Raw genomic sequence first — 56,115 nt, forward strand, 5'->3', positions numbered from 1 at the left:
TCGCCAAGAAGGAGTTGGTGGAGCGGCTGCCGGACCCCAGCGACCGGCGCGGGGTCCTGGTCCGACTGACCGCCAAGGGTCGCGACAAGGCGGATGAATCGCTGGCCGGGCTGCTGACACAGGAGCGCGCCATCCTCGCCGAGCTGTCGCGGCAGCAGCGCCACGAATTGGCCGGTCTGCTGCGTCGGCTGACCGGACCGTTTGACAACGTGCCGGGTTAGGTCCATAGGGCACTGCCGCCGGTGCGCTCTTGCCGGGGCGCCCCGGGGTGGGCTTGGATCACGGCATGAGCCAGCAGGAGACCGGAGGGACGGGCTCCGTGCCCGTAGGGCCGTACGGCAGCAGTGGCAGGCGCGGACGGCGGTTCTCGGGGCGGACGGTGCTGGTGACCGGGGCCGCCGGGGGCATCGGCGCGGCGACCGCGGACCGGTTGGCGGCCGAAGGGGCCGCGGTACTGCTGCTGGACGTCGACGACGCCCGCGGGGAGCGCACCGCGCGGCGGATCCGGGCGGCCGGCGGGCGGGCCTCGTACGAGCACTGCGACGTGGCCGGCGAGGACGACTGGCAGCGGGCCGTCGCGGCGGCGCACACCCGGTACGGGCCGGTGGACGGGCTGGTCAGCAATGCGTACCTGCCGCATGTGGCACCGGCCGACCAGACCTCGCCGGTGGAGTGGAACCGGCAGCTGGCGGTGAATCTGACCGGGGCGTTCCTGGGCGTGCGGGCGGTCCTCGCGGACCTGCGGGCGCGGGGCGGCGCGGTGGTGCTGACCTCGTCGGTGCATGCGCTGGTGGGGCTGCCGGGGCGGCCGGCGTACGCGGCGTCCAAGGCGGGACTGACCGGGCTGGGGCGGCAGTTGGCGGTGGAGTACGGGCCCGAGGTGCGGGTGAACTGCGTGCTGCCGGGGCCGGTGCTGACCGGGGCGTGGGACGGCATCGGCGAGGAGCAGCGGCGGGCGAGCGCGGCGGAGACCGCGGCGCGGCGGCTGGGCCGGCCCGAGGAGGTGGCGGCCGCCATCGCGTTCCTGCTGTCCGCCGAGGCGTCGTTCGTGACGGGGGCCGGCCTGGTGGTGGACGGCGGGTGGAGCGTGTACAAGAACTCCTCGTGAGGCACACCTCTGGTGGGGCGGCGCTCCGGCAGCGGTCGTGACGGGGGCGGCGCCCGTGCTGTGGCGCCGTGTGCCGCACCTGGCCGCGCGGCGCCTTTCCTCCCGTATGCGAGCCAGGGGGTCCGATGGGCATCCGATTCGGCGGCGACTACAACCCCGAGCAGTGGCCGGAGGAGGTGTGGGCCGAGGACCTGGAGTTGATGAAGGCGGCGCACGTCTCCATGGTCACCGCCGGGATCTTCTCCTGGGCGAAGGTCGAACCCCGGCCGGGGGAATGGGACTTCGGGTGGTTCGACCGGGTGATGGACGGCCTGGCCGGGGCCGGGATCGAGGTGTGCCTGGCGACGATGACGGCGTCGCCGCCGCCGTGGCTGAGCCGCGCGCACCCGGAGATCCTGCCGGAGGACCCGGACGGGCGGCGCCGCTGGCCGGGCGCGCGGCAGCACTTCTGCCCGTCCAGCCCGGTGTTCCGGGCGCATGCGGTACGGCTGGTGGAGCAGGTGGCGACCCGGTACGCGGACCATCCGGCGCTGGCGATGTGGCATGTGGGCAACGAGTTCGGATGCCACACCCGGCAGTGCTTCTGCGACGTGTCGGCCGAGCACTTCCGGCGCTGGCTGCGGGAGCGGTACGGCAGCGTGGCGGCGCTCAACGACGCCTGGTCGACGTCGTTCTGGTCGCAGGCGTACGGGGACTTCGCGGAGGTGCTGCCGCCGCGGACCGCGCCGACGTTCGCCAATCCGGCGCAGCAGCTGGACTATCTGCGGTTCGGTGACGCGGCGCTGCGGGAGTGCTATCTGGCGGAGCGGGCGGTGCTGGCGCGGCTGGCGCCCGGGGTGCCGGTGACGACGAACCTGATGCCGCAGCACAAGCCGGTGGACGCGTTCGGCTGGGCGCCGTCGATGGACGTGATGGCGCTGGACTTCTACCAGGACCCGCAGGTGCCGGACGACCACGTCCGGGCGGGCTACGTCTTCGACCTGATGCGGTCGGCGCGCGACGGGCAGCCGTGGCTGCTGCTGGAGCAGGCCCCGGGCGCGGTCAACTGGCGGCCGCGCAACGGGCCCAAGCCGCCCGGGGCGATGCGGCTGTGGAGCTGGCAGGCGGTGGCGCAGGGCGCGGACGCGGTGCTGTTCTTCCAGTGGCGGCAGTCGCTGGGCGGGGCGGAGAAGTTCCACTCGGCGATGGTGCCGCACGGCGGGACGGACACCCGGATCTTCCGTGAGGTGTGCGCGCTGGGGCGGGAGTTGGCGGCGGTGCCGGGGATCGAGGGGGCCCGGTCGCGGGCTTCGGTGGCGCTGCTGGCCGATTGGCAGAGCTGGTGGGCCCTGGAGCTGGATTCCCGGCCGTCCACGGCGCTGGACCACGGGCGGATCGCGTTGGCGCACTACCGGCCGCTGTTCGAGGCGGGGGTGGCGTGCGACGTGGTGCCGCCGGGGCGGGAGCTGTCGGGGTACCGGATGGTGGTGGTGCCGAACCTGTACCTGCTGACGGAGCGGGACGCGGCCCGGCTGGCCGCGTACGTACGGGACGGCGGGCGGCTGGTGGTGTCGTTCTTCTCGGGGATCGTCGACGCGTGCGACCGGGTGCATCCGGGGGGCTATCCGGGCCCGCTGCGGGAACTGCTGGGGCTGCGGGTGGCGGAGTTCTGGCCGTTGGCCGAGGGGCGGTCGGTGGCGGTCGGCGACGGGCCGTACGCGGGGCGGGCGGACCTGTGGGCGGAGGAGATCGTGGTGCGGGGCGCGGAGGTGGTGGCGCGGTTCCTGGACGGTGAGCTGGCCGGGGAGCCGGCGGTGACCCGGCACGACTACGGGCGGGGCACGGCGTGGTACGTCGGTACGCGACCGGAACCGGCGCTGCTGCGGGCCCTGTTGGACGACGTGCGGGCGGCGGCGGGCGTGGCGCCGGTGGTGCCGGGGCTGCCGGCGGGGGTGCAGGCGGCGGTGCGGGAGGGCCCCGGCGGCCGGTACCTGTTCCTGCTCAACCACGGGGGCCGGGCGGCGGAGGTGGCGTTGCCGGAGCCGATGCGGGACGCGCTGGCGCCCCGGGCGGCGGCGGTGACGCGGGTGGGGCTGGCCGCCCGGGGCGTGGCGGTGCTGACCGGTCCGGGACGGGAGGGCGGTGGGGGCGCCGCGGGGTGAGCCGTCCTGGGCGGGCCGGGCCGCGGGTCAGGGCACGGTGAGCGGTCCGGCGGTGGCCGGTTCGAGCTCGGCGGGGCCGACGCCGGCCCGGCGGGCCAGGGCGACGGCGGCGAGGGTGGAGTGCACGCCCAGTTTGCCGAGCACGTTCTGCATGTGGGTGCGGACGGTGTGCGGGGAGAGGAAGAGCCGCTCGGCGACGGCCTTGCGGCCCAGGCCGGCGACCATGCAGCGCAGCACCTCGCGTTCCCGCGGGGTCAGGGACTCGACCAGGCGTTCGCTCTCGGAGCGGTGCTTGCGGGCCGCGGTCAGCTCCCGCAGGACGCCGGTGAGCAGGGCCGGCGGCAGGTGCGTCTCGTCGCGCAGGACGCCGCGGATGACGGCCAGCAGACGGGAGAGGGAGGAGTCCTTGGCGACCCAGCCGGAGGCCCCTGCCTGGAGGGCGGCGGCGGCCCGGCGCGGGTCGTCGCGGTCGGCGAGGACCACGGTCCGCAGGTACGGGTGGCTGGTGCGCAGGCCGGAGACGAGCGCGATGCCGTCCAGCGGGCAGCCGCGGGGCGGGCCTTCGCGGGGTGCGCCGTCGCGGGCGGGCCCTTGGGGCGGCACGGCGAGGAGCGGTGCGGCCAGGTCGGCGTCGGCCAGCAGGACGTCGAAGCGGCGGCCGTCGGCGGCGGCCCGGTCGAGTGTCCGCAGGGCCGCCGGGGCACTGCCCGCCGCGGCGACGTCCACGTCCACCTCCGCGGCCAGTGCGGCCGCCAGGGATTCGGCGAAGATGCGGTGGTCGTCAACCACCAGAACCCGGATTCGTTGCACAGAGACCCCCTGTCTCGGTGAACGGACCATAGCGGGCACGGCGCCCGGATTGAAGATCGCCTCGGCCGCGCGGCGGCCGCCGCGGGCCGGTGGCCACCCGCCCCGGGCGCGGTACCCGAACGGTCTCGCCCCCCTGATCGGCGCCGGCCCCCACCGGCGCTGGTGACAGCGTACGGACGGGGTACGCCAGGGGAAGCCGATTGACGAAAGTGGCCGGGGAACGGGGTGGGCCGCGGCCCGGCCTAGGGCTCCAGGCGGTGGGCGCCGGGTCCGGGGACGGCCGGGAAGATCCGCGGTGCGGTGTGTCCGGCGGTGGCGAACGCGGTGTGCAGGGCGCGGGTGACGGCGGGTGCGGCGTCCGCTTCGACGAGGACGAGTGCCGAGCCGCCGAAGCCGCCGCCGGTCATGCGGGCGCCCAGGGCGCCGGCGGCGTTGGCCGTGTCGACGGCGAGGTCGAGTTCCGGGCAGGAGATCTTGAAGTCGTCGCGGAGCGAGGCGTGTCCGGCGGTGAGCAGGGGGCCGATGGCGCGGGGACGGCCGGCGTCGAGGTGCGCGACGGTCTGTTCGACGCGGTGGTTCTCGGTGACGATGTGGCGGACGAGGGCGCGCACGACCGGGTCGTCGGCCAGTGCGTCCAGGGCTTCGGGCAGATGCTCGTACGGAATGTCACGCAGCGCGTGCACGCCGAGCGCCCGCGCGCCCCGTTCGCATCCGGCGCGTCGCTCCGCATACGCGCCGTCGCCGAGTTGGTGGCGGACGCGGGTGTCGACGACGAGGAGGTGGAGCCCCTCCGCGGCCAGCTCGAACGGGACGTGGCGGCGGGTGAGGTCGCGGGTGTCGAGGAAGAGGGCGTGACCGGCGGTGCAGCAGGCGGCCGCGGTCTGGTCCATGATCCCGCAGGGCACGCCGACGTAGGCGTTCTCGGCGCGCTGGGCGAGGCGGGCCAGCTCCTCGCGGGGCAGGCCGAGGCCGTGGAGGTCGTCGAGGGCGAGGGCGGTGGCGACTTCCAGGGCGGCCGAGGAGGAGAGGCCGGCGCCGAGCGGGACGGTGCTGGTGTAGTGCAGGTCGGCGCCGCCGATCGGCAGGCCGGCTTCGCGCATCGCCCAGACCACGCCGGCGGGGTAGGCGGCCCAGTCGCCCCCGGTGGCCGGGGGGCGGAGGTCGTCGGTGCGGAGGGTGACGATGCCGCCGGGGGCGCCGGCGGAGTGCAGCCGCAGCACCCCGTCGGTGCGGGGTGCGGCGGCGGCGATGGTGGTGTGCGGGAGGGCCAGGGGCATCACGAAGCCGTCGTTGTAGTCGGTGTGTTCACCGATGAGGTTGACCCGGCCGGGGGCCGCCCAGGTGCCGGCGGGCTCCGCCCCGTACACCTGGTGGAAGGCCGCCGCGGTGCGGGCCGCGCCGTGCTCCGTGTCTGTCACGTGGACTCCTTCGTGCTGTCCCGGCCGGGGCGCCGCCCCGAGGCCCGGTCTCAGTCGCCGGTCGGGCCGGGGTTCTCGGGGCTGGTGGTGGCCCGGGCGAACGTCCAGGCGTCGGCGACGATGCCTGCCAGGTCGGTGCGGGTGGGGCGCCAGCCGAGCCGGTCGGTGGCGGTGCGGGCGGAGGCGACGAGGACGGCGGGGTCGCCGTCCCGGCGCGGGGCGGTCACCTCGGGGATGGGGTGGCCGGTGACCTTGCGGACGGTCTCGATGACCTCGCGGACGGAGAAGCCGTTGCCGTTGCCGAGGTTGCAGATGAGGTGTTCGCCGGGGCGGGCGGCGGCCACGGCCAGCAGGTGGGCCTCGGCCAGGTCCGCGACGTGGATGTAGTCGCGGACGCAGGTGCCGTCGGGGGTCGGGTAGTCGTCGCCGTAGACGGAGATGGCGTCGCGGCGGCCCTGGGCGACCTGGAGGACGAGCGGGATCAGGTGCGACTCGGGGTCGTGGCGTTCGCCGTGACGGCCGTACGCGCCGGCGACGTTGAAGTAGCGCAGCGACACCGCGGCCAGGCCGTGCGCGGCCGCCTCGCCGGTGATCATGTGGTCGACGGCGAGTTTGGTCGCGCCGTAGGGGGAGGTGGGGGCGGTCGGATCGGTCTCGGTGATGGGGGTGTTGACCGGTTCGCCGTAGGTGGCCGCGGTGGACGAGAAGACGAGGGTGCGCACACCCGCCGTGCGCATCGCGGCGAGCAGTTCCATGGTGCCGCCGACGTTGTTGGTCCAGTACTTCTCCGGCTGCCGGACGGACTCGCCGACCTGCGAGAACGCGGCGAAGTGCAGGACCGCGTCGTACGTGGCATCCAGCCACCGGTGCGCGTCGCGGATGTCGCCCTCGATGAACGTCGCCCCGGCGGGCACGGCCGCGCGGAAGCCGGTGGAGAGGTTGTCGAGGACCGTGACGGTGTGGCCGGCCTCCAGCAGGTGCTGGGCCACCACGCTGCCCACGTAGCCCGCCCCGCCGGTCACCAGGTAATTGCTCATGGCTTGCTCGCTACCTCTCGCAGTCGCTCGGCCGCAGCCTCCGGCGGCACGTCGTTGATGAACACGTTCATGCCGGACTCGGAACCCGCGAGGAACTTCAGCTTGCCGGGAGTCCTGCGGACGGTGAAGAGCTCAAGGTGGAGCGCGAACTCGGAGCGGTCCGCGACGTGTACGGGTGCCTGGTGCCAGGCGGAGATGTACGGCGTCGGGGGCGCTTCCGGGCCGAAGAGCCGGTCGAACCGCCGCAAGACTTCCAGGTAGATCTGTGGGAATTCTGTGCGGGCCGGCTCGTCGAGGGCGAGCAGATCGGGGACCCGGCGCTTGGGGTAGAGGTGCACCTCGTAGGGCCAGTGGGCGGCGTAGGGGACGAAGGCGACCCAGTGGGTGCCGTCGAGGACGACGCGGCTGCCGTCGGCGCGTTCGCGGGCGACGACGTCGTCGAAGAGGTTGCGGCCGGTGGTCTCGCGGTGGGCGGCGAGGGAGGCCAGCATCCGTTCGGTGCGGGGGGTGACGAAGGGGTAGCCGTAGATCTGGCCGTGCGGGTGGCCGAGGGTGACGCCGATCTCGGCGCCGCGGTTCTCGAAGCAGAAGACCTGCGCCACGCCGGGGAGTTGGGCCAGCGCCGCGGTGCGGTCGGTCCAGGCGTCGAGGACCAGGGCGGCCTGCTCCTCGGTGAGGTCGGCGAACGAGGCGTCGTGGTCGGGGGTGAAGCAGACCACCTCGCAGCGGCCGTGGTCGCCGGCCAGGGACGGGAAGCGGTTCTCGAAGACGACGACGTCGTAGGCGTCGGCGGGGATCTCGGTGTGCCGGCCGGCGGTGGAGGGGCACAGCGGGCAGGCGTCGACCGCGGGGTGGTAGGGGCGGCCCTGGCGGTGCGAGGCGACGGCGACGGCGTCGCCGAGGAGCGGGTCGGTGCGGATCTCGGAGGTGGTGGCGACCGGGTCCAGGGGGCGGGGGTCGACGGCGGTGCGGTCGGTGGCGTCGGACGCGTCGTAGTAGATCAGCTCCCGGCCGTCCGCGAGCCGGGTCGTCGTCTTCTTCACCGGAAGCTCCTCACCGTGGCGGGCACACCACCCAAACACAAACACACACAATGAAGCACAATCGAACAAAGACGTCAACGCGCAGCCCGGTCGGCCCACTTGCGCACCGATACCGCCCATATCGGACAAATCTCCGCACGAACCACGACCATCACCCATGATCCAACAACTGAAACGCACAAAACTATTCAGTTTTCGGTCGAGCGTGCGTACGTTTTTGTGCGTTCACTTCGCAGACACCGCCGTGCTCCCCGAAAAGGCAGTACTCCCCCGGAAAGAGGGCCCATGATCACTCTGGCCGACGGGCTACGACTCCCGACCAACGGGCTCGACTACACGATCCTGGCCATCTACTTCGTCGTCGTCCTCGGCATCGGCTTCGCCGCCCGGCGCAGCGTGAAGACCAGCCTGGACTTCTTCCTCTCCGGACGGTCGCTGCCCGCCTGGGTCACCGGCCTCGCCTTCGTCGCCGCCAACCTCGGCGCCACCGAGATCCTCGGGATGGCGGCGACCGGCGCGCAGTACGGCGTCGCGGTCGTCCACTGGTACTGGATCGGCGCCATCCCCGCCATGGTCTTCCTCGGCCTGGTCATGATGCCCTTCTACTACCGCTCGAAGGTCCGCTCCGTACCGGAGTTCCTACTCCAGCGCTTCGACAGGTCGGCGCACCTGCTCAGCTCGATACTCTTCGCCTTCGCCGCCGTCCTGATCGCGGGCGTGAACCTCTACGCCCTGTCGATCGTCGTCGAGGCGCTGCTCGGCTGGCCGCAGTGGGTGGCCATCGTCGTCGCCGGGCTCTTCGTCCTCGCGTACATCACCATCGGCGGCCTCTCCTCGGCGATCTACAACGAGGTACTCCAGTTCTTCGTGATCCTCGCCGCGCTCATCCCGCTGGTCATCCTCGGCCTCAAGCGGGTCGGCGGCTGGAGCGGCCTGACCCACTCGCTCACCTCGTCGCACGGCGACAACTTCCTGACGGCCTGGGGCGGCACCGGCATCGGCCAGGCCAACCCGCTGGGCGCCAACTGGCTGACGATCATCCTCGGCCTGGGCTTCGTGCTCTCCTTCGGCTACTGGACCACCAACTTCGCCGAGGTGCAGCGCGCACTGTCCGCGAAGAACCTCTCCGCCGCCCAGCGCACCCCCCTCATCGCCGCCTTCCCGAAGATGTTCATCGTCTTCCTGGTGATGATCCCGGGCCTGGTCGCCGCCGTCCTCGTACCGAAGATCGGCGCCCCCGGCGGCCTCCAGTACAACGACGCGATCCCCTACCTCATGCAGGAGCTGCTGCCCAACGGCGTGCTGGGCATCGCCGTCACCGGCCTGCTCGCCGCCTTCATGGCCGGCATGGCGGCCAACGTCTCGTCCTTCAACACCGTCTTCACGTACGACATCTGGGCCAAGTACGTGAAGACGGACCGGCCCGACGGCTACTACCTGCGCTTCGGCCGGCTGATCACCGCGATCGGCGTACTGGCCTCGATCGGCACCGCGTTCATCGCCTCGTCGTTCTCCAACATCATGGGCTACCTCCAGACCCTGTTCTCCTTCTTCAACGTGCCGATGTTCGTGGTCTTCATCATCGGCATGTTCTGGAAGCGGGCGTCGATGAAGTCCGGCGTCTGGGGCCTGCTCGCGGGCACCACCGCCGCGATGGTCAACTACTTCTGGATCTACAAGCAGGGCATCATCTCCATCCCCACCGACCAGGGCGCCAACTTCGTCTCCGCGATCGTCGGCTTCGTCGCGGGCGCGGTGGTCATGGTCGTCGTCACCCTCTTCACCGAGCCCAAGCCGCAGGCCGAACTCGCCGGGCTGGTCTACGGAACGACCGCGCCCGGGCTGGAGGAGCCGCCCGCCGAGGGCGACGGCGCCTGGTACCGCAAGCCCGCGCTGCTCGGCTGGGGCGCCATCGCCCTCGCCACGCTGTGCTACCTGCCCTACTCGCTCTGACCGGAGACCCCGTCATGTCTGAACTGCAGAACGAAGTCGGCGAGTTGGAGCGCAAGTCGGCCACCGCCGCCCGGCTCTTCGACATCCGCCGGATCATCGGCGGCCTGTTCGTCGTCTACGGCGTGATCGTCACCATCGCCGGGCTCACCGCCTCCGACGCCGACCTGAAGAAGGCCCAGGACATCAACATCAACCTGTGGACGGGCCTGGGCATGCTCGCGCTCGGCGTGTTCTTCCTGGTCTGGCTGAAGCTGCGGCCCACCGTCCCGCCGTCCGCGGCGGAACTCCAGGAAGGCCAGGAAGGCCAGGAGCCCCGGCAGGCTCAGGAGGGGCGCGGCGGCGGCACGGACTGACCCCGCTGGACCCGCTCCAGCAGCCCGGTGCGGGCGGCCAGCGCGGCCGCCTCCAACCGGGAGCCCACCTCCAGCTTCATCAGGACCCGCTGGACGTGGGTGCGGGCGGTGCTCGGCGCGATGTCCATGCCCGCCGCGATCACCCGGGTGTCCTCGCCCTCCGCGACCCGGATCAGCACCTCGACCTCGCGCGGGGTGAGCAGTTGGAGCAGCCGCACCCCCTCGTCGTCGGGCTGGGCGGCGGGGTGCAGCAGCTCCTGGAACGCCTGTTGGAGCAGTTGCGGGGCGACCGCCGCCTCGCCCGCCCGGGCCTTGAGCATGGCCCGCTCGACGCCCTCGATGCGCTCGTCGTTGCGGACGTAGCCGGAGGCGCCGGCGGCGAACGCGGCGGCGATCCCGCGCGGACTGGGCACCGGCCCGAGCACCACCACCGCGACCTGCGGCCGCTCCTTCTTGATCCGGACGACCGGGTCGAACGCCCCCGGCTCGGCGGGCCCCGCGGTGCCCAGCAGGCACACCTCCGGCGCCCGGCTCACCACCAGGTCCGCGGCCCCGGCACTGGGCGCGGCGGCCGCCAGGACCCGGTGTCCGCGCAGCTTCAGGGCCGAGGCGAGCGCCTCGGCGAGCAGGCGGTGGTCGTCGACCACCATGAGCCGCACGCCCATCGAGCGGACCCCCTCAACTCCCCGACCCGGCTGTGTGTTCCGGGAAGCTACACGCTCGGCTGCCGATGCGCTCCCCCTAGTAGGGAGAAGACCACCGGATCGCGGGAATCCAGACCAATCGGGGCCGATAGCCGCCCTTGCGGGGGACGCCCCGACGGCCGTCCGGCGGGCTTACGCGTCCTCGGCCAGCTCCAGCCAGCGCATCTCCAACTCCTCGCGCTGCGCGCCCAGTTCCCGGAGCTCCGCGTCCAGCCCGGCGATCTTCTCGAAGTCGGTGGCGTGCTCGGCCATCTGCGCGTGCAGCTTCGCCTCCTTCTCCCCGATCTTGTCCAGCTGCCGCTCGATCCGCTGGAGCTCCTTCTGCGCCGCGCGGTTGACGGCGGCCGGCTTCTTCGGAGCCTCGGCGGCCGCCTGGACGGGCGCCGGGGTCGCCGCCTCGATCACCTTCTGGCGGCGCTCCAGGTACTCGTCCAGCCCGCGCGGCAGCATCCGCAGCGCGGCGTCACCCAGCAGCGCGAACACCCGGTCCGTCGTCCGCTCCACGAAGTACCGGTCGTGGCTGATGACGATCATCGAGCCGGGCCAGCCGTCGAGCAGGTCCTCCAGCTGCGTCAGCGTCTCGATGTCGAGGTCGTTGGTCGGCTCGTCCAGGAACAGCACGTTCGGCTCGTCCATCAGCAGCCGCAGGATCTGCAGCCGCCGCCGCTCACCACCGGACAGGTCCCCGACCGGCGTCCACTGCTTCTCCTTGGTGAAGCCGAACTTCTCGCACAGCTGCCCCGCCGTCATCTCCCGGCCCTTGCCGAGATCGACCCGGTCGCGGACCTGCTGGACGGCCTCCAGCACCCGCAGCGCCGGATTGAGCTCGACGACCTCCTGCGAGAGGTACGCCAGCTTGACGGTCTTGCCGACCACGACCTTGCCGGCCGCCGGCTGCTGCTCGCCCCCACTGCGGGCGGCCGCCTCCAGCGTCCGCAGCAGCGAGGTCTTGCCCGCGCCGTTGACGCCGACCAGACCGATCCGGTCACCCGGCCCCAACTGCCACGTCAGGTGCTTGAGCAGCACCTTCGGCCCGGCCTGGACGGTCACGCCCTCCAGCTCGAAGACCGTCTTGCCCAGCCGCGAGCTGGCGAACTTCATCAGCTCGGCGGTGTCCCGCGGCGGCGGCACGTCCGCGATCAGCTCGTTGGCCGCCTCGATCCGGAACCGCGGCTTACTGGTCCGCGCCGGGGCGCCGCGCCGCAGCCAGGCCAGCTCCTTGCGCATCAGGTTCTGCCGCTTGGCCTCCTCGGAGGCGGCGATCCGCTCCCGCTCGGCCCGCGCGAAGACGTAGTCGGAGTAGCCGCCCTCGTACTCGTGGACGCTGCCGCGCTGAACGTCCCACATCCGCGTCGCCACCTGGTCCAGGAACCACCGGTCGTGGGTGACGACCACCAGCGCGGACCGCCGGGCGGCCAGATGCCGCGCCAGCCAGGAGATCCCCTCCACATCGAGGTGGTTGGTCGGCTCGTCGAGCACGATCAGGTCCTGCTCGGCGATCAGCAGCTTGGCCAGCGCGATCCGCCGCCGCTCACCACCCGACAGCGGCCCGATGACGGTGTCCAGCCCGGCGGTGAAGCCCGGCATGTGCAGATCCCCGAACAGCCCGGTCAGCACGTCCCGGATCTTGGCGTTCCCCGCCCACTCGTGATCGGCGAGATCACCGATCACCTCGTGCCGGATGGTGGCGGCCGGATCCAGCGAATCGTGCTGGGTCAGCACGCCCAACCGCAGGTCACCGGCGTGCGTGACCCGCCCGGTATCGGCGGTCTCCAGCTTGGCGAGGATCCGGATCAGCGTGGTCTTGCCGTCGCCGTTGCGGCCGACGACGCCGATCCGGTCGCCCTCGTTGACACCGAGGGAGACACCGTCGAGCAGCGCACGGGTCCCGTACACCTTGTCGACGGCTTCCAGATTGACGAGGTTGGCGGCCATCTCACTCCTGCTCTGTGCGTCCCCGGTCGGGGGCTCGATCGGCTTCCCAGGGTAGTCGCCGCGGGGCGGGTGCCTTCGGGGGAGGACGGGGGTGGCTGCCTGGGGGGCCACACGCAGGGGCGGTCACTCGTTGTGATGACCCACGGCGATACGGCCGCCCTGTGGACGAGCAGGCCGAAGAATCCCACCCATGGAACGACACTGGCCGAGGCCCCCGGCGGACGGGTACACGGTGGACGACCTGTCCACACTGCCGAATGCAAGATCAGTCGCGACATGACCGTCATCCTCGACAGGCGCAACGGCCCCGAACCCGATGTGAGCGTCATCCGGGCAGCAGCGGTCACCGGGCCGAACCAGATGAGCTTCCAGGGCAGAGACGTGCTCCTCGCCGTCGAGGTCGTCTCCCCGGACTCCGAATCCCGCGATCGCACGACCAAGCCGTGGAAGTACGCCGCCGCCGGGATCCCGAATTTCTGACCGCCATCGACGAGCTCTAGGCGTCGCCCTTGACGGCCGCGACGAACGACGCCCACCCGACGGCGGAGAAGACCAGCGCGGGCCCCTGCGGATCCTTGCTGTCCCGGACGGGGACGATGCCGGGGAGGCCGACGGCGACCTCGACGCAGTTGCCGCCGGAGCCATTGCTGTAGCTGCTCCTACGCCACGAAGCGTTACTCAAGTCGAGCGCTGTGCTTGCCATTTCGGAAGTCCCCTGCCGCTGTCTCGATCATGGAGAGAGACGCCGCGGGCGACAGTGCGGCGGCCCTCTCGGTGGTGAATCAGCGACTCGTCCAGAATCGCCCAGAACTTTGGCGGCGACTCCCCGTCGAAGATCGCCGCACGGGACATCCGAGCCGTTACTTTCTCCTAGACCTCGTCATCCGTCGCCCTGGGCAACGTCGCCCGCACGACCGCTCGCGTGTACGCCGGTGTCTGGAGCAGACCAGGGACGAGCATGGGCGCCCACTCTTCGATGCACTCCGCACGCTGCTCCATCTCCAGCACGTCCGCGAAGTACTCCGCGTGACCGGCCCGGCGGGCCTTGTGCACCGCCTCGCAGCGGCGCTCGAAGAAACCGTTCGTGTTCAGCCGCTTGTCGATGTGGACGGCCAGGTCCATCGGCATTCCACACTCGCCGCGCTCGATGCGGCTGAGCAGCGGGATGCCGCGAAAGCTGCCCTCCGCCAACTGTTCGAGCGTGAGCCCGGCCTGTTCCCGGAGATAGCGCATCTCGGCGCCGTAGAAGCACGGGACGCTGGCCAAGGGGTCTGCATCCTTGCGAGGGGACATAACTCACCACCGCTGCTTGCTGGTTGCCCGGTACAACCCGATTCCTCGGCACGCTACGCGCGTGCGGTGCTGCCGCGTGAACGATCCGCCACAATGCACACAGAAGGGGCACGCACCGGATCGTGCGTTTCCGCGACCCGGTGGGCCGGGTCGCGGCCCGGCGCGACGCAAAAGCATAAAGCCCGGGGAAATCCCCTTCCCCAACCCCACCGACCTCCCCACCATCCCGCCACTCACACGGGTGACATATGCCAACTCGGTTGGTATTGAGGCGGGTTGGGCGGCATATGCTCGCCGCGACCGGTGCACATCTGCACGACCGCACACATGCTTCGGCCCCCGGCCGGGACTGGCATCCCGAACGAGGGCCTGACCAACAAGGAAGCAACACCTTCCCGATGGCTCTTGAGAACCCTAGCGCGCCCTCGCGCCCCGCGTCCCGCGTTCCCGCACCGACTCCCTCGTCCGGTGTCATTCACGTGAACTCCCGCCACACCAGCCGCTACACGGTGGTCGGCAACCACCTCGCCCAGCACCGCGGGCTGACGCTCGTCGCGATCGGGCTCGCCCTGCACATCCAGTCGTTGCCGACCGGGGCGGGCATCGGCATCAAGTGCCTGACCGCCCGCTTCCCGGAGAGCGAGGCTCGTATCGCCTCCGCCCTGCGGGAGCTGGAGGCCGCCGGATATCTGAAGCGCACGCGGGAGCGGCTGCCGAGCGGCCGGGTGGTGACCCGCACGGTGTCGTACAACCAGCCGGGGGCGGCGCCCCAACGTCCCGTGAGCCGCCCCGTAGGCCGCCCTGTGAGCCGTCCCGCATCCCGCCCCGCCGATCGCGCCCCGCGGCCGACGCGGGAGCCGGCGCCGAAACAGTCACCGGAGCCAAGGCCGAAGCGGGAACGCCCGCCGCTGCCCGCGCCGCGCCGACCTGATCCAGTTGGTGCCCGCACGGCCCACCGCATCCTCGTGGAGCTGCGGCACGAGGATCCGCGTCTGCTGCTCTCCGAGACGGACGTGGCACGCCTCACCCCCGCCGTGGCCACCTGGCTCGAACGCGAGGCACCACCCGACGCCGTACGCCGCACCCTCGCGGCCAACCTGCCGTCCGGCCTCCGGCAACCGGCGGCCTTCCTCGCCCACCGCCTCACGGCGTCGCTCCCCCCGCCCCTCCCGGCCGCCGCCCCGGCCCCCGCACGCCCGGACCCCCTCCAGACCTGCGACGGCTGCGAACGCGCCTTCCGCGCGCCACATCCAGGATGGTGCCGCGACTGCCGCCCCGACCTCACGGAGGCCGCCTAGCATGAACGTGACGCCCCTGGGCACAGACGACGAGGAGCGCGCGCCATGACTTCCACCCCCGACAACGCGCAGCAGAGTGCCTCCCGCCTGTACCTGACCATGCGGGGCGTCGTTCAGTCGATGGACGACGTCATCCCGGGGAAATTCGAGATCACCAAGGACGGGATCGTTCACGACATGGTGTCGCCGGGAGGGCCCCACGAGGTCACGGCCGCACACGTCAGCCGCCGCCTGGAGAAGCTGATGCCGGACGAGTTGCTGGCTCACAACGGCACCCCCGACGTGGAAGACGAGCCCGAGGGCATCATGCGTCACCCCGACGTGATGGTGATCGCCTGGACCGATCTCAACGTCGAGGGCTCCATCGACCCCCGTGCGGTCGTCGCCGCCATCGAGATCGTTTCCTGCTCGAACCCGGACAACGACTGGGTTGGCAAGGTTCGCGACTACCCCCTGATCGGCATTCCGATCTACGCGATTTTCGACCCCCGCACCGGGACTGGCGCCGTCTTCACCGACATCCACTCCACCCCGGACGGCCCCCGCTACGCCACCCGCAAGGACTTCGTCTACGGGGAGGACGTCACCGTCGCCGAGTGGACGATCTCAACGGACGGCCTGCCGCGCTACGCGTGACGACACCCCACTCGCCCCTCAGTCCACGTACTCCACCGTGATCGGGGCGGTGTTGTTCGTCAGGTCCGGGTCCGGGTGCTCCGGATCGGGCTGCACGGAGACCGTGCCCCGGGCGCCCTCGACCCGTTTGTCGATGCGGAACCGCAGTGTGGGCGGGTCGAGCAGGGGTGCCGGGCACAGCACCTTCCGGCTCTTCTCGTCGACGTAATCGCAGTAGAGCTCTTCGTGCCCTTCGCCCGTGGGGTGCCACGCCAGGCTGACGCCTTCGGGCAGGGTCAGGAACACGCCGCCCTCGTAGTAGCCGTCCAGGTCCTTCACGCTGATGTCGTTCGTCTGGCCCACCTGGCCCTTGAGAGCGAACCCGTTGACCTGTAGGTCCCGGGTCCGGGTCGTGAGGAACTGCACAGCGCCTTGGGCCGACTCCGGACCGAACGTGGTGAACGGGCTGCCGTCGACCGGACGGAACCCGAGCGGCGCGCCGGTACCCCGCGGGGCCGAGTCGGGCAGCCGTGCACTGGACGGCGTGTTGGGGGCGGGATACACGGTGTAGGTGATCGCGCCCTGTCTCCCGGTCCCGTCGATCGCGGCCGTGAACGGCCGGTCGGTCTCGTACGCCGCCCCGGCGGGCAGCGGCCGGGGGAACGTACAGACCGCCGTCTTCGGTGCGTCCGCCGTGTCGTAGCGGCAGTTGCTGAACTCCCTGCGCAGCGTCGCCTGCCCCCTCACGTCCACCACGACGCTGAGGTCGTCGTCCAGACCTGATTTCCCGCTGTTGCCGAAGGCGGGGCGCACCTTCACCTCGGAGCCGGGCGCCACGTCGGTCACATCCTCACCTCGACGTACTGCCAACTCCGGTGCTCCGATGACCAGTTGAATCGTCCGGTGGATGGTGGGGGTGTTGTCGCCGGTCACGGTGATCTTCATGGGCCCGGCCGGGCCGTCCTCCGCGTTCCTTCTCACCCTCATGTCGAACAGCCAGACGTTCGCGGAGTCACCCGACTTGAGGTTCTTCGGGGTGCAGGTGACGAGACCACGGACGCCCTTGCACACCTGCTCCCGTTTCCTGGTGTCGAACGTCACCGACTTCGTGGCGGTCGTGTCGACGGTCACCTTGATGTTCCTGGTGCTCACCTGCCCCGTACCCGGGGAAACCCTGCTCGCCGCCAGGTTGACGTAGAACGGCTCGGAATAGTCGCCGGTCATCTCCTCCAGTTCCGACTCCGTGAAATGCCGGAGGTAGCTCGTGGTCAGCTCGTCCTGGAACGTCAGCTTCACCCGCTGGGGCGGTTCGTCCGCCCGCGGGGACGCCGCGCAGCCGGAGGTCGCCATCCCGCCGAGCACCACCAGCAGGGCCGCCGCCCCGGCCGTGGCCGCGCGTCGTCGCCGGATGCCCGCTCTCGAATCCGTCATGCAGCTCCAGACTCGAACGGCGGGTCGAACGGTTGCCGGCGGACGAGCACGGTACGGCCACGGATCGGACACGGCCCGACCGCCCCTCAGTCCACGTACTCCACCGTGATCGGGGCGGTGTTGTTCGTCAGGTCCGGGTCCGGGTGCTCCGGGTCGGGCTTCACGGAGATCGTTCCCTGCGCGCCCTCGACCCGCTTGTCGATGCGGACGCGCAGCACGGGGAGGGGGTTGTTGGGTGCCGGGCACAGCACCTTCCGGTTCTTCTCGTCGGTGTACTCGCAGAAGAGCATTTCGCTCGCCTCGCCCTCTTGGTGCGCGATCAGGCTGACGCCCTCGGGCAGGGTCACGTACGAGTCACCGTCGAAGTAGCCGCCCGCGTCCATCACGCCGATCTCCGTCGTCTGGCCCACCTTGCCCTTGATGGCGAACCCGTTGACCTGCCGGTCGTACATCCGGGTGGTGCGGAACTGCATGTCGCCGAAGGCCAGTTCCTTTGCGAACGTGCGGAAACCACTGCCGTCGGTCGGCCGGAAGCCGAGCGGTGCCCCGGTTCCCCGCGGGGCGGAGTCGGGTAGCAGGTCACGGGTCGGCGTGTTCGGGGCGGGGTACAGGGTGGCGGTGATCTTGCCCTGGCTGCCGGTCTTGTCGATGGCGGCCGTGAACGGCCGGTCGGTCTCGTACGCCGCGCCGGCCCGCAGCGGCCCAGGGATCGTGCACAGTGCCTTCTTGGGCGCGTCGGCCTTGTCGTAGCGGCAGTTGCTGTATTCCCTGCGCAGCGTCGCCTGGCCCTGCACCTTCACTGCGACGTTGAGGTCCCCGTCGACGTCGGTCTCCCCCTCGTTGCCGAAGGCGGGCCGCACCTCCAAATGGGAGCCGGGCTCGATGGGACCGGACGCCGGGTGCAGGTTCTCGCGTGCGGTCAAGCGGGGCGATCCGATGACCAGTTGGGTGGTGAAGTGAATGGTGGGGGCGTTGTCACTGGTCACCGTGACCTTCATGGACCCGGCCGGGCCCTTCGCCGCGTTCTGCCACTCCACCATGTTGAACAGCCAGAGGTTCGCGCTCTCGCCCGATGCCATGTCCTTCGGGGTGCAGGTGACGAGATCACCGGAGCGCTTGCATCCCTGCTCCTTCATCATGGTGTCGATCGTCACCGACTTCACGGCGGACAGGTCGACGGTCACCTTGATGTCCCGGACGCGCACCGAGCCCTTGCCCGGGGACGCCGCGCTCGCCGTCAGGTTGACGTAGAACGGGTCGAAGGCGCCGGCCCGCCGCTCCACTTCCGACGGTTCGTAGTGGCGCAGGTAGCTCGTGCCGACCGCGTCCCTGAACGCCAACTCGGCCCGTTGCGGGGCCTGCTCCCCGTCGGCACTCCCCGTGCCGCAGGACGTCACCACTCCGCCGAGCACGACCAGCAGGGCCGCCGCCCCGGCCGTGGCCGCGCGTCGTCGCCGGATGCCCGCTCTCGAATCCGTCATGCAGGTGCAGACTCGAACGGCGGGTCGAACGGTTGCCGGTGGGCGGACACGGTACGGCCACGGAAGGGACACGGAACGTAGCGGCGGTGTGCCCGGTGTGGGCCGTGCGGTCCCCCTAGCCCTGGGGCAGGACCGTCGCTCCGGGGGCCGGGCCGGACGTGGTGCGGGCCGTGCGGCAGGTGCCCGAGGCGCGGAGCGCTGCCGCGACCCGTTCGGCGTCCTCGGCGTCCGCCGTCAGGAACGCCGTGGTCGGGCCGGAGCCGGAGACCAGGGCGGCCAGTGCCCCGGCGTCGGTGCCGGCGGCGAGGGTGGCGGCCAGCGACGGGCGGAGGGAGACCGCGGCGGCCTGGAGGTCGTTGCTCATCGACGCGGCCAGGGCGGTGGCGTCGCCGGTGCGCAGGGCGTCCAGGAGGGCCGGGGACGGCTCGGGGTCGGGGATGTCGGCGGTGGTCGCGCCGCGGCCCGAGGCGTCGCGGAGGCGGTCGCACTCCTTGTAGACGGCGGGGGTGGACAGGCCGCCGTCGGCGACCGCGAAGACCCAGTGGAAGGTGCCGCCGACGGGCAGCGGCTCCAGGAGTTCGCCGCGGCCCCGGCCGAGAGCCGCGCCGCCGACCAGGCTGAACGGGACGTCGCTGCCCAACTCGGCGCAGATCGCGAGGAGTTCGTCCTGCGGGGTGGCGGTCCCCCACAGGGCGTCGCAGGCCAGCAGGGCGCCGGCGGCGTCCGCGCTGCCGCCGGCCATGCCGCCGGCGACCGGGATGTCCTTGGCGATGTGCAGGTGGACGTGGGGGTCCAGGCCGTGCCGGGCGGCCAGCGCGCGGGCGGCGCGGGCGGCGAGGTTGGACTCGTCGAGCGGGACCTGGTCGGCGTCGGGGCCGGTGCAGGTGAGCGTCAGGGCGTCGGCGGGGGTGGCGGTGACCTCGTCGTACAGGCCGACGGCGAGGAAGACGTTGGCCAGGTCGTGGAAGCCGTCGGGACGGCGGCCGCCGACCGCGAGCTGGACGTTGACCTTGGCGGGGACGCGGACGGTGACGCCGGGGGCGGCGGGGCGGCTCATCGGGTGGTCTCCTGGTCCGTGGCGCCGGCGAGGGGAACCTTGTTCTCGGCGATGGCGATGAACTCCTCGATCGTCAGCGCCTCGCCGCGCGCCTGCGGCGAGACACCGGCCGCGACCAGGGCCGCTTCGGCGGCCTGTGCCGAGCCCGCCCAGCCTGCGAGGGCGGCCCGCAGCGTCTTGCGGCGCTGGGCGAAGGCGCCGTCGATGACGGCGAAGACCTCTTCCCGGGAGGCCCGGGAGGGCAGCGGTTCGGCGCGGCGGACGAGCGAGACCAGGCCGGACTCGACGTTGGGGGCGGGCCAGAAGACGTTGCGGCCGATCGCGCCGGCCCGCTTGACCTCGGCGTACCAGTTGGCCTTGACCGACGGGACGCCGTAGACCTTGCTGCCGGGGCCGGCGGCGAGCCGGTCGGCGACCTCGGCCTGGACCATGACCAGGGTCCGTTCGATGGTCGGGAACTGCTCCAGCATGTGCAGCAGGACCGGGACCGCGACGTTGTAGGGGAGGTTGGCGACCAGGGCGGTGGGGGCCGGGCCGGGGAGTTCGGTGACGTGCAGGGCGTCGCGGTGGACGAGGGCGAAGCGGTCGGCGCGCTCGGGCAGCCGGGCCGCGACGGTGCCGGGCAGCGCCGCGGCGAGCACGTCGTCGATCTCGACGGCGGTGACCCGGTCGGCGGCCTCCAGCAGCGCCAGGGTCAGCGAGCCCAGGCCCGGACCGACCTCGACGACCACGTCGTCGGGGCGGACCCCCGCGGTCCGGACGATCCGGCGGACGGTGTTGGCGTCGATGACGAAGTTCTGGCCGCGCTGTTTGGTGGGGCGTACGCCCAGCGCGGCGGCCAGTTCCCGGACATCGGCGGGGCCCAGCAGCGGGCCGGTTTCGTCAGTGGTCTTGCGGTCGCTCACCCGTGAAGCTTACGGCCGCAGACCGGCCAGGGGCTCGCGCCCCGTGTGACGTAGAGCTTCTTGGCCCGGAAGGTCTGCTCTTCGGCGGGTGCGTCCTGGGGGCGGCCGGCGCCGCCGAGCCGGCGCCAGGTGCCGACGTCGAACTGGTAGAGCCCGCCGTAGGTGCCCGAGGCGTCGACCGCGTCCGGGCGGCCGCCGGCCTCGCACCGGGCGAGCGCGTCCCAGGAGAGTCCGTCGGCGCCGCGGACGGAGGTGGGCAGCATCTGGGTGCCGACGTGGATGATCTGCGGGAGGGGGCGGCGGAGCGTCTCGGCCGCGACCTTGCGGGGTTTGCGGTGCACCCCGTTGACGGTGTCGCGGCGGTAGGTGACGCGCCGCAGGCCGGGGACGCCGGGGCGGACCACCGCCTCGGTGCCGCGGGGCAGCGCCGGGTCGGGCCGCTTGACGGTGCGGAAGGGGACGGTCTCCTCGCGGACTTCCGTGGTGCCGGTGATCCGCAGGACGGAGACGGTCTGGCCGTCGCGGGGGTAACTGTCCGGCGGTACGGAGGTGGTGTCGCGGTCGCGCAGGGCCAGCCCGGCCTGGGCGAGGGCCTCGCGGACGGTCGCGGCGTTGGTGCGAATGCGGTACTCGCGGCCGTCGGCGACGAAGACCAGGGTGCGTTCGGTGCGGACGTGCAGTTCCAGGCCGTGCCGGCCGATGTGCTGGGAGCGGGCGGTGGAGAGGTAGGCGCCCTCGGCGCGGACGCCGAGTTGGTGCAGCGCGCCGGCGACGGTGTCGGCGGTGGTCCACACCTGGCGGCGCTGCCCGTCGAGGGTGAGCATGACCGGTCGGCCGTGGCGGACCACGATCTCGTCGCCGCTGGTCAGGTCGGTGCCGGGGGTGGGGGCGACGATGTCGTGGGCGCCGATGGCAAGGTCCTGGTCGGCGAGGAGTTCGTCGACGTCGTCGGCGAAGGTGTGCAGGGTGCGGGGGTCCCCGTCGACGCTGAGCTTGACGGCCTTGTCGTGCGCGACGAAGGCGGTGGTGCCGCCGGCGAGGAACGCGACGACCAGGGCGCGGGGCAGCAGCCGGCGCAGTTGTTCGGGGGCGGCGGTGCGCCGGCGGCGGCCGCGGCCGCGCCCGGAGCGGGGGCCGCTCTGTGAAGGACTCACACTGCACCTGCCACGGGTGTCGTCCGGTAACCGGTCAAGCGCGGAATGTAGCGGAGTGCGGGCGGCGGGCCCAACTCGCCGCGGTGGTGCGGGGTGGCCGGACGGGTCCCGGTGGCGTCAGTAGTCGAACGCGCGGGCGGTGTTGGCGGCTACGGCCGAGGCCAGTGCGTCCTCCGTCATGTCCTTGACCTCGGCCATGGCGCGCAGGGTGTGCGGAATGAGGTAGGGGGCGTTGGCCCGTCCGCGGTACGGCGCGGGGGTGAGGAACGGCGCGTCGGTCTCGACGAGCACCAGTTCGGGCGGGGCGACGGCGAGGGCGTCGCGGAGCGGCTGGGCGTTCTTGAAGGTGACGTTGCCGGCGAAGGACATGAAGTAGCCGGCCGCGGCGCAGATCTCGGCCATCGCGGCGTCGCCGGAGTAGCAGTGGAAGACGACCCGGTCGGGCGCGCCCTCCTCGCGCAGGATGCGCAGCACGTCGTCGTGGGCCTCCCGGTCGTGGATGACCAGGGCCTTGCCGCGCCGCTTGGCGATCTCGATGTGGGCGCGGAAGGAGCGCTGCTGGGCGGCGGTGCCGTCGGGGCCGGTGCGGAAGTAGTCCAGGCCGGTCTCGCCGACGCCGCGGACCTCGGGGCGGGCGGCGAGCGCGTCGATCTCGGTGAGCGCGTCGTCGAGGGCGGCGTCGCCGCCGGCCGTCCGGGCGCCCTGCCGGGACCAGCCGTCGGGGTCGCCGAGGACGATCCGGGGTGCTTCGTTGGGGTGCAGGGCGACGGCGGCGTGCACGCTGTCGTGGGCGGCGGCGGTGTCCGCGGCCCAGCGGGAGCCGGCCAGGTCGCAGCCCACCTGGACGAGGGTGGTCACACCGACGGAGGCGGCCTTGGCCAGCGCCGCCTCGACGGTGGTGTCCTGCATGTCCAGGTGGGTGTGCGAGTCCGCGACCGGTACCCGGAGGGGTTCCGGCAGCGGCGGCGGGGTGTCGTTGTCCTGCTTGCCCATGGCCGCGATCCTACGAGGACCGCGGCCGGCGCCTCACTTGCGGTGGTGCTGGAAGGGGTGCAGCAGGTCGGAGAGGTGCCAGTGGTGCCGCTCGGGTGCGGCGCCGCCGCCGTCCTCGCGGGGGCCGGCGCCCTCCTGGCGGGAGGTCTTCTTGTGGTGCGGGCGCTGGTGCAGGTGCGCGATCGCGTCGGAGACCATCGAGACCTGACCGGAGCGCATGATGCGGACGACGTGGCCGCCGCAGTTGAGGCATGTGGGGTGGGTCAGGGGGGACGGGACGCGCTCGTCGTCCGCGTAGTAGACGGCGTGCGTGACGCCCTTGGCATCCACCTGGTGCTCGATCTCGTAGGCCTGCTCCCAGCCGTGGCCGCAGCTCATGCAGCAGAAGGCGTAGGCCTCGTGGGCGGCGGGCTCGGACGGTCGGGGGTGGGGCGGGACGGGGCTCGCGGGTGCCGCGCCAGGGATGCCGGCGGTGGTCTTCGTGATGTCGCTCATGTGCGCTCCTCTTGTCCGCTGGACAAGCTCTCCGGGGACGGGAGGTCCCGGTTCCCAGGGAACGCCTTTCGCGGCCGGAACGCAGCCGAGCTGCTACCTATTGGCCCAGATTTGGCAGGTCGTAGGAAAAACGCACCGCAGGACGGCTGATCGCTTTACCTTCGATGCCGTCCGTTTACCTTCTTACAGGTCGGTTCAGGGCTCTGGGCTGGGGTTTTGTGCTCTCCCGAGCGGTTTGACGCTCACCCGGGCGGGCCGCTCACCCCTTCCCGGCCGCGTCCCGCCCGGCATCCCGCTCGGCGTTCTTCGCCGCCACGACCGCGTCGAAGACCTCCCGCTTGGGCAGCCCGGCGTCCGCCGCCACCGCCGCGATCGCCTCCTTGCGGCGCTCCCCGGCCTCCTCGCGCACCCGCACCCGGCGCACCAGCTCCGCGGCGTCCAGCTCCGCCGGCCCGGTCTCCGGAGCGCCCTCGACGACCACGGTGATCTCCCCGCGGACGCCCTCGGCGGCCCACGCCGCCAGCTCGCCCAGACCGCCGCGCCGGACCTCCTCGTACGTCTTGGTCAGCTCCCGGCAGACGGCGGCCCGGCGATCCGCGCCGAACACCTCGGCCATCGCGGCGAGGGTGTCGTCCAGGCGGTGCGGGGCCTCGAAGTAGACCAGGGTGCGCCGCTCCCCGGCGCTCTCCCGGAGCCGGGACAGCCGCTCCCCCGCCTTACGGGGCAGGAAGCCCTCGAAGCAGAACCGGTCCACCGGCAGCCCCGACACCGCGAGCGCGGTGAGCACCGCACTCGGACCGGGCACCGCGGTGACCTTGATGCCGCGCTCGACGGCCGCGGCCACCAGCCGGTAGCCCGGGTCGGAGACCGACGGCATCCCGGCGTCGGTGACGAGCAGCACCCGCGCCCCACCGGACAGCGCGTCCGCCAGCTCGGGCGTCCGGGCCGCCTCGTTGCCCTCGAAGTACGACACCACCCGGCCGGCCGGCTGGACGTCCAGCGCCTGGGTGAGCCGGCGCAGCCGCCGGGTGTCCTCGGCCGCGATCACGTCGGCGGCGGCCAACTCGGCGGCGAGCCGCGGCGGGGCGTCCGCGACGTCGCCGATGGGCGTCCCTGCAAGTACCAGCGTTCCAGTCACGCCCCCATCCTCCCAGCCCCGCGCCGGGCGCCCGGCCGGGCACCGGGCCGGAGACGCGCGGCACCCCCCGGCGCCGCAGGCCCCCGCCGCACAGACCGCTTCCCTACGATGGGCCGGGTGACGAGTGACACCACCGCGACGCACACGGCCGCCCTGCGCACCCCGGAGCCGACCGACCGGCCCCCCGCGTGGCAGCGGCGGCTGCGCCGGTTCGGGTACGCCGGCCGCCCCGAGGCCGACGTCCGCACGCGGCTGGTGGCGCCGTTCCCCGAGCCGGACGGGCGGGTGTGGGCGCTGCTCGGCGCCGGACCCGGCCTGGCGCCGCGGCTCGCGCGCTGGTCGGGCTGGATCGGGCCGCTGCTGGTGACGCTGTTCACGGGCGTGCTGACGTTCTGGAACCTCGGCAGCCCGCGGAAGGTGATATTCGACGAGACGTACTACCCCAAGGACGCCTGGTCGCTGCTCCAGTACGGCTACGAGGGCACCTGGGCGAAGAACGCCAACGACGCCCTGCTGGCCCATCACCCGCAGATCCTGCTCTCGCCGGAGCACTCGTACGTCGTCCATCCGCCGATGGGCAAGTGGCTGATCGCGCTGGGCGAGTGGGCGTTCGGGATGAACCCCTTCGGCTGGCGGTTCATGACCGCGCTGCTCGGCACCCTGTCGGTGCTGCTGGTCTGCCGCATCGGGCGGCGGCTGCTGCGCTCGACGGCCCTGGGCTGCCTGGCCGGCGGACTGCTGGCGGTCGACGGCCTGCACTTCGTGATGAGCCGCACCGCGCTGCTCGACCTGATCGTGATGTTCTGGGTGCTGGCCGGCTTCGGCTGCCTGCTGGTGGACCGGGACCGCACCCGGGCCCGGCTGGCGGCGGCGCTGCCCCTCGGCCCGGCCGGGGTGGCCCGGCCGGACGGCGAGGTCGGCGACCGGCTGCGGCTGGGCTGGCGGCCCTGGCGGATCGCGGCCGGGCTGTGCCTGGGCCTGTCGGCGGCGACGAAGTGGAACGGCCTGTACTTCCTGGCGGCGTTCGCGCTGATGTCGGTGCTGTGGGACATGGGGGCGCGGCGCACGGCCGGCGCCCGGCACCCGTTCCGGTCGGTGCTGCGGCGCGACGCGCTGCCCGCGTTCGGCGCCACGGTCGTGGTGGCGCTCGCCACGTACCTGGCGTCCTGGAGCGGCTGGATCGCCACCAAGGGCGGCTACTACCGCGACTGGGCCACCACCCCCGAGGGCCGGCACGGCTCCTTCACCTGGCTGCCGGACTGGCTGCGCAGCCTGTGGCACTACCAGACCGAGGTCTACGCCTTCCACACCGGCCTGACCACCCCGCACACCTACATGTCCAACCCGTGGAGCTGGCTGGTGCTGGGCCGCCCGGTCTCGTACTTCTACGAGGACCCCAAGGCCGGGCAGGACGGCTGCGCCGCCGCCGAGGGCTGCGCCCGCGAGGTGCTGGCGCTGGGCACCCCGCTGCTGTGGTGGGCGGCCTGCTTCGCGCTGCTGTACGTGCTGTGGCGGTGGCTGTTCCGGCGGGACTGGCGGGCCGGGGCGATCGCCTGCGGCGTCGCGGCCGGCTACCTGCCGTGGTTCCTCTACCAGGAGCGGACCATCTTCCTCTTCTACGCGGTGGTCTTCGTGCCGTTCCTGTGCCTGGCGCTGGCGATGATGATCGGCGCGATCATCGGTCCGCCGGGGGCCGCCGAGCGGCGGCGCACCATCGGCGCGGTCGGCGCGGGTGTCCTGGTTCTGCTGATCGTGTGGAATTTCATCTACTTCTATCCCCTCTATACGGGTCTGCCGATTCCGAAGAGCGCCTGGCACAACCGGATGTGGTTCGACAGCTGGGTCTGAGCCCGCTCCGGGCGGCCGAATGTGACGAAGCCGTCACCACGGTTCGACAGCGTGTCACCGGACCGTGCCCGGATCGAGACTCACCACGTGCCCGTGTCCCTTAGAGTGCGATGGGCGTTCTTGGGTGCGTACTCAAGGCATCAAGCTCCTGGGAGGGGATCGGTGGCATGCGCCGCGAGGTGAAGTACGGACTGATCGGCGGGTCGGTGGCCCTGGTGATGGGCGTCGTCGGCGGCTTCACGCTGTTCGGCGGCTCGGACGACGGGGCCCCGCAGGCGGTCAGGTCGGCGGATGCCAAATCGGGCGACGGCGGCTCCTCGGTGCCCTCCGGCCCGCTGACCGCCAAGGAAGTGAACACCACCGCGCAGACCTTCCTGACCGCCTGGCAGTCCGGGGACGTCGCGAAGGCCGCCGCGCTGACCGACGCGCCGGACGCCGCCCGCACCGCCCTGACCTCCTTCGCCCAGCAGGCGAAGTTCTCCAAGGTGGCGCTGAAGCCGGGCACCCCGGCCGGCGACAAGGTGCCGTACACGGTCACCACCGAGATCGACTACAAGGCCGCCAAGACCCCGTTCTCGTACGGCAGCGCGGTGACCCTCCAGCGCGACAAGGCCACCGGGAAGCCGCAGATCGCCTGGCAGCCGTCGGCGCTCTACCCGGGCCTGGCCAAGGGCGACGAACTGCGCACCGGCGAGGCCGAGGCGCCGCCGATCAAGGCGGTGGACCGCAACGGCGTCGAGCTGACCGCCAAGGACCACCCGACGCTGGCCGGGGTGCTGGACAGCCTGCGCACCAAGTACGGCAACAAGACCGACGGCAAGCCGGGCGTGGAGCTGTACATCCACCGCGCCAAGTCCGCCGACAGCAACAAGCAGCAGCCCGACAAGACGCTGAAGGTGCTCTCCAAGGGCACCCCGGGCACCCTGCACACGACGCTGGACGCCAAGCTCCAGAGCGCGGCCGAGAACGCCGTCAAGGGCAAGAAGTCGGCGTCCGCGGCGGCCGTCAAGCCCAGCACCGGGGAGATCCTGGCGCTCGCCAACTCCCCCGCGGACGGTTTCAACGTCGCCACCCAGGGGTCGCTGGCACCCGGTTCGACGATGAAGATCGTCACCTCCGCGCTGCTGATGGACAAGGGACTGACGGCGCCGGACAAGAAGAACCCGTGCCCGAAGTTCGTCACGGTCGGCGGCTGGAAGTTCCAGAACCTCAACAAGTCCGAGATCCCCGACGGCACCTTCGCGCAGAGCTTCGCGGCGTCCTGCAACAACGCCTTCATCGGGCACGCCAAGGACCTCGGCAACGACGACCTGACCAACGAGGCCCGGGACGTCTTCGGCATCGGGCTGAACTGGGCGACCGGCATCCCCACCTTCGACGGCACCGTCCCGGTGCAGCAGGACGCCCAGATGGCGGCCTCGCTGATCGGCCAGGGCGGGGTCAGGATGAACCCGCTGAACGTCGCCTCGATCGCCGCCACCGCCCAGTCCGGCGGGTTCCACCAGCCGTACATCGTCGCCGCGTCGCTGGACAACCGGACGTTCGCCAAGGCCGCGCGCACCATGAAGCCGGACACCGCGTCCAACCTCAAGGCGCTGATGAAGCTGACCGCGACCTCCGGGACGGGCGCCGAGGCGATGCAGGGGATCAGCGGCGACATCGGTGCCAAGACCGGTTCCGCCGAGGTCGACAACCAGGACAAGCCCAACGCCTGGTTCGCCGCCTACCGCGACGACCTGGCGGCCGCCGCGGTCGTCCCGGCCAGTGGACACGGCGGCACCAACGCCGGCCCGCTGGTCCGCGCCATCCTCACCGCCAACTGAGGCACGCGGGCGCCCCCTTCACCCGGGGTGTCCGGCCTCCGGATCTCGTTCGCATGGCCCGTACAGCTTTCGCTAGCGTGCGGGCCATGAGCGATTCCGCGACCGACAGCCCGCCGCCCGCCACGACCGCCCAGGCCCACCCCCGCTTCGCCGAGGCCCTCGCCGCGCACCCCGCCTTCCCGCTCGCCCCGCGGACCCGGTCCGCGCACGCCGGGACCCGGCCGGCAGACGTCCGCGAGCAGACCTCGTGACGCCGCTGGTCGTGGCGGCCGTGCTGCTGGCCGCCGTCACCCACGCCAGCTGGAACGCCATCGCCCACGGGATACGCGACCAGTTGCTGGCCTTCACCCTGGTCGGCGGCGGCGGAGCGCTGTGCGGCGCCGTCATGGCGTGCTTCACCCCGCTGCCGGCGGCCGCCGCCTGGCCGTACCTGCTGGGCTCCGCGGTGCTGCACATCGTCTACCAGGGGCTGCTGATGCAGTCGTTCCGGCTGGGCGACTTCGGCCAGATGTATCCGATCGCCCGGGGCACCGCGCCGCTGGTCGTCACCGTCCTCGCCGCGGTCTTCGTACACGAGGTGCCGGACGGCTGGGCGCTGGCCGGGGTCGCGCTGGCCTCCGCGGGACTGGTGGGGCTGGCGGTCTGGGGCATCCGGGGCTCCGGCGCCCGCCCGCACTGGCCGGCGATAGCGGCCGCGCTCGCCACCGGCCTGTCCATCGCCTCGTACACCACCGTCGACGGCCTGGGCGTCCGGGCCTCGGGGACCTCGCTGGGCTACATCGCCTGGCTGATGATCCTCGAAGGGCTGGTCATCCCGGCATACGCACTGGCCACCCGGCGCGGCCGACTCGGCGCCGAACTCCGGCCGTTCGCGCTGCGCGGGCTGGCCGGCGGGCTGCTCTCGGTGTTCGCGTACGGGCTGGTGCTGTGGGCGCAGACCCGCGCGCCGCTGGCGCCCATCGCGGCGCTGCGCGAATCGTCGATCATCGTCGGGGCCGCCATCGGGACGCTGTTCTTCAAGGAGCGGTTCGGGCTGCCGCGGTTGGCGGCGGCGGGGTTGATGGTGGCGGGGATCGGCCTGATGCTGGCCGGCTGACGCCGGGGGGCCACGGTTTTAGCTGCGCCTGGATTTGGCTGGCCTACGTTTTCGGCCTTCCCGCCGTGGGGCGTCTGTTGTTTCGCCTTCGGCGGGAGGGGGGTTCGGGGCGGGGGCCCGGGTTGTCTGTGGTGGCGGGTCCGGGGGTTCGGGGGTGGGGCCCCGCCCCGGTGGGGGTGAATGTTCAAGCGTCGTGCAGGGCTTGGCGAACTGTGGTGTTGGCGACCAGGATGCCGCCGTCGACGGGGAGGGTCGTGCCGGTGACCCAGGCGGCGTCGGGGGAGGCGAGGTAGGCGACGGCGGCCGCGATGTCGTCGGGGCGGCCGACCCGGCCCAGCGGGTAGAGGGCCGCCACCCGCTTCAGCTTGTCCTCGTGGCCGGCCCACCTGGGGGTGTGGATGGTGCCCGGTGCGACGAGGTTGACGCGGACGCCTCGGGGGGCGGCGTGGCCGGAGAGGGTGCGGGTCAGGCTGGCCAGGCCGGCCTTGGCGGCGCTGTAGGCGTGGTTGCCGAAGTCCTGGATGCCGTTGACCGAGCCGATGTTGACGATCGAGCCGCGGCCGTCGGCGGCGGCCAGGTGCGGCAGCGCGGCCCGCGCGCAGCGCATGGCGCCGGTCAGGGTGAGGTCGAGGTCGGCGGCCCAGGTGTCGTCCGGGGTGTCCTCGAAGAGGGGGACGTCGGGGTGGCAGCCGAAGGCGTTGTTGACGAGGGTGTCCAGGCCGCCGAAGCGTTCCACCGCGTGGTCGACGGACGCCTCGACCGCGGCCCGGTCGCCGACGTCGCAGACCCCTGCCTCGGCGGCGCCGCCGGCCGCCCGGATGGCCTGCGCGGCCCGTTCGGCGCGCGGCCCGTCGATGTCGGTGAGCAGCACCCGGGCGCCCTCGTCGGCCAGCCGCCGCGCGGTGGCCTCGCCGATGCCCTGCCCGGCCCCGGTGATCAGTACGCGGTATCCCTCGAATCGCCTCATGGGCGGATACCTACCCCCCGACCCGAGGCTTTCTCTTCCCCAACTCCCCACCGGGGCGGCGACCTTCCGCATACGTGAGGGTCCGGGGGCTCTGGGGTGGGTTGTCGGACGTAAAGCGAAGCAGTCCGACAACCCACCCCGGAGCCCCCGGGCCCGCCACCACACACGAACCGGGGCCCCGCCCCGAACGCCCCTCCCGCCGAAGGCGAAACAACAACAGCCCCACGGCGGGACAGCAGAAAACGTGGGAAAAATCAGCCGCCCACGGCGGCCAGCGCGTGGACCAGTGCCTGCGCCCGCGGGTCCGCCGTCACGTTCGGCTGCATGCCGTTGGTGACGTAGCCGAAGGCGATCCCGCTCTCCGGGTCGGCGAAGGCGAGCGCGCCGCCGCGGCCGGGGTGGCCGAACGAGCCGGGGCCGAGCAGCGGGGAGGACGGGCCGTGCAGCATGAAGCCCAGGCCGAAGCGGGTGTTGACGAGGAGGGTGCGGTCGGGTCCGGCGGACTCCTCGGTGCGGGCGAGGGTCAGCGTCGCCGGTGCGAAGAGCCGCGGGCGGCCGTCGACCGGCCCGATCAGCGCCGCGTAGGCGCGGGCCAGCGCGTCCGCGGTGGCGATGCCGGCGGAGGCGGGGAGTTCGGCGGCGCGGTAGGCGTCGTCGTTCTCGTCGGGGGCCGGGGAGATCGCGCCGAAGGCGCGGCTGGTCAGGGAGGCCGGGTCGGCGTACGCGTCGGCGACCGCCTTCTTGGGGCGGACCCGCAGGCCGGCGGCGGCGGGCCGGGGCGGGGCCTCGACGGGGGCGAGGCGGCCGACGCGGGGGCGGGCCTCGTCCGGGAGGCCGATCCACAGGTCGAGGTCGAGCGGCCGGGATATCTCGTCGGCGACCCAGGCGCCGAGGGTGCGGCCGGTGACCCGCAGCACCAGTTCGCCCAGCAGCCAGCTGTAGGTCTGGGCGTGGTAGCCGTGGTCGGTGCCGGGCGTCCAGGCGGGGGCCTGGGCGGCGACCGCGGCCGGGCCGCTGCGCCCGTCGATGGCCTGGGCGGGGGTGAGCGGGGTGTCCAGGGCCGGTACGCCGGCCCGGTGCGCGAGGAGGTGGCGGACCAGGACGCGGTCCTTGCCGGCGGCCTTGAACTCGGGCCAGTAGGTGCCGACCGGGGCGTCCAGGTCGAGCTGGCCGCGCTGGTGCAGCAGGAGCGGAACGGTGGCGGCGATGCCCTTGGTGGCGGAGCGGACGATCTGGGCGGTGCCGGGCTCCCAGGGGGCGGCCGCGGGGTCGCCGGGCTCGGCGTCGCCGTCCCTGGTGCCGCCCCACAGGTCGACGATCTTGCGGCCGTCCCGGTAGACGGCGACCGCCGCTCCACGCTCGCCGCGCTCGGCGAAGTTGGCTGCGAAGGCGTCCCGGACCGGCTCGAAGCCGTCCTCGACCGTGCCCTGGACGTCCACCACTGAATCCCGCTTCCCACTCTTCCGTCGCTTTGGTGACCCATCAATGGTGCAACGGCCGGATCCATGCTCATGACCAGGGGCGCCGCCAGGGCCCGGGGCCGTGGCGTTCCTCACATCCGGCCGTGGGGCGGGCCGGGTCGGGTCCGGTCAGCCGGGGAGGGTCACCGAGCGCGGGTCGAAGCCGAACGGCAGCTCCAGGCGGTGGCCGCGCATCAGCTCCTCGTCGCACAGCAGCTCCTGGGTGGTGCCGTCGGCGACGATCACGCCGCCGGAGAGCACCACGGACCGCGGGCACAGCTCCAGGGCGTACGGCAGGTCGTGGGTGACCATCAGGACGGTGACGTCCAACGACCTCAGGATGTCGGCGAGTTCGCGGCGGGAGGCCGGGTCGAGGTTGGAGGACGGTTCGTCGAGGACGAGGATCTCGGGGCGCATGGCGAGGACGGTGGCGACGGCGACCCGGCGGCGCTGGCCGAAGGAGAGGTGGTGCGGCGGGCGGTCGGCGAAGGCGGTCATGCCGACCCGGTCCAGGGCCTCGGTGACCCGGGCGTCGAGCTCGGCGCCGCGCAGTCCGGCGGCGGCCGGGCCGAAGGCGACGTCCTCCCGGACGGTCGGCATGAACAGCTGGTCGTCGGGGTCCTGGAAGACGATGCCGACCCGGCGCCGGATCTCGGCGAGGTGCCGTTTGGCGACCGGGAGGCCGGCGACGGTGACCGAACCGGCGCCGGCTTCGAGGATCCCGTTGAGGTGCAGGACGAGGGTGGTCTTGCCGGCGCCGTTGGGGCCGAGCAGGGCGACCCGTTCGCCGCGCTGGAGGGTCAGGTCGACGCCGAACAGGGCCTGGTGGCCGTCGGGGTAGGCGTAGGCGAGGCCGGCGACGGCGAGCGAGGGGGCGGGGGCGGTGGTACTCACAGGGTCCATCCCAGGAGGCAGACGGCCAGCGCGGCGAGCGGGAGGGCGGCCGCGCGGGTCCATTGGGTGCGGGTGGCGGTGGTGGCGTCGTGGAGGGGCATGGTGCCGGTGTAGCCGCGGCTGACCATGGCCAGGTGGACGCGTTCGCCGCGCTCGTAGGAGCGGATGAAGAGGGCGCCGGCGGACTTGGCGAGGACGCCCCAGTGGCGGATGCCGCGGGCCTCGAAGCCGCGGGAGAGCCGGGCGATCCGCATGCGCCGCATCTCGTCGGTGATCACATCGCCGTAGCGGATCATGAAGGAGGCGATCTGGACCAGCAGCGGCGGCATCTTCAGGCGCTGGAGGCCGAGCAGCAGCTGCCGGAGCTCGGTGGTGGCGGCCAGCAGGACGGAGGCGGCGACGCCCAGCGTGCCCTTGGCGAGGATGTTCCAGGCGCCCCACAGGCCGCCCACGCTCAGGTCCAGTCCCAGGACGTGGGTGCGCGGGCCCTCGGCGACGAACGGCATCAGCACCGCGAACGCCACGAACGGCACCTCGATCAGCAGCCGCTTGAGCAGGAACCCGGCCGGGATCCGGGCGGCCGCGGCGACCGCCGCCAGCAGCACCGCGTACAGCGCGAACGCCCAGACCGCGGCGCGCGGGGTGGCGACGACGACCAGGACGAAGCAGAAGACGGCCGCGATCTTGCAGTGCGCCGGGAGGGCGTGGACCGGGGAGCGGCCGTCCCGGTACAGCTTGTGGGCGTGACCTGCGCCCATGTCAGCCCTGCTCGGCGGGGGCGTCGGCGGCGGGGGTGCCCGCCGGGGCCGCGGCGGCGGCCTTGCGGCGGCGCAGCACGACGAAGACGCCGGTGCCGACGGCGAGCGTGGCGGCGACCCCGATGACGCCGGCCAGTCCGCCGGCCAGCCGCGGGTTCGCGATGTCCTTGACGCTGTAGTCGGCGAGCGGGGAGTCGGCGGTGGCGTGCTGCTCGGTCCTGGTGTCCAGGCCCTTGTCGTGGGCGACCTTCTCCAGGCCGTCGGGGCTGCTGGAGGCGTAGTAGCTGAGGCCGCCGGCGCACAGCAGGGCGGCGGCCAGGCCGGCGAGCCAGAGCCGGCGGGCCGAGCGGCGGGGAGCGGCGGGCGCGGTGGCAGAGGCGGGGGCGGGCTCCGGGGCGTCGGCGGCGGGGGCGGCCGGGGCGGTCGCGGCCAGCGGGGAGGTGCGCAGTTCCAGCGGCCGGGCCAGGCCGCGGGCGCCGTAGACCAGGTCGGGGCGGACCGCGATCACGGCGCCGACGGTGAGTGCGGTGATCACCGCCTCGCCGATGCCGATCAGTACGTGCACCCCGACCATGGCGGTGAAGACCTTGCCGATCGGCACGTCGGTGGTGCCGCCCAGGGCGTAGAGGGCGGTGAAGCAGACCGCGGCGGCGGGCACCGAGAGCAGGGCGGCGGCGAACGAGGCGACGGTGACCGAGCGGCGGCTGCGCGGCAGCACCTTCACCAGCAGGCGGAAGACGCCGTAGGCGACGACGGTGGTGGTCAGTGCCATGTCGGAGATGTTGATGCCGAGTGCGGTCAGCCCGCCGTCGGCGAACAGCACGCCCTGCATCAGCAGCACCACGGACACGCACAGCACGCCGGTGTACGGGCCGACGAGGATCGCCGCGAGGGCGCCGCCGAGCAGGTGTCCGCTGGTGCCCGCGGCGACCGGGAAGTTCAGCATCTGCACGGCGAAGATGAACGCGGCGACCAGCCCGGCGAGCGGCGCGGTGCGGTCCGCGCCGGTGCCGCCGCCCGTCCCGGTGCCCGCCAGTTCACGCCGGGCGCCGCGCAGGCTGACCGCGACCGCGGCCGCGGCGACCGCACCGGCCGCCGCCGACACCGGCGCGTTGATGAATCCGTCGGGTACGTGCATCTTCAGGCTTCTTTCGCTTCCGTCTCTGCAACCCGACGATGATGTGGGTCCTGCAACTAAGTTGCAAGAGCGCCCGCGATGCGGGCCGTCCCGCCCGCCGCCCGCGCACCCCCGTCCGCCCCCGCGTCGCCATTGACTCCTGCGCCCCGCTCCCCCACCCTCCCGGCCATGGCAGCCCAGGAAGCACCCCAGGCCCCGCCCTCCGGTCCCGCCGGGTTCACCCCGTGCGCCGGGGAGAGCTGGCGCGCCCCGTGGGAGATGTACGCGGCCCTGCGGGACTCCCGTCCCCTGCACCATGTCGCCGACGGCGACTACTGGGTCCTCTCCCGCTACGCGGACGTGCTCGCGGCCGCCCGCGACACCGCGCGGTTCTCCTCCGCCGGCGGCCTCACCTTCGTCTACGGCGAGCGGGAGCGGCTCGGCATCACCGACGCCGCCCCGATGGTGATGCTGGACCCGCCCGAGCACACCGACTTCCGGCGGCTGATCACCCGCGGCTACACCCCGCGCCGGGTGACCGCCATCGAGCCGGACGTGCGCGCCTTCGTCCGGGCCCGGCTGGACCGCATCGCCGGTCTGCGCGGCGGCTGCGACATCGTCGCGGAGCTGTTCAAGCCGCTGCCCAGCTTCGTCGTCGGCCGCTACCTCGGGGTGCCGGAGGCGGACCGGTCCCGCTTCGACGGCTGGACGCAGGCCATCGTGGAGGCCAACGCGCTGGGCGACCCGCTGACCGCGACCGAGGCGGTGGGCGGGCTGTTCGGCTACTTCGCGGAACTGGTCGAGCGGCGGCGCGCCGAACCGGCCGACGACACCGTCTCCGACCTGGTCCGGCTGCTGCCGCCGGGCGACGACACCGCGCTGCTGCGGATCCTCGGCTTCGCCTTCACCATGGTCGCCGGCGGCAACGACACCACCACCGGCCTGCTGGGCGGTGCCGCGGAACTCCTCGCCGCCGACCCGGGCCAGCGCCGCACCCTGCTCGACACGCCCGCCCGGCTGCCGGCCGCCGTCGAGGAACTGCTCCGGCTGACCTCCCCGGTCCAGTGCCTGGCCCGCACCGTCACCGCCGACACCACGCTGCACGGCCGCACCGTCCCGGCCGGCCGCAAGGTGCTGCTGCTGTACGGCGCCGCCAACCGCGACCCCCGCGCGTTCGGCCCGGACGCCGACCGCCTGGACATCACCCGGGACGGGCCCCAGCACCTCGCCTTCACCCACGGCCCGCACCACTGCCTGGGGGCCGCCGCGGCCCGGCTGGTCGCCCGGATCGCGCTGGAGGAACTCCTGGCCCGCTTCCCGGACTTCGCGGTGGACGCGGCCGGCGGCACCTTCGCGGGCGGCCACTACGTGCGGCGGTACGCGTCGCTGCCGTTCGACACCGGCCGCACGTGACCGTCCTCGGTTCGCGGGCGGGGCGCGGGCGGGGCGGAGCGGGGCCGTCCGGACAGGCCGAGTTGCCGCCCGCCCGCGGCGCCGAAACCATGGGGGCGTGAGCGATGCACCCGAGGCCGCCGGGCCGCTCCCGGGGCCGAACGACGCGCAACCCGCGGACGCCGCGGAAGGGGCCGCCCCGCGCGGCCGGCTGCGCCGCGTGCCGACCGGGCCCGGCCGACCACCCGGGTCGTATCTGCGGTATCCGCACCTCCACGGCGACCTGCTGTGCTTCGCCGCCGAGGACGACCTGTGGCTGGCGCCGCTCGCGCCGGACGGGGCGGAGCCGGGCCGGGCCTGGCGGCTGACCGTGGACCGGACCCGGGTCGGGCATCCGCGGTTCTCCCCCGACGGCACGCGGATCGCCTTCACCAGCTGGCGCAGCCTGGACCCGGAGGTCCACCTGGTGTCCGTGGAGGGCGGCCCGGCCCGGCGGCTGACGTACTGGGGCAGTACCGACGCCCGGGTCTGCGGCTGGACGCCGCCGGACCACGAGGGGCAGTCGCAGATCCTCGCGGTGTCCTCGCACGGCCAGCCGTTCTCGTACTACTCGTGGGCGTACAGCCTGCCCACCGACGGGAGCCCCGGCGGCCAGCTGCCCTGGGGGCCGGTCGCCGACATCGCGCTGGCCGACCTCGACGGGGAGCGGCGGACCCTGCTGCTCAGCGGCAAACCGCCGCACGAGCCGGCGTCCTGGAAGCGGTACCGGGGCGGGGCGATGGGGCGGATGTGGCTGCACGGCACCCGGCTGCTGCCGGATCTGCGCGGGCATCTGGACGCGGTGATGTTCACCGCCGGCCGGATCGCCTTCCTCTCCGACCACGAGGGCGTCGGCAACGTCTACTCGTGCCGCCCCGACGGCACGGATCTGCGCCGGCACAGCGACCACCCCGACTTCTACGCCCGGCACGCCTCGACCGACGGCTCCCGGATCGTCTACCAGTGCGCCGGCGACCTGTGGCTGATCGACGACCTGGCCCCGGACGCGGTGCCGCGGAAGCTCGCGGTGCGGCTGGGCGGTCCGCGGGCCGGCCGCCGCAGCTACCAGGTGCCGGCCGCCTCGCACGTCACCGGCCTGGCGGTGGACGCCACCGGGCGGGCCAGCGCGGTCGGCGTCCGCGGCAGTCTGTACTGGCTCACCCACCGCGACGGCCCGGCCCGGACCATCCACGACACCCCGGGGGTGCGGGTGCGGCTGCCGGTGATGCTGGGCGCCACCGGGCGGATCGCGTATGTGACGGACGCCGAGGGCGAGGACGCCGTCGAGATCACCAACCTGCCGCGGGCCAGCGGTCCGGGCACCCCGCGCCGGGTGGCGGCCGGGGCGGTGGGCCGGGTGCACGAACTGGTCTCCGCGCCGGACGGCGAGCGGCTGGCGGTGGCCACCCACGACGGGCGGCTGCTGCTGGTGGAGACCGGCACGCCGGGGGCGGCCGGTGCGCAGGAGGAGGCCGCGGAGGGTGCGGCCGGCCCCGGCGGCGAAACGGACGGCGGAACGGACGGCGGCTCGGACCGCGGACCTGCCCAGGTGGTCACCGAGGTGACCCGGTCCCGCAACGGCCCGGTCCGCGATCTGGCCTTCTCCCCCGACTCCCGCTGGCTGACCTGGTCGCACCCGGGCATCGGCCGCACACTGCGGATGATCAAGATGGCCCGGCTGTCCGACGGGCACATCGTCGAGGTCACCAACGGCCGCTTCGAGGACGAGCAGCCGGTGTTCACCCGGGACGGCCGGTACCTCGCCTTCCTGTCCTGGCGCGGTTTCGACCCGGTCTACGACGTGCACACCGGCGACCTGTCGTTCCCGCTGGGCTGCCGCCCCTACCTCGTGCCGCTGTCGTCGGCGACGCCGTCCCCGTTCGCGCTGTCCCCGGAGGGGCGGCCGGCGGCCGGCGGGCTGGACCCGGACGAGAACCCCCCAACCGGGGAGGGTCCGGTGCTGGTGGAGGTGGAGGGGCTGGCGAGCCGCGTCACGCCGTTCCCGGTCTCCGCGTCCAAGTACTCCTCGCTCCGGCCGGTCGGCGGCGGCGGCCTGGTGTGGCTGCGCTGGCCGATCTCCGGCGCGCTGGGCGAGACCTTCGCCAACCCGGCCGACACCTCCGGCCGCCCCACCCTGGAGCACTTCGACCTGACCAAGGCCCGGCGCACCGAACTCACCAGCTCCCTGGACGGGTTCGCGCTCAGCGGCGACGGCACCCGGCTGGTCGTCAACGACGAGGGCGAGCTGCGCGCGGTGCCCGCGACCGAGCCGGCGGACAGCGACAGCACCGTCTACCTGGACCTGCGGCGGATCCTGCACGACGTGGATCCGGAGGCGGAGTGGCGGCAGGCGTTCGACGAGGCGGGCCGGATCGTCCGGGCGTACTTCTGGGACCCGAAGCTGTCCGGGATCGACTGGGAGGACGTGCTGGCGCAGTACCGGCCGCTGCTGGAACGGGTCGCCAGCCCCGACGAGTTCGCCGACCTGCTGCGCGAGGTGCTGGGCGAGCTGGGCACCTCGCACGCCTACGTCACCGGCGCCCGCCGCAACGAGGGACCGCCGCACTACCAGCGCCCGATCGGGCTGCTCGGCGCCAACTTCGTGCGCAGGGACGGCCACTGGGTGGTCAAGCGGATCCTGCCCGGCGAGTCCTCGGACTCCAAGGCCCGTTCGCCACTGGCCGGTACGGGCATCCGCGACGGCAGCGCGCTCACCCACGTCGACGGGCGCCCCGTGGACCCGGTGACCGGCCCGTACCCGCTGCTGGCCGCGGCCGGCGGGACGACCGTGGAGCTGACCTTCGCCCCGCCGGAGGGCGCGGGCAACGGCCACGCCCGGCGGGTCGCGGTGGTCCCGCTGATCGACGAGCGGCCGCTGCGCTACCAGGACTGGGTGGCCAAACGGCGGGCCGTGGTGCGGACGTTGAGCGACGGCCGGTGCGGCTATCTGCACATCCCCGACATGGGCGGTTCGGGCTGGGCGCAGTTCAACCGCGACCTGCGGCGGGAGGTCGCGATGCCCGCACTGGTCGTGGACGTCCGCGGCAACGCCGGCGGCAACATCTCCGAGCTGGTCATCGAGAAGCTGACCCGGACCATCATGGGCTGGGACCTGACCCGGGACGCCGAGCCGGTGTCGTACACCAGCAACGCGCCGCGCGGTCCGGTGGTCGCGCTCGCCGACGAGATGACCTCGTCCGACGGGGACATGATCACCGCGGCGTTCAAGCTCCAGGGAATCGGGCCGGTGGTCGGCACCCGGACCTGGGGCGGAGTGGTCGGCATGACCGGCCGGCACCGGCTCGGCGACGGCACCCAGATCACCGTCCCGATGAACGCCGCGTGGTTCCACCTCTACGGCTGGGGCGTGGAGAACCACGGCGTCGAGGTCGACATCGAGGCGCTGCGCTCGCCGCTGCACTGGGCGGAGGGCCGGCACCCGCAGCTCGGCGTCGCGGTGCGCACCGCACTGGAACTCTTGGACCGCCATCCCGCGGCGGCCCCGCCGGACCTCTCCGACGTCCCGGACCGGCGGCGGCCCCCGCTCCCGCCGCGCGGCACCGCGTAACGGCGCGGCACCGCACCACTCCCAACCGCCGGGCGGGGCGCTCCCGTTGGGCCCGGCCGAGGTCGGGTCCGACGGGAGCGCCCCGCCGGACGGCACACCGGAAAAGACGGACACCGAAAAGGCGCACCCGGGTTCTCCGGATGCGCCTCTCCGCGAAAGGACGAACGACCCGCGTTCAGGACGTCAAACGCCCGTCACTCCGGACGCCAGGGCGTCAGCTCTGGTAACGGTCCTCGACGTCGTCCAGCGCCCGCTGGCCGCGCTCGCGCGCCTGCTGGCCGCGCTCCGGGGACTGCTTGCCGCGCTCCGGGGACTGCTTGCCGCGCTCCTGGCCCTGCTGGGCCCGCCGCTTGGCCTCGTCCTTGAGCTGCTGCGCCTTGTCCTTGAACTGGTCTTCGATGCCCATGCTGTTCACTCCTGTGGGGGTGTTGGGGATCGGGCTCGATAAGCGTGACACGAACCGACATCCGTCGCATTTCGATCACAATCGGGCACTCTCCGTGGCCGGCTCCGGGCCCGCCCGGGCCGCCGCCCCCAGCCCCGCTACCCGTTCAGCCGGGCCTTCTCGTCCGCCTCGCCGCCCGCGCCGACCAGCCCGGGCCGGAACCCGTCGAGCCGGTCCCCGAACCGCCGCATCTCGCGCTGCCCCACCGTCCCGATGAGCGACGGCAGATAACCGCGCACCGACTGCATGCCGCGCAGCCACCACTGCCCGTAGACGTGCGGGGAGCGGCGCTCGATGCCGGCCACGATGCGGTCCACGGCGGGGCCCAGCGGATAGGTCTTGTTGGACGGCCAGGGCAGCCGGGACCTCAACTCCCGCATCAGGTCCTCCCGGTCGGCGCCCCGCACCATGTCGGTGTCGGTCCAGCTCAGGTACCCCACCCCGACCCGGACGCCCTTGAAGCCGACCTCCGCGCGCAGGCTGTGCGCGAACGCCTCCACACCCGACTTGGAGGCGCAGTACGCGCTCATCATCGGCGCCGGCGTGAGCGCGGCGAGCGAGGCGATCTGGAGGAAGTAGCCGCGGGACGCCATCAGCACCGGCAGGAACGCCCGCGCGGTGACCGCGCCGCCGATCAGGTTGACCTCGATGACCCGCCGCCAGGCCACCGGGTCGGAGTCCAGGAGCGGACCGCCGGTCGCCACCCCGGCGTTGGCGACCACCACGTCGACCTTGCCGAAGCGGAGCTTGACCTCCTCGGCGACCGCGGCCATCGCCTCGTGGTCGGTGACGTCGGCGTGCCAGTGGTGGGCCGGTCCGTGCAACGAGGCCGCGACCTCGCGCAGTTCGTCGGGCTCCAGGCCGACCAGCGCCAGGGTCGCCCCGCGCGCCGACAGCTTGCGCGCCAGCAGTGCGCCGACGCCGCGCGCCGCGCCGGTGACGACCACGACCTGGCCGTCGAGCTTGCTTCCGTTCACGCCGTCTTCTCCTTCTTCTGCCGGGCCGACCGCGCGCCCCGGGGGGCCGGGGCGGTGGCCAGATGGTCGCGGACGAGTTCCCGCAGGCACCCGGCGACCGCGTCCGGGTCCTCGATCGGGGTCATGTGGCCGAGCCCGGGAAGTTCGGTCAGCCCCGCGCACTGCGGGAGGACGGAGGCCAGCCGGCGGGCGTGCACGAGGGGGGTGAGCCGGTCCGCGGTGCCCGCGAGGACCGCGGTCGGCACCTCCAACCGGCTGACACCACGGGTGAGTTGGAGCTCGTACAGCACATGGCCCCAGCGGGCGCGGACGCCCGGCGGGCAGGCGTGCACGATCCGCGCGCACGCCTCGATCTGCTCGGCGCTCGATCCGGCGCCCATCGTGGCGTACCGCAGGGCCCACTTGGCGGGCGGGGAGACCGGGCCGAGCGGGGCGCGGGAGCCCAGCAGCAGCCGGTGCGCCAGGCGGCGGCCGCCGGGGGTGGGCAGCGGGAACACCCGGGACTCGGCGGCCAGGTCGGCGCTGCCGGTGCTGCACAGCAGGGCCGCCGCGGCGCGGGCGCGCAGCTCGGGCCGCTCGGCGGCGGCCATGATCGTCATGCCGCCCATGGAGTGCCCGCCGATGACGGCCCGTTCACCGGGAGCGAGGGTCTGCTCCAGGACGGCGACCAGGTCGTCGGCGAGCGCGCGGGTGCTGTGGCCGGCGGGCGGGACGGCCGGGCTGCGCCCGTGCCCCCGCTGGTCGTAGACCACCACCTGGTGGGTGTCGGCCAGTTCCCGGACGACCGGCGCCCAGAAGGCGGTCGAGCAGGTCCAGCCGTGCGCCAGGACCACCGTCGGGGCGCCCTCGGGCCCGTGCAGCTCGGCGTGCAGCCGGGACCCGTCGGCGGAGGTGACGTCCAGCGCCCTACGGGGCACCGGCGGGGCGTAGCGGCCCCGGGTGAGGTGTGCCGGCCGCTTCACGCCGCCACCTCCTCGGTGGCCGCCCGGCCGGTGCCGGCCTGGGCCGGTTCGCCGTCGGGTTCCCTCTTCGGGGGCCGGATCACCTGGTACTCGGCGAGGTCCACCTGCCGGGTCTGCCGGCGGAACTCCGCGGTGGTGCCGGGCCAGGCGGTGGTGTTCCGCCCGTTGGCGTCGAGGTACCAGCTGTCGCAGCCGCCGGTGTTCCAGACCGTGCGCGTCATCCGCTGCTGGACGGTGCGGGTCCACGCGTCGACGGCGGACCGGCGGGCGTCCAGGGCGATCCGGTCGCCGAGCACGTCCAGCTGGCGCATGAAGTCGACGAGGTAGTTCAGCTGCGACTCGATCATCAGGATCATCGAGCTGTTCCCGAGGCCGGTGTTGGGCCCGATGATGGTGAGGAAGTTGGGGAAACCGGCCGCGCTGGTGCCGCGCAGCCCCTCCATGCCGTCCTTCCACTCCTCGGCGAGGGTGGTGCCGTGGGCCCCGACGACCCGCTGGGCGATCGGCATGTCCGTGACGTGGAAGCCGGTCCCGAAGATGACCGCGTCCACCTCGGCCTCGCTGCCGTCCGCCGCGACCAGGACGTTGCCCCGGATCTCGCGCAGTCCGGAGGTCACCACGTCCACGTTGGGCCGGGCCAGCGCCGGGTACCAGGTGTTCGACAGCAGGATCCGCTTGCAGCCGATGCGGTAGTCGGGGGTCAGCCGGGCCTGCAACGCCGGGTCCTTGATCGCCTTGCGCAGGTGCGACTTGGCCAGGGTCTCGACCAGCCCCAGCTCACCGGGCCGCTTGGTGAACGCGCTGACCTGCAACTCCCTTATGCCCCACAGGAGTTGGCGACGCAGCTGGCGGGTGGCGGGCACCTTGGTGTGCAGCCACCGCTCCACCCCGGTGATCCGCCGGTCGGCCCGCGGCATCACCCACGGCGGGGTCCGCTGGAACACCGTCAACGCGCCGACCTGCGGCTGGATCGCCGGCACGATCTGGATCGCGGAGGCCCCGGTGCCGACCATGGCGACCCGCTTGCCCCGCAGGTCGTAGTCGTGGTCCCAGCGCGACGAGTGGAAGACCTTGCCGGGGAAGTCCGCGAGGCCGGGGATGTCGGGGATCTGCGGATCGGAGAGCGGACCGGTGGCCGACACCACCACGTCGGCGGTGAGCGGCCCCTGCGCGGTGTCGATCTCCCACCACAACTCCTGGGTGTTCCACCGCAGTTGGCGCACCTCGGCGTTGAAGCGGAGGTGCGGCCGCAGCCCGAACGTGTCCGCCACCCGCTCCAGGTACGCCCGGATGTGCCGCTGCCCGCTGAAGTTGCGCGGCCATTCCGGATTGGGCGCGAAGGAGAACGAGTACAGGTGCGAGGGCACGTCGCAGGCGCACCCCGGATAGCTGTTGTCCCGCCAGGTGCCCCCCACCGAGTCCGCCCGCTCCAGGACCACGAAGTCGGTGATCCCGGCGCGCCGTAGCCGTACGGCGGCGCCCAGGCCGCCGAACCCCGATCCGATCACCGCCACTCGCACATGCCGCTGCCCGTCGTCGGCCATGCCGCCACCTCTCGAAGTCGACGCTCCACCGTCCCGCAATCGCGCCAGCAATCACTGGCACGATTGGCACGGTTGGAGCGTAGGACAGTCCCGTACCGAGCGGTAGGGGTTCGGCGGCAGGAAGTTACCTCCGGTCACGGAGGACACCCCGCGGAGCCGGCCCGCATAGGCTGACCCCGTGGCAGACCAGGCGGCAGCGCAGACCCCCAGCAACGCGGAGTCCCGCGGAAACGCGGCGGACACCTCTCCCGCATCCTCCGAAAACCCCCCGAAGGAACGCGAGTTCCGCATGGCCGACCTGGCCCGGGAGGCCGGCATCACCGTCCGCACCCTGCGGTTCTACCGCGAGCGCAAGCTCATCCCGCCGCCCCGCCGGGAAGGCCGGATCGCCTGGTACAACGAGCACCACCTCGCCCGCCTGCGCACCATCGCCGCCCTCCTGGAGCGCGGGCACACCCTCGGCGGGATCGCCGAACTCCTCAGCGCCTTCGAGACCGGCCGGGACGTCGGCGAACTCCTCGGCCTCCCCAGCCCTCTGCTGACCCCCTGGTCCGAGGAGACCCCGGTCCGCCTCACCCCCGAGGAACTGGCCGACCACTTCAGCGGCGAGGTCACCCCGGCGAACCTCACCGCCTCGCTCGCCCTGGGCTACCTCGCCGTGGACGGCGACGAGTTCGTGCACATCAGCCGGCGCCTGCTGGACGTCTCCACCAGCCTCATCGCCCAGGGCGTCCCGCTGGCCGCCGTCCTGGAGGCCGGCGGCCGGGTCCGCGCGCACGCCGACGCCCTCGCCGACATCTTCACCACCCTCATCCGCACCCACCTCGTCCCCACGCTCCAGGACCTCCCCCAGGCCACCGAGAGCGTCGAGAACCTCCGCCCGCTCGCCAAGGGCGTCGTCGAGGCCGAGCTCTCGATGGCCATGGACCGCCGCATCCGCACGGAACTGGAGAACCTCCTCAACGGCGGGGCCGCCACCCCCCGGCCCCCCGGCCCCGAGCGGCCCGCGCACCACGAGCGACCGGCCCCCCAGGAGGACTGAACCCCCGGGAGGCCGGACCCCGCGGACGGGAACGCACGAGGCGGCGCCGGGCGGCTACGCCCCGTACACCACCGTCACCGGCGCATGGTCGCTCCACCGCTGGTCGTACGCCGCCGCCCGCTCCACGGACGCCTTGACGGCACGGGCCGCCAGACCCGGCGTGGACAGGTGGTAGTCGATCCGCCACCCGGCGTCGTTGTCGAAGGCGCGCCCGCGGTAGGACCACCACGAGTACGGGCCCTCGGTGTCCGGGTGCAGGGCCCGGACGACGTCCACGTAGCCGCCCCGGTCCGCGTCCAGCACCTCGGACAGCCAGGCCCGCTCCTCCGGCAGGAAGCCGGACTTCTTCTGGTTGGCCTTCCAGTTCTTGAGGTCGGCCTCCTGGTGGGCGATGTTCCAGTCGCCGCAGACGACCACCTCGCGGCCGTCCGCCTTCGCCCGCTCGCGCAGCCCGACGAGGTACGGCAGGAACTCCGCCATGAAGCGTTCCTTCTCGTCCTGCCGCTCGGTGCCGACCTCGCCGGACGGCAGGTAGAGGCTGGCCACCGTCACCCCGGGCAGATCGGCTTCCACGTACCGCCCGCTGTCGTCGAACTCCGCCGACCCGAAGCCCACCTGCACCCGCTCCGGCTCCCGCCGCGTGTAGAGCGAGACACCGGCCCGCCCCTTGGCGGCGGCCGGCGCGTGCACCACGTGCCAGCCGGCCGGCTCCCGCACCTCAGCCGGCAGCTGAGCGGTCTCGGCCCGCACCTCCTGGAGGCACAGCACATCGGCGTCGGTCCCGGCCAGCCACGGCACGAAGCCCTTCTTGGCCGCGGCCCGCAGCCCATTCACGTTCACAGAGGTCACGGTCAGCATCCCGGCACCCTACCCGGCACGTACGGCCTCCCCCGTGGCGATACCTCCGACCTGCCCCTCAGGGCCTGCTTGCGCCAGGTACCCGGAGCCGCCAGGCATTCCCCGGATGGTCCAGCCACGCCCGTTCGCCGTCGGCGTCGGCGGTCAGCCCGAAGCGGTCATGCTCGGGCCGGCCGCGTTCCGTCCACCACCGGTAAGCGGCCTCCGCCTCGTCCCAGAGCCGACGGTCGCCGTGCTGCCAGACCCGCGCGGCTCCGCCCTCGCGGAACTGCACGCAGGCCCAGGACCGGTCCCCCAGCCCGTACAGCCAGACCGGCCGGGCGCCCTCCCGCTTATCCGCGACCACTTGGAGGCAACGCGGTACGCGCAGCCCCAGAACGAAACGAAGCGCGCTGAACGGACCCCCGACGAACTCGTCCTCCGTGACGGCGGTGGAGGTCTCGTCGCCGTCGGCCACGCTGCCCGGTACGTATTCCCGGTGGGCGACCTGCGGCGGACGGTGCGCCCGGAGCTTCATGAACTCCACAGGGCCGGTGAACCGGCCGGACGCGCTCCTGCCGTCGTCGCTCACGACCAGCCGGGCCACCGCGTCACCGTTGCCGTAGTGGGTGCCCCAGGGGCTCACGACGAGACCGCCCGGCCGGACCTGCGTCACCCAGGCATACGGGATGGTCCGCAGGCCGCAGGTTGCGAGGACGCGATCGTACGGCGCCCCCGCGGGGTGGCCCTCGGCCCCGTCCCCGTGCACCACCTCGACCGGGGCGCCGAACCGCTCCAACGCCCCCCGCGCGGCGGTCGCCACGGCCCCGTCCACCTCCACCGAGACCACGTTCGCCGGCCCCACGCGGTGGGCCAGCAGACCCGCGTTCCAGCCGGTTCCGGTCCCGATCTCCAGGACCCGGTGCCCGCGGCGAACATCGAGGTCCCGGAGCATGCGGAACACCACCGACGGCATCGACGCCGAGCTGGTGGAGACCTGCCCGGGTTCGGTGCCCGTGTGGTCGCCGTCGTCCCACTGCGTCACGATCGGGCAGTCGGACTCCGCGTAAGCCCGCCAGGCTTCCGGATCGTCCGCCCGGGAGACGGGCACGCTCTTCCCGGCCCGCATGTCCCAAGGCCACATGAGGTCCGGCAGGAACGCCGCGCGCGGTACGGCGGCATAGGCGGGGGCCCAGTCGGAGGAGAGGGCACCGCCGGACATGAGGGCGCGCCCCAGCCCGGCATGGCTGGGGCGCTCCTGGTGTGTGTCGGCCATGTTCAGTCGGCCTTGGGCGGGTTGGGGACGCCGGGGCCGCCGTCGGGAGTCGGCGGCTGGTGGGGGCCGGGGTACGGCTCGCCGGGAAGCTTGTCGCCGCCGTCGGCACTGAGAGCCATGAACACGGGTTTCTCCTTCTGCTTGATATCCGGTTGATGTCCGGGACTGGATTTAGGCGGGCGGTCCGGGAGACCGGACGACGAGCGTCGCGCCGTGTTCGTCGCACCGATACACCGCGGGGGCCCACAAGGCCATGTCGTGCCCGCCGAACGGACAGCGCACCGGAAGGTCGTCGCCGGTCGTCGCCGGCCATGGCGCGGTCTCCCGCTGAGCTGCGAGCAGGCGCCCTAGTAGGCGCTGCACGGCCTGCCGCTTCCGTCAGTCCGCTTGCCCGCGTTCGGCCCCAGCGACCGCCTGGTCTGGTCCGCGTTCCTCACGCTCAGATCGTCCGGCCGCCCGTCGCCCGCCCGCGCCGCCCGCACGATGCGGGCCAGCCGAGCGGTCTGGCTGGGCGTGAGCAGCGGCGGGGCCACCCGGGACACCCTGACGCCCCCGTCCTCCGTCACGGACACCGTGCTGGGCGGGGCGTCGATCCCCACCGCTTTCAGCGCGGCATCGAGTTGCGCTCCTTCGTCAGCGCACGCCGAGTAGGGCGTACGGGCAGGACTGGCCATCGAGCCCTCCTTGCTCTCCGTAGCGGCTTCGCTACTGGGGAGGTTCAGAGTGGACCGCGCCTGGGGAGCATTCAACTTGTCACTACGGGACGGAAGGTCGTTGAACACCCCTTGAACAAGAACGAGTTGAACCCGGACGCCTCACCACAGGCGGCCTACGGAGCACATTTACGCAGCGCCCGAGAGTCGCGCGGCTGGACGCAAGATGACCTCGCTCAGCGCATGGACTATTCCAGCGTCCACGTTTCAGCCGTCGAAAACGGTCGGAAGCCTCCAACCCTCCGTTTCTCGCGTAGCGCAGACAGAGCCTTCGGCACCGAAGGCGCAAGGGACTCCTTCGAGCGCCAGTGCCGCGAGATCACACACGGTGGCTTGCTGGAAGGCTTCCCGGAGTACGTCAAATACGAGGGCCGGGCAGTAGAGATCCGCCTGTACAACATCGGGATCATCCCAGGCTTGTTGCAGACGCCTGAGTACGCCCGCGTGCTGGCAGAGAGCGCCATGCGGCGGGGTGCCATCACTCTCGAACAGGCAGAGGAGCGCGTCTCGTTCCTGGCAGACCGGCAAGCGGCACTGAGGCGACATCGGCCCCCCATGATGTTTGTGACCATGGATGAAAGCTGCATTCGTCGGCCCATCGGCGGGCCTCGGGTGATGAACGATCAGTTGGCGCACCTGGTTGAGTTCGCCGGGTTGCCCAACACACTGTTGCAGGTGGCTCCTTACGAGATAGGAGAGCGTCGGACCTTTGACCTGCCAGTCAACTTGCTGACACTGCCGGACCGCTCAGTGATCTGCTACGCCGAATCGCAAGCGCAGGGAAATCTCGACCGAGACAGCACCTCCGTGGTGCCTGTGCTGAACGCTTACCATCAGCTACAGGCCGAAGCTATGTCCCAGGCGGCATCGGTGGCCATGATCGAGCAGGTACGAAAGGGCTCCCCGTGACGACTTCTCCCCGCTGGTTCACGTCCTCCTACAGCAACAACGGCGGCGACTGCATCGAGGTCGCCACCAACCTCGCCGCCACCCGCGGCATGGTCCCCGTCCGCGACTCCAAGAACCCGGACGGCCCGCACCTGCACCTCACCCCACAGGCGTTCGCCGGCCTCGTCGCGCTGGCGAAGCAGACCGACGGCTGAGTCCACCGCACACGACGACGCCCCCGCCCGGAATCCCCTCTCCCGGTGGGGGCGCCTCACGTTTCCGCAGGCGGCATCTGTGGCCGTGATCAGCACATTACGAAAGGGCACCCCGTGACGACCGAAACCCCCTGCTGGGCCAAGAGCAGCTACAGCAGCAACGGCGGCAACTGCATCGAGTGGGCACCGGCGCACGCGGTGGCCACAGGTGATTTTCTCGTCCGTGACCGCAAGGTTCCGAACGGCCCCCATCTGAATCTGTCCGGCAATGCCTTCGCCGGACTGGTCGCCTTCGCCAAAGCGCACGGCTGACCACAGCCCCCTTCCCGCGTTTCCCGCTCGCGACTGTGGAGGCGACGACGCCCCCGCCAAGGCTCTTCCGACGGGGGCGCCCCGTCGCGTTTCGGGCCTACCCTCAGTTGCAGTCCGAAGCACGCTCGCAAGCAGCATCCATGGCCTTGGCCGATCAGCTTCGAAAGGGCACCCCGTGACCACAGACTCCCCCCGCTGGATCGCGTCCTCCTACAGCAACAACGGCGGCCAGTGCATCGAGTGGGTGCCGGAGCACGCAGCGGCCGCCGGTGAAGTCCTGGTCCGGGACAGCAAGACCCCCACCGGGCCGCACCTGACCCTCTCCGTCGACGCATGGGCGGAACTGGTCGACTTCGCCAAGTTCCAGAGCTGACCACGACCACTCCCCCAAGCGGCATCCGTGGCCTTGATCGATCAGCTTCGAAAGGGTTCCCCGTGACGACCGAATCCCCCCGCTGGTTCACGTCCTCCTACAGTGGCAACGGCGGCCAGTGCATCGAGGTCGCCACCAACCTCGTAGCCACCCGCGGCATGGTCCCCGTCCGCGACTCCAAGAACCCGGACGGCCCGCACCTGCACCTCACCCCACAGGCATTCGCCGACCTCGTGGCGCTGGCGAAGCAGACGCACAGCTGACACCACGGAACGCGACTACGCCCCCGCCAGGGACCTCCCGGCGGGGGCGCCTCGCGTTTCCCCAGGTCAGACGGGCTCCACCGCGCCCCCTCGCCCTGACCGGCCGCCCGGCCGAAGCGCCGCTTCCGCCTTCCCCCGCACTTCCGTACGCTTCCTGGAATGGAGATACGCCCCGTCCGCTACGACCACCCCGACGCGCTCCGGCTCGACGAAGAGGTCCAGCAGGAGTACGTCCGGCGGTACGGCGGCGACGGGGACGTGACCCCGCTGGCGCCGGAGATGTTCCTGCCGCCGCACGGCCTGTACCTGATCGCCTACGAGGACGGCCGGCCGCTGGCCACCGGCGGCTGGCGGGTCCAGGACGACACCGCCTCCGGGTACGCCGCCGGCGACGCGGAGATCAAGCGGATGTTCGTGGTGCCGACGGCCCGTGGCCGCGGTCTGGCCCGACTGATCCTGGCCGCGCTGGAGACCGACGCCCGGGCCGCGGGCCGCCTCCGCATGGTGTTGGAGACCGGCACCGAGCAGCCCGAAGCGCTCGCCCTGTACGCGTCCAGCGGCTACGCACTCGTGGCGAAGTTCGGCCACTACCGGACCTACGAATCGAGCCGCTGCATGGCGAAACCGCTGGTCGGGGACGCGTAGCCGCACCCTTCAGGAGGGGCCCGGCCGCCGCAGGGCCCCTTGCTCTTTGACATGTCCCCTGCCCCCTCCCCATACTCATTCCACTAATTAACTAGTTAAAGGGGGGATCCACCATGCACGACCCGAGCCCCTGGGCGATCGAGGCCGAGGACCTGGGGAAGCGGTACCGCCGGCGGTGGGCGCTCCAGGAGTGCTCCTTCCGGCTCCCGGCCGGGCGCGTCTGCGCCATGGTCGGCCCCAACGGCGCCGGCAAGAGCACCTTCCTGGGCATCGCGGCCCGCCTGATCGAGCCGTCCGTCGGCAGCCTGCGGCTGTGCGGCGTCCCGGTCGGCAACCCCGCCGTCATGAAGCGCGTCGCCTACCTCGCCCAGAACAAGCCCCTCTACCCGCGCTTCACGGTCGCCGAGACGCTCCGGCTCGGCCGCGAACTGAACCCGCGCTGGGACCAGGCGGTGGCCGAACGCATCGTCCGCTCCGGCGACGTACCGCTCAACGCCCGGGTCGGCACCCTCTCGGGCGGCCAGCGCACCCGCGTCGCCTTCGCCGTCGCCTTCGGCAAGCGCCCCGAGCTGCTGCTGCTCGACGAGCCGATGTCCGACCTGGACCCGCTGGCCCGCGACGAACTGTCCGGGCTCCTGATGTCCGAGGTCGCCGAGCACGGCACCACCGTCCTGATGTCCTCCCACATGCTGGGCGAGGTCGAGGAGATGTGCGACTACCTCCTCGTACTGGCCGGCGGCCGGCTGCGGATGTCCGGCCCGACCGACGCCCTGGTGCCCGCCCACATGCTGGTGACCGGGCGGGCCGTCGCCGACCGGGTGCCCGCGGAGCTGACCGAGCGGCACACCGTCGTCGAATCCCGCGTCAGCGGACGGCAGTTCAGCGCCCTGATACGGCCCGAGGGACCCCTCCCCACCCACTCCGGGGCCCCCGGGGACGCCCCCTGGGACGTCGTGCCGCCGAGCCTGGAGGAGATCCTGCTGGCCTGCATGCGCTCCCCCAAGGCACCCGCCCTGATCATGGACGAGGCCCGGAAGGAGACCGCGGCATGAGCACCGCCACCACCACCCACGAGGCGGGAACGGCCCCCGGTACCGCCTCCGGCACGCTGCGCGGCACCCTCTGGGTGGTCTGGCGCCGGCACCGCGCCGCACTGCTCACCGGCATCCTGGCCACCCTCGCCGCCTGCGCGCTCTTCTCGTACCAGCGGATCGGCCTGATGGACTTCCTCGGCGGCCAGGCCGCCGGCGCCGACGCCCTCGGGGACGAGTTCCGCAACCGGTTCGGCGGGGCGTTCGGCACCGACATCCAGTTCCTCCAGTTCGTGCCGCTGATCGTCGCCACCTTCCTCGGCGCCCCGCTGATCTCCTCCGAGCTGGAGCGCGGCACCCTCCAGCTGGTCACCACCCAGTCCGTGAGCCGCGGCCGCTGGCTCGCCACCACGCTCGCCCTCCCCCTGACGGTCGTGGCGGCCTGCACCACCCTGCTGTCGCTGGTCTTCCAGTGGCTCTGGTCGCCCGCCCACGAGCTGGTCGTCGGCGGCGACTGGCTCAGCAGCGGCCCGTTCGACGTCACCGGCCCGGTGCTGGTCGCCAAGACCCTGTTCCTCACCGCCTGCGGCGTCGCCCTCGGCAAGCTCATCAAGCGGATCATCCCGGCGATGCTGGCCACCGCGTTCACCGTGGGGGCGGTGAGCGTGATCTGGGGCAACAAGGTGCGCCCGAAGCTGGGCACGCTGCGCGACCTCACCTACCCCGTCAACGGCGAGGGCACCGGCGTGCCCCGCGGCGCGGTGCAGATGGACGACTGGGTGGCCACCGCCGACGGCCGGCTCTTCGGCTTCGGCACCTGCGTCGACGACGCCCACCCCGACGCCTGCCGGGCCGCCAAGGGCATCGTCAACCACGTCACCCAGTACTACGACTTCCACCAGATGCCCGGGATGCAGTGGCTCGGCGCGGGCATCCTGCTGGCGCTGACCGCGCTGGTGCTGGCGTTCGTGGTGTGGCGGGCCCTCCGGCGGCCGCTCTGAAACCGGACCGGCCGCGCCACGGGCGGCGCTTTGACACCCGCCGCGGGCGGCCCGATCATCAAGCGGTCGGCCGGCGCGGCCCCGGCGGCCGGACCGGCCGCACCCGCCGGACCGGCCCCGACGAGACGAACGCAGAGGCAGAGAGGCGGTGAGCGCCGTCGAATTCCGGATCGACCGCCGCAGCGGCGTCGCCACCTACCTCCAGATCGTCCAGCAGGTCCAGCAGGCACTGCGGCTGGGCGTCCTGGTGGAGGGCGACCGGCTGCCCACGGCCGCGCAGGTCGCCGCCACGACCAAGGTCAACCCGAACACCACGCTCAAGGCGTACCGCGAGCTGGAGCGCGAGGGCCTGGTCGAGCCGCGGCCCGGGCTCGGCACGTTCGTCAGCCGCACCCTGGCCCGCCCCGACTCGGCGGCCGACGCCGTCCTGCGCGAGGAACTGCGCGCCTGGATGGAACGGGCCCGCGCCGAGGGCCTGGACCGCGAGGACGTCCGGGCGCTGCTGAACGCCGTCCTGGAGGACCGCTTCCCGGAGCGGTGAGCGGCGGGCCGGGACGGGATGTGCGAGGGGCGGACGCCCGCCCCGCCTCACCGCCCGTCCCGCCTCACCGCCCGTCCGCGGCGCCGCCCGCTCCGACCCCTCCGGCCTCTCTGGCCTCTCCGGCCCGTGCCGCCCCGCCGTCCGCCCCGGACCCGCCGTCCCCGCCGTCCCGCTCCGGGCACAGCGCCCCCCGCAGGTCGACGGTGGCCTGCGCCCCGCCCGCGGGCGGATTGGCGAAGCACAGCCCGGCCCCGAGCACCCGGGCCTGCCCGGCGGCGATGGTCAGCCCGAGGCCCAGCCCCGGCCCGCCCCGGCCGCCGCTCGTCCGGAACCGCTGCGGGCCGTGCGCCAGCAGTGCCGCCGGGAAGCCCGGCCCGGCGTCGTGCACCCGTATCACCCCGCCGTCGACCTCGACGGTCACCGGTCCCGCGCCGTGCCGCCGGGCATTGCTGATCAGATTGACCAGGATCCGCTCGACCCGCCGCGGATCGGTCTCCACCAGCCCGTCCGCCAGCACCCGGACCCGTATCGCCCCGTCCACCGCCGCCGGGCCCCCAGGCGCCCGGTCCGCGCCGCACGCACCCCGCCCGGACGTCCCGGCCCCGGACCCGGCCGCGAATCCGGCCGCGAACCCGGCCCCGGACCCGCCGGCCTGGCCGACCGCCACGACCGCCCGCCGCACCAGCTCCCCCAGCGGCCGCACCTCCCGGTCCGCCTCCTCCGTACGGGCGTCCAGCCGGGCCACCTCCAGCACGTCCTCCATCAGCCCGTGCACCCGCTCGGCCCGCTCCCGCACCATCTCGGCGGGCCGGGACGGCGGCAGCAGCCCGGCCGCGGCGACCAGCCCGGCGACCGGGGTCCGCAGCTCGTGGGCGATGTTCGCGGTGACGTCGCGCTCCGCCCGCAGCCGCCCCGCCAGCGTCTCCGCCATGGTGTTCACCGCCGCGGTGAGCTGCGCGATCTCGTCGTTGCCGGTCCTCGGCAGCCGGGCGCCCAGATCGCCCTCGGCGATCCGCTGGGCGGTCGCCGCCGAGGCGGTCAGCCGCCGCCCGAGCCGGTGCGCGACCAGCAGCCCGACCACGCAGCCCAGCCCGGTACCGGCCGCCCCGGCCCCCCACAGCATCCGGTCCAGCGCCTCGACGGTCTGCTGCTCCCGGTCGTAGGAGCGCTTCAGCGCGACGACGTCCGGACCCAGCTTGGTGGCCGCCCACAGATACGGCGTACGGCCGCCCAGCTCCAGATAGACACCCCGCCGACCGCTCTCCACCAGCGCCTTCAGCGGGCCCGGCAGGTCCTCGGGGTTGATCAGCCCCCGCCCGGTGTCGATCCCGGCCGCCCGGTCCTGGACGGTGGTCTGCAACCGGTTGTCGAAGCCGTGCCCGGCCAGGTCGAGCTGGGCGTTGACGGTGTGGTGGTGGACGAGCACGCCGACGAGGACCGCGACCACCGCCGCGGTGGCGGAGATCGCGATACCGATCTTGGCGCGCAGCCCCATCCGTTCCCTCCTGTCGTTCCGCTCGTTCTCGAACCGTCCCGGCACGTGCGCCCGCCCGCCGCTCCGGGGACTCCCGGGGCGCCCGGCGCCGCACCCGCTATTCGACGTCGGGCAGGTGCAGGCTCACCCGCCCCAGCTCGGCGGCCTTCGCGCCGCGCAGCTCGGGCGCGACCACCCCGGCGCTGGAGTAGTACGCGAATCCCTGCTGCTGGAGCCCGCTCAGCGTGACCGTCACCCGGTACGGCGTACGGACGCACTCCGGCGCGCACCAGTCCCCGACCAGCCCGCCGCCGGCCACCGCGGTCGGACCGCCCCACGACTTCCAGCGCAGCCCGGTCAGCCGCGCGGAGTCGCCCAGCGGGAGGGCGTCCGGGCGTTCCAGTGGGCGCCCGGCGTCGCCCGCCGCGTAGACCGGCCCGCTCCGCGCCGACGGCGCCACCGCCGGTCCCTCGTCCCGCAGCAGCGGAGCCGGCCCGCCGCACCCCGCGAGCACCACGGAGAGCACCGCGGAAAGCAGCACCGCGAGCAGCACGGCCCCGGCAGCCACGGCGGTCCGGGGGGTGGTGGTCGCTGGTCTCACGGAATCCTTCGGGCAGCGGACGGGTGGGCAGGCGGGCCGCGCACCAGGGGCACCCTGCGTGCACAAGGCCGTACAGGATGCGCACACGAGAGCGAATACCTGTTTCCCGACAAATGTAACGGCGGTCGCTCCGATCCGACGTGCCCTCCCACATGCCGACACCGCCCGCCCTCCCCACCCTCCCCTTGACCCTCACCTCACGTCAGGCCACACCCTTGATCGACGACGCGCGGGACACCGTCCCCACCGCCCCGGCAAGCGAAAGGCACCCCCATGGGATACCCGGTAGGTCAGGTCTCCGCCTTCGCCGGGGTCACCGTCCGCACCCTGCACCACTACGACAAGACCGGCCTGCTCCGCCCCAGCGACCGCAGCCCCGCCGGCTACCGCCTCTACAGCGACGCCGACCTCGCCCGGCTCCAGCAGATCCTCTTCTACCGCGAGCTCGGCTTCCCGCTCGACGAGATCGCCGCGATCCTGGCCGACCCGCAGGCCAACGCCCTCGACCAGCTCCGCGCCCGGCACCGCCGCCTCACCGAGGAGATCAACCGGCTGCAGCGCCTGGTCGAGGTCGCCGAAGAGGCCATGGAGGTCCAGCAGACCGGCGTCCGCCTGACCCCGGAGGAACGCTTCGAGGTCTTCGGCGAGATCGCCTTCGACCTGACGTACGCCACCGAAGCCGACCGGAGACTGCGGCACAGCGACGGCTACCGGCGCTCGATGGCCCGAGCCGCCACCCACTCCAAGGACGACTGGGCGCAGATCATGGCCGAGGCGGCCGACTGGCGGACCCGCCTGACCGCCGCCTACGACGCCGGCGAACCGGCCGACGGCGAGCGCGCCATGGACCTCGCGGAGGAGCACCGCCGGCACGTCACCCGGTGGTTCACCCCCTGCCCCACCGACATGCACGGCCGGATCGCCGACGACTTCGCCACCGATCCCCGCGCCTTCGCGCTGCTCGTCCCGCCCACCGAGCAACGCCCGGGCCTCGCCCCGTACCTCCGCACCGCCATCCACGCCAACGCGGTCCGCCAGTCGCCCCCGGCACCCACCGCCGGCCCCACGACCGGCCCCGCCCCCTCCTGATCCGAGGCCGCCCATGAACATCCTCCTCACCGCCGCCGGCTCCTACGGCGACGTCGCCCCGTACACCGGCCTCGGCGCCCGCCTCCGGGCCGCCGGCCACGAGGTCGCCCTCGCCACCCACGACGGCTTCGCCCCCCTGGTCCGCGCCGCCGGCCTCGGCTTCCGCAGCCTGCCCGCCGACCCCCGCGCCACCGGCCGCACGGACCCGGACGCCCCCGGCACCCCCACCACCCGCCGCGACCTGATGCGCCGCGCGGCCGCCTTCATCGAACAGCTCGGCACCGGACTGGCCGACGTCGTCACCCCGGGCACCGAACTGCTGGTGCTGTCCACCACCACCGCCCCGCTCGGCTGGCACGTCGCCGAGGCCCTGGACATCCCGTCCGTCGGCGCCTACCTCCAGCCCACCGCCCCCACCCGCGCCTTCCCACCGGTCGTCAGCGGCGGCCGCTCACTGGGCGGTTGGGGCAACCGCGCCGCCGGCCGCCTCTCGCTCCGCGTCGTCGACCGCCTCCACGCCGGCGCCACCCGCGCCCTGCGCACCCGCCTGGGCCTGCCGCCC

General features: G+C 73.0%; 54 protein-coding genes and 2 pseudogenes (2 of these 56 cut by a window edge). 26 read left to right on the forward strand and 30 right to left on the reverse strand.

What is annotated here, in order from left to right; genetic code table 11:
* The 3 genes from CG747_RS31130 to CG747_RS31140 all read left to right on the forward strand — a co-directional run.
* Nucleotides 1-221, forward strand: partial view of a MarR family winged helix-turn-helix transcriptional regulator gene (locus tag CG747_RS31130; RefSeq protein WP_016573281.1) — the 3' portion only. 277 nt of this gene lie to the left of the window's left edge; 221 of the gene's 498 nt are visible here — the last part of the coding sequence; its start codon lies off the left edge, out of view; its stop codon occupies nt 219-221.
* Nucleotides 222-286: 65 nt separating this feature from the next.
* The gene (locus tag CG747_RS31135; RefSeq protein WP_100605194.1) at nt 287-1,108 is read left to right on the forward strand and encodes an SDR family NAD(P)-dependent oxidoreductase; all 822 of its coding nucleotides are present in this window, start codon (nt 287-289) and stop codon (nt 1,106-1,108) included.
* Between the two features lie 125 nt (nt 1,109-1,233).
* Nucleotides 1,234-3,249, forward strand: a complete 2,016-nt coding sequence (locus CG747_RS31140) for a beta-galactosidase (protein ID WP_100605195.1) — start codon at nt 1,234-1,236, stop codon at nt 3,247-3,249.
* 27 nt (nt 3,250-3,276) lie between these two features.
* Here CG747_RS31140 and CG747_RS31145 read toward each other — a convergent pair whose 3' ends face one another.
* The 4 genes from CG747_RS31145 to galT form a co-directional block, all read right to left on the reverse strand.
* Nucleotides 3,277-4,059: a response regulator transcription factor gene (locus CG747_RS31145; protein WP_219621542.1), complete on the reverse strand. Its 783-nt coding sequence runs from the start codon at nt 4,057-4,059 to the stop codon at nt 3,277-3,279.
* A 242-nt stretch (nt 4,060-4,301) separates the two neighbouring features.
* The gene (gene galK / locus CG747_RS31150) at nt 4,302-5,477 is read right to left on the reverse strand and encodes a galactokinase (RefSeq protein ID WP_100605197.1); all 1,176 of its coding nucleotides are present in this window, start codon (nt 5,475-5,477) and stop codon (nt 4,302-4,304) included.
* 50 nt (nt 5,478-5,527) lie between these two features.
* Nucleotides 5,528-6,514, reverse strand: coding sequence for a UDP-glucose 4-epimerase GalE (gene galE / locus CG747_RS31155; protein ID WP_100605198.1), 987 nt, complete (start codon nt 6,512-6,514; stop codon nt 5,528-5,530).
* The gene (galT, locus tag CG747_RS31160) at nt 6,511-7,557 is read right to left on the reverse strand and encodes a galactose-1-phosphate uridylyltransferase (RefSeq protein ID WP_100605199.1); all 1,047 of its coding nucleotides are present in this window, start codon (nt 7,555-7,557) and stop codon (nt 6,511-6,513) included. The genes galE and galT overlap by 4 nt, the downstream gene beginning before the upstream one ends.
* 285 nt (nt 7,558-7,842) lie before the next feature.
* Between galT and CG747_RS31165 the strand changes: the two genes are divergently transcribed.
* Nucleotides 7,843-9,510, forward strand: a complete 1,668-nt coding sequence (locus CG747_RS31165; RefSeq protein WP_100605200.1) for a sodium:solute symporter family protein — start codon at nt 7,843-7,845, stop codon at nt 9,508-9,510.
* A gap of 14 nt (nt 9,511-9,524) precedes the next feature.
* Nucleotides 9,525-9,863 (forward strand): hypothetical protein, encoded by a 339-nt coding sequence (locus CG747_RS31170; RefSeq protein ID WP_100605201.1) that lies wholly within the window; start codon nt 9,525-9,527, stop codon nt 9,861-9,863.
* Here the strand turns inward: CG747_RS31170 and CG747_RS31175 are convergent.
* Together CG747_RS31175 and CG747_RS31180 are read right to left on the reverse strand one after the other, a co-directional pair.
* Complete coding sequence (locus CG747_RS31175; protein ID WP_100605202.1) at nt 9,833-10,528, reverse strand: LuxR C-terminal-related transcriptional regulator; 696 nt, start codon at nt 10,526-10,528, stop codon at nt 9,833-9,835. The genes CG747_RS31170 and CG747_RS31175 overlap by 31 nt on opposite strands.
* A gap of 171 nt (nt 10,529-10,699) precedes the next feature.
* Nucleotides 10,700-12,502 carry an ABC-F family ATP-binding cassette domain-containing protein gene (locus CG747_RS31180; protein WP_100605203.1) on the reverse strand — a complete coding sequence of 601 codons (1,803 nt, stop codon included), beginning with the start codon at nt 12,500-12,502 and terminating at the stop codon, nt 10,700-10,702.
* 190 nt (nt 12,503-12,692) lie between these two features.
* On the opposite strand from CG747_RS31180, the pseudogene CG747_RS31185 reads away from it, so the two are divergent.
* Nucleotides 12,693-12,979: pseudogene (locus CG747_RS31185) on the forward strand (Uma2 family endonuclease); the annotation flags it as partial.
* A gap of 19 nt (nt 12,980-12,998) precedes the next feature.
* Here the strand turns inward: CG747_RS31185 and CG747_RS31190 are convergent.
* Together CG747_RS31190 and CG747_RS31195 are read right to left on the reverse strand one after the other, a co-directional pair.
* Complete coding sequence (locus CG747_RS31190; RefSeq protein ID WP_100605204.1) at nt 12,999-13,205, reverse strand: DUF397 domain-containing protein; 207 nt, start codon at nt 13,203-13,205, stop codon at nt 12,999-13,001.
* Nucleotides 13,181-13,795 (reverse strand): annotated as a pseudogene (locus tag CG747_RS31195) (helix-turn-helix domain-containing protein). The gene CG747_RS31190 and the pseudogene CG747_RS31195 overlap by 25 nt, the downstream one beginning before the upstream one ends.
* Nucleotides 13,796-14,193: 398 nt before the next feature.
* Here CG747_RS31195 and CG747_RS31200 point away from each other — a divergent pair.
* Nucleotides 14,194-15,093 (forward strand): DNA-binding protein, encoded by a 900-nt coding sequence (locus CG747_RS31200; protein ID WP_100605205.1) that lies wholly within the window; start codon nt 14,194-14,196, stop codon nt 15,091-15,093.
* 45 nt (nt 15,094-15,138) lie between these two features.
* The gene (locus CG747_RS31205; RefSeq protein WP_100605206.1) at nt 15,139-15,729 is read left to right on the forward strand and encodes a Uma2 family endonuclease; all 591 of its coding nucleotides are present in this window, start codon (nt 15,139-15,141) and stop codon (nt 15,727-15,729) included.
* An 18-nt stretch (nt 15,730-15,747) separates the two neighbouring features.
* Here the strand turns inward: CG747_RS31205 and CG747_RS31210 are convergent, their stop codons facing one another.
* The 8 genes from CG747_RS31210 to rsmI form a co-directional block, all read right to left on the reverse strand.
* Nucleotides 15,748-17,139, reverse strand: coding sequence for a hypothetical protein (locus CG747_RS31210; protein ID WP_257980862.1), 1,392 nt, complete (start codon nt 17,137-17,139; stop codon nt 15,748-15,750).
* Nucleotides 17,140-17,225: 86 nt separating this feature from the next.
* Nucleotides 17,226-18,620, reverse strand: a complete 1,395-nt coding sequence (locus CG747_RS31215; RefSeq protein WP_257980863.1) for a hypothetical protein — start codon at nt 18,618-18,620, stop codon at nt 17,226-17,228.
* A 115-nt stretch (nt 18,621-18,735) separates the two neighbouring features.
* A complete protein-coding gene (locus tag CG747_RS31220; RefSeq protein WP_100605207.1) occupies nt 18,736-19,677 on the reverse strand; it encodes a 4-(cytidine 5'-diphospho)-2-C-methyl-D-erythritol kinase in 942 nt (313 codons plus the stop codon).
* Complete coding sequence (gene rsmA / locus CG747_RS31225; protein WP_100605208.1) at nt 19,674-20,582, reverse strand: 16S rRNA (adenine(1518)-N(6)/adenine(1519)-N(6))-dimethyltransferase RsmA; 909 nt, start codon at nt 20,580-20,582, stop codon at nt 19,674-19,676. The genes CG747_RS31220 and rsmA overlap by 4 nt, the downstream gene beginning before the upstream one ends.
* A complete protein-coding gene (locus CG747_RS31230; protein ID WP_100605209.1) occupies nt 20,579-21,736 on the reverse strand; it encodes a resuscitation-promoting factor in 1,158 nt (385 codons plus the stop codon). The genes rsmA and CG747_RS31230 overlap by 4 nt, the downstream gene beginning before the upstream one ends.
* A gap of 117 nt (nt 21,737-21,853) precedes the next feature.
* A complete protein-coding gene (locus CG747_RS31235; protein WP_100605210.1) occupies nt 21,854-22,729 on the reverse strand; it encodes a TatD family hydrolase in 876 nt (291 codons plus the stop codon).
* Between the two features lie 33 nt (nt 22,730-22,762).
* Entirely contained in the window at nt 22,763-23,224 is a 462-nt protein-coding gene (locus CG747_RS31240) for a hypothetical protein (protein WP_100605211.1), read from the reverse strand.
* 259 nt (nt 23,225-23,483) lie between these two features.
* Complete coding sequence (rsmI, locus tag CG747_RS31245) at nt 23,484-24,362, reverse strand: 16S rRNA (cytidine(1402)-2'-O)-methyltransferase (RefSeq protein WP_100605212.1); 879 nt, start codon at nt 24,360-24,362, stop codon at nt 23,484-23,486.
* Nucleotides 24,363-24,470: 108 nt separating this feature from the next.
* On the opposite strand from rsmI, the gene CG747_RS31250 reads away from it, so the two are divergent.
* From CG747_RS31250 to CG747_RS31260, 4 genes are all read left to right on the forward strand, one after another.
* A complete protein-coding gene (locus tag CG747_RS31250) occupies nt 24,471-26,210 on the forward strand; it encodes a dolichyl-phosphate-mannose--protein mannosyltransferase (RefSeq protein WP_100605213.1) in 1,740 nt (579 codons plus the stop codon).
* Nucleotides 26,211-26,377: 167 nt separating this feature from the next.
* Entirely contained in the window at nt 26,378-28,033 is a 1,656-nt protein-coding gene (locus CG747_RS31255; protein WP_100605214.1) for a penicillin-binding transpeptidase domain-containing protein, read from the forward strand.
* Nucleotides 28,034-28,119: 86 nt separating this feature from the next.
* Nucleotides 28,120-28,284 carry a hypothetical protein gene (locus tag CG747_RS49915; RefSeq protein WP_180985772.1) on the forward strand — a complete coding sequence of 55 codons (165 nt, stop codon included), beginning with the start codon at nt 28,120-28,122 and terminating at the stop codon, nt 28,282-28,284.
* Nucleotides 28,281-29,129 carry a DMT family transporter gene (locus CG747_RS31260; RefSeq protein ID WP_100605215.1) on the forward strand — a complete coding sequence of 283 codons (849 nt, stop codon included), beginning with the start codon at nt 28,281-28,283 and terminating at the stop codon, nt 29,127-29,129. Before CG747_RS49915 ends, CG747_RS31260 begins: the two co-directional genes overlap by 4 nt.
* 184 nt (nt 29,130-29,313) lie before the next feature.
* On the opposite strand, the gene CG747_RS31265 is transcribed toward CG747_RS31260, so the two are convergent.
* The 5 genes from CG747_RS31265 to CG747_RS31285 all read right to left on the reverse strand — a co-directional run bounded on the left by CG747_RS31265 (nt 29,314) and on the right by CG747_RS31285 (nt 34,346).
* Nucleotides 29,314-30,096, reverse strand: coding sequence for an SDR family NAD(P)-dependent oxidoreductase (locus tag CG747_RS31265; RefSeq protein WP_100605216.1), 783 nt, complete (start codon nt 30,094-30,096; stop codon nt 29,314-29,316).
* A gap of 254 nt (nt 30,097-30,350) precedes the next feature.
* Nucleotides 30,351-31,538: a serine hydrolase domain-containing protein gene (locus CG747_RS31270; RefSeq protein ID WP_100605217.1), complete on the reverse strand. Its 1,188-nt coding sequence runs from the start codon at nt 31,536-31,538 to the stop codon at nt 30,351-30,353.
* A 147-nt stretch (nt 31,539-31,685) separates the two neighbouring features.
* Nucleotides 31,686-32,459 carry an energy-coupling factor ABC transporter ATP-binding protein gene (locus CG747_RS31275; protein WP_100605218.1) on the reverse strand — a complete coding sequence of 258 codons (774 nt, stop codon included), beginning with the start codon at nt 32,457-32,459 and terminating at the stop codon, nt 31,686-31,688.
* The gene (gene cbiQ, locus CG747_RS31280; protein WP_100605219.1) at nt 32,447-33,208 is read right to left on the reverse strand and encodes a cobalt ECF transporter T component CbiQ; all 762 of its coding nucleotides are present in this window, start codon (nt 33,206-33,208) and stop codon (nt 32,447-32,449) included. The genes CG747_RS31275 and cbiQ overlap by 13 nt, the downstream gene beginning before the upstream one ends.
* 1 nt (nt 33,209) lies before the next feature.
* Nucleotides 33,210-34,346, reverse strand: a complete 1,137-nt coding sequence (locus CG747_RS31285) for an energy-coupling factor ABC transporter permease (protein ID WP_100605220.1) — start codon at nt 34,344-34,346, stop codon at nt 33,210-33,212.
* Nucleotides 34,347-34,514: 168 nt separating this feature from the next.
* On the opposite strand from CG747_RS31285, the gene CG747_RS31290 reads away from it, so the two are divergent.
* Nucleotides 34,515-35,738 carry a cytochrome P450 gene (locus CG747_RS31290; protein WP_100605221.1) on the forward strand — a complete coding sequence of 408 codons (1,224 nt, stop codon included), beginning with the start codon at nt 34,515-34,517 and terminating at the stop codon, nt 35,736-35,738.
* 199 nt (nt 35,739-35,937) lie between these two features.
* Nucleotides 35,938-39,324 carry a S41 family peptidase gene (locus tag CG747_RS31295; protein WP_100605267.1) on the forward strand — a complete coding sequence of 1,129 codons (3,387 nt, stop codon included), beginning with the start codon at nt 35,938-35,940 and terminating at the stop codon, nt 39,322-39,324.
* Between the two features lie 214 nt (nt 39,325-39,538).
* Here the strand turns inward: CG747_RS31295 and CG747_RS31300 are convergent, their stop codons facing one another.
* From CG747_RS31300 to CG747_RS31315, 4 genes are all read right to left on the reverse strand, one after another.
* The gene (locus CG747_RS31300; protein ID WP_100605222.1) at nt 39,539-39,730 is read right to left on the reverse strand and encodes a hypothetical protein; all 192 of its coding nucleotides are present in this window, start codon (nt 39,728-39,730) and stop codon (nt 39,539-39,541) included.
* A 137-nt stretch (nt 39,731-39,867) separates the two neighbouring features.
* A complete protein-coding gene (locus CG747_RS31305; protein ID WP_100605223.1) occupies nt 39,868-40,746 on the reverse strand; it encodes an SDR family oxidoreductase in 879 nt (292 codons plus the stop codon).
* Nucleotides 40,743-41,708, reverse strand: coding sequence for an alpha/beta fold hydrolase (locus CG747_RS31310; protein ID WP_100605224.1), 966 nt, complete (start codon nt 41,706-41,708; stop codon nt 40,743-40,745). Before CG747_RS31310 ends, CG747_RS31305 begins: the two co-directional genes overlap by 4 nt.
* The gene (locus tag CG747_RS31315; RefSeq protein WP_100605225.1) at nt 41,705-43,252 is read right to left on the reverse strand and encodes an NAD(P)/FAD-dependent oxidoreductase; all 1,548 of its coding nucleotides are present in this window, start codon (nt 43,250-43,252) and stop codon (nt 41,705-41,707) included. The genes CG747_RS31310 and CG747_RS31315 overlap by 4 nt, the downstream gene beginning before the upstream one ends.
* Before the next feature lie 178 nt (nt 43,253-43,430).
* On the opposite strand from CG747_RS31315, the gene CG747_RS31320 reads away from it, so the two are divergent.
* Nucleotides 43,431-44,294: a MerR family transcriptional regulator gene (locus CG747_RS31320; RefSeq protein WP_100605226.1), complete on the forward strand. Its 864-nt coding sequence runs from the start codon at nt 43,431-43,433 to the stop codon at nt 44,292-44,294.
* Between the two features lie 54 nt (nt 44,295-44,348).
* Here CG747_RS31320 and CG747_RS31325 read toward each other — a convergent pair whose 3' ends face one another.
* The 3 genes from CG747_RS31325 to CG747_RS31335 all read right to left on the reverse strand — a co-directional run bounded on the left by CG747_RS31325 (nt 44,349) and on the right by CG747_RS31335 (nt 47,081).
* Complete coding sequence (locus CG747_RS31325) at nt 44,349-45,152, reverse strand: exodeoxyribonuclease III (protein ID WP_100605227.1); 804 nt, start codon at nt 45,150-45,152, stop codon at nt 44,349-44,351.
* A 58-nt stretch (nt 45,153-45,210) separates the two neighbouring features.
* Nucleotides 45,211-46,407: a methyltransferase domain-containing protein gene (locus CG747_RS31330; RefSeq protein WP_100605228.1), complete on the reverse strand. Its 1,197-nt coding sequence runs from the start codon at nt 46,405-46,407 to the stop codon at nt 45,211-45,213.
* 347 nt (nt 46,408-46,754) lie between these two features.
* On the reverse strand, nt 46,755-47,081 hold the full coding sequence (locus CG747_RS31335; RefSeq protein WP_100605229.1) for a hypothetical protein: 327 nt from the start codon (nt 47,079-47,081) through the stop codon (nt 46,755-46,757).
* 111 nt (nt 47,082-47,192) lie between these two features.
* Between CG747_RS31335 and CG747_RS31340 the strand changes: the two genes are divergently transcribed.
* From CG747_RS31340 to CG747_RS31385, 9 genes are all read left to right on the forward strand, one after another.
* Nucleotides 47,193-48,029, forward strand: coding sequence for a helix-turn-helix transcriptional regulator (locus tag CG747_RS31340; protein WP_100605230.1), 837 nt, complete (start codon nt 47,193-47,195; stop codon nt 48,027-48,029).
* Nucleotides 48,026-48,223 (forward strand): DUF397 domain-containing protein, encoded by a 198-nt coding sequence (locus CG747_RS31345; protein WP_100605231.1) that lies wholly within the window; start codon nt 48,026-48,028, stop codon nt 48,221-48,223. The genes CG747_RS31340 and CG747_RS31345 overlap by 4 nt, the downstream gene beginning before the upstream one ends.
* A 114-nt stretch (nt 48,224-48,337) precedes the next feature.
* Complete coding sequence (locus tag CG747_RS31350) at nt 48,338-48,535, forward strand: DUF397 domain-containing protein (protein ID WP_100605232.1); 198 nt, start codon at nt 48,338-48,340, stop codon at nt 48,533-48,535.
* 175 nt (nt 48,536-48,710) lie between these two features.
* On the forward strand, nt 48,711-48,908 hold the full coding sequence (locus tag CG747_RS31360) for a DUF397 domain-containing protein (RefSeq protein WP_100605233.1): 198 nt from the start codon (nt 48,711-48,713) through the stop codon (nt 48,906-48,908).
* A 62-nt stretch (nt 48,909-48,970) separates the two neighbouring features.
* On the forward strand, nt 48,971-49,171 hold the full coding sequence (locus tag CG747_RS31365; RefSeq protein WP_100605234.1) for a DUF397 domain-containing protein: 201 nt from the start codon (nt 48,971-48,973) through the stop codon (nt 49,169-49,171).
* A gap of 159 nt (nt 49,172-49,330) precedes the next feature.
* Nucleotides 49,331-49,816 (forward strand): GNAT family N-acetyltransferase, encoded by a 486-nt coding sequence (locus CG747_RS31370; RefSeq protein ID WP_100605235.1) that lies wholly within the window; start codon nt 49,331-49,333, stop codon nt 49,814-49,816.
* Between the two features lie 113 nt (nt 49,817-49,929).
* The gene (locus CG747_RS31375) at nt 49,930-50,868 is read left to right on the forward strand and encodes an ABC transporter ATP-binding protein (protein ID WP_100605236.1); all 939 of its coding nucleotides are present in this window, start codon (nt 49,930-49,932) and stop codon (nt 50,866-50,868) included.
* Entirely contained in the window at nt 50,865-51,848 is a 984-nt protein-coding gene (locus tag CG747_RS31380) for an ABC transporter permease (protein ID WP_100605237.1), read from the forward strand. The genes CG747_RS31375 and CG747_RS31380 overlap by 4 nt, the downstream gene beginning before the upstream one ends.
* Before the next feature lie 148 nt (nt 51,849-51,996).
* Nucleotides 51,997-52,389 (forward strand): GntR family transcriptional regulator, encoded by a 393-nt coding sequence (locus CG747_RS31385; RefSeq protein WP_100605238.1) that lies wholly within the window; start codon nt 51,997-51,999, stop codon nt 52,387-52,389.
* 64 nt (nt 52,390-52,453) lie between these two features.
* On the opposite strand, the gene CG747_RS31390 is transcribed toward CG747_RS31385, so the two are convergent.
* The gene (locus tag CG747_RS31390; protein WP_257980865.1) at nt 52,454-53,884 is read right to left on the reverse strand and encodes an ATP-binding protein; all 1,431 of its coding nucleotides are present in this window, start codon (nt 53,882-53,884) and stop codon (nt 52,454-52,456) included.
* Nucleotides 53,885-53,981: 97 nt separating this feature from the next.
* On the reverse strand, nt 53,982-54,464 hold the full coding sequence (locus CG747_RS31395) for a hypothetical protein (protein WP_100605239.1): 483 nt from the start codon (nt 54,462-54,464) through the stop codon (nt 53,982-53,984).
* 273 nt (nt 54,465-54,737) lie between these two features.
* Between CG747_RS31395 and CG747_RS31400 the strand changes: the two genes are divergently transcribed.
* Both CG747_RS31400 and CG747_RS31405 read left to right on the forward strand, forming a co-directional pair.
* On the forward strand, nt 54,738-55,553 hold the full coding sequence (locus tag CG747_RS31400; protein WP_100605240.1) for a MerR family transcriptional regulator: 816 nt from the start codon (nt 54,738-54,740) through the stop codon (nt 55,551-55,553).
* A 13-nt stretch (nt 55,554-55,566) separates the two neighbouring features.
* Nucleotides 55,567-56,115: the 5' end (the start) of a glycosyltransferase gene (locus tag CG747_RS31405; RefSeq protein WP_100605241.1), read on the forward strand. 723 nt of this gene lie beyond the right edge of the window; the window shows 549 of its 1,272 coding nt (coding positions 1-549); its start codon is at nt 55,567-55,569; the stop codon falls past the right edge of the window.

The sequence above is a fragment of the Streptomyces sp. CB02959 genome (assembly GCF_002803155.1).
Classification (GTDB): Bacteria; Actinomycetota; Actinomycetes; order Streptomycetales; family Streptomycetaceae; genus Streptomyces.

Excerpts from the sequence above, each read along its gene's own strand:
- CG747_RS31135 (WP_100605194.1), top strand. The coding sequence starts at position 287 with ATGAGCCAGCAGGAGACCGGAGGGACGGGCTCCGTGCCCGTAGGGCCG.
- CG747_RS31140 (WP_100605195.1), top strand. The coding sequence starts at position 1,234 with ATGGGCATCCGATTCGGCGGCGACTACAACCCCGAGCAGTGGCCGGAG.
- galE (WP_100605198.1), bottom strand. The coding sequence starts at position 6,514 with ATGAGCAATTACCTGGTGACCGGCGGGGCGGGCTACGTGGGCAGCGTG.
- CG747_RS31165 (WP_100605200.1), top strand. The coding sequence starts at position 7,843 with ATGATCACTCTGGCCGACGGGCTACGACTCCCGACCAACGGGCTCGAC.
- CG747_RS31170 (WP_100605201.1), top strand. The coding sequence starts at position 9,525 with ATGTCTGAACTGCAGAACGAAGTCGGCGAGTTGGAGCGCAAGTCGGCC.
- CG747_RS31175 (WP_100605202.1), bottom strand. The coding sequence starts at position 10,528 with ATGGGCGTGCGGCTCATGGTGGTCGACGACCACCGCCTGCTCGCCGAG.
- CG747_RS31180 (WP_100605203.1), bottom strand. The coding sequence starts at position 12,502 with ATGGCCGCCAACCTCGTCAATCTGGAAGCCGTCGACAAGGTGTACGGG.
- CG747_RS31190 (WP_100605204.1), bottom strand. The coding sequence starts at position 13,205 with ATGGCAAGCACAGCGCTCGACTTGAGTAACGCTTCGTGGCGTAGGAGC.
- CG747_RS31200 (WP_100605205.1), top strand. The coding sequence starts at position 14,194 with ATGGCTCTTGAGAACCCTAGCGCGCCCTCGCGCCCCGCGTCCCGCGTT.
- CG747_RS31205 (WP_100605206.1), top strand. The coding sequence starts at position 15,139 with ATGACTTCCACCCCCGACAACGCGCAGCAGAGTGCCTCCCGCCTGTAC.
- CG747_RS31210 (WP_257980862.1), bottom strand. The coding sequence starts at position 17,139 with ATGACGGATTCGAGAGCGGGCATCCGGCGACGACGCGCGGCCACGGCC.
- CG747_RS31215 (WP_257980863.1), bottom strand. The coding sequence starts at position 18,620 with ATGACGGATTCGAGAGCGGGCATCCGGCGACGACGCGCGGCCACGGCC.
- CG747_RS31220 (WP_100605207.1), bottom strand. The coding sequence starts at position 19,677 with ATGAGCCGCCCCGCCGCCCCCGGCGTCACCGTCCGCGTCCCCGCCAAG.
- CG747_RS31235 (WP_100605210.1), bottom strand. The coding sequence starts at position 22,729 with ATGGGCAAGCAGGACAACGACACCCCGCCGCCGCTGCCGGAACCCCTC.
- CG747_RS31240 (WP_100605211.1), bottom strand. The coding sequence starts at position 23,224 with ATGAGCGACATCACGAAGACCACCGCCGGCATCCCTGGCGCGGCACCC.
- CG747_RS31250 (WP_100605213.1), top strand. The coding sequence starts at position 24,471 with ATGGGCCGGGTGACGAGTGACACCACCGCGACGCACACGGCCGCCCTG.
- CG747_RS31255 (WP_100605214.1), top strand. The coding sequence starts at position 26,378 with ATGCGCCGCGAGGTGAAGTACGGACTGATCGGCGGGTCGGTGGCCCTG.
- CG747_RS49915 (WP_180985772.1), top strand. The coding sequence starts at position 28,120 with ATGAGCGATTCCGCGACCGACAGCCCGCCGCCCGCCACGACCGCCCAG.
- CG747_RS31265 (WP_100605216.1), bottom strand. The coding sequence starts at position 30,096 with ATGAGGCGATTCGAGGGATACCGCGTACTGATCACCGGGGCCGGGCAG.
- CG747_RS31275 (WP_100605218.1), bottom strand. The coding sequence starts at position 32,459 with ATGGACCCTGTGAGTACCACCGCCCCCGCCCCCTCGCTCGCCGTCGCC.
- cbiQ (WP_100605219.1), bottom strand. The coding sequence starts at position 33,208 with ATGGGCGCAGGTCACGCCCACAAGCTGTACCGGGACGGCCGCTCCCCG.
- CG747_RS31285 (WP_100605220.1), bottom strand. The coding sequence starts at position 34,346 with ATGCACGTACCCGACGGATTCATCAACGCGCCGGTGTCGGCGGCGGCC.
- CG747_RS31290 (WP_100605221.1), top strand. The coding sequence starts at position 34,515 with ATGGCAGCCCAGGAAGCACCCCAGGCCCCGCCCTCCGGTCCCGCCGGG.
- CG747_RS31300 (WP_100605222.1), bottom strand. The coding sequence starts at position 39,730 with ATGGGCATCGAAGACCAGTTCAAGGACAAGGCGCAGCAGCTCAAGGAC.
- CG747_RS31315 (WP_100605225.1), bottom strand. The coding sequence starts at position 43,252 with ATGGCCGACGACGGGCAGCGGCATGTGCGAGTGGCGGTGATCGGATCG.
- CG747_RS31325 (WP_100605227.1), bottom strand. The coding sequence starts at position 45,152 with ATGCTGACCGTGACCTCTGTGAACGTGAATGGGCTGCGGGCCGCGGCC.
- CG747_RS31330 (WP_100605228.1), bottom strand. The coding sequence starts at position 46,407 with ATGGCCGACACACACCAGGAGCGCCCCAGCCATGCCGGGCTGGGGCGC.
- CG747_RS31335 (WP_100605229.1), bottom strand. The coding sequence starts at position 47,081 with ATGGCCAGTCCTGCCCGTACGCCCTACTCGGCGTGCGCTGACGAAGGA.
- CG747_RS31370 (WP_100605235.1), top strand. The coding sequence starts at position 49,331 with ATGGAGATACGCCCCGTCCGCTACGACCACCCCGACGCGCTCCGGCTC.
- CG747_RS31375 (WP_100605236.1), top strand. The coding sequence starts at position 49,930 with ATGCACGACCCGAGCCCCTGGGCGATCGAGGCCGAGGACCTGGGGAAG.
- CG747_RS31380 (WP_100605237.1), top strand. The coding sequence starts at position 50,865 with ATGAGCACCGCCACCACCACCCACGAGGCGGGAACGGCCCCCGGTACC.
- CG747_RS31390 (WP_257980865.1), bottom strand. The coding sequence starts at position 53,884 with ATGGGGCTGCGCGCCAAGATCGGTATCGCGATCTCCGCCACCGCGGCG.
- CG747_RS31400 (WP_100605240.1), top strand. The coding sequence starts at position 54,738 with ATGGGATACCCGGTAGGTCAGGTCTCCGCCTTCGCCGGGGTCACCGTC.